This is a genomic window from Streptomyces seoulensis, assembly GCF_022846655.1.
Lineage (GTDB): Bacteria > Actinomycetota > Actinomycetes > Streptomycetales > Streptomycetaceae > Streptomyces.
This window is the reverse complement of record NZ_AP025667.1, coordinates 3,849,740-3,904,711: the sequence shown is the minus strand read 5'-3', so window position 1 is coordinate 3,904,711 and position 54,972 is coordinate 3,849,740. Positions and strand designations below refer to the sequence as shown.

The window sequence follows — 54,972 nt, the reverse complement described above, 5'->3', positions numbered from 1 at the left end:
TGGCGGGCGGCGGCGACCAGGCCGCCCGCACCACCGCCGGTCTCGCCGGGCCGCAGGCCCGCCAGGCCCTCAAGCCCTCCGCGTTCCGCCTCCAGCCCCTCATCGGCTACGGCCCCCCGCCCACCGCCCCCGGCAAGCTGAAGGTGCGTCACCAGCCCATCCTTCGGCTGGCCGGCAAGGGCAAGAACATGATGCTCACCTTCGACGACGGCCCTCACCCCGACTACACCCCGCACATCCTGGACACCCTCGCGAAGTACGACGTACGCGCGATGTTCTTCGTGTGCGGGGAGATGGCCGTCGACAACAAGGAACTCCTGGCCCGGATGGCCGAGGAGGGACATGTGGTCGGCAACCACACCTGGACGCATCCGCTGCTGACCGAGATGGCCCGCAAGGACATCCGCGACGAGATCGAGCGCACCAGCGACGTCATCGAGGACGCCTACGGTGACCGCCCGCAGTGGTTCCGCGCCCCCTACGGCGCCTGGAACCGGGCCACCTTCCAGCTCGGTGCCGCCATGGGCATGGAGCCGATGGCCTGGACCGTCGACACCACCGACTGGATGACCCCCGGCACCGGCACGGTCGTCAAGCGGGTGGAACACGGCGCCGCCCCCGGCGTCGTCATCCTCTCCCACGACGCCGGGGGCGACCGGACGCAGAGCGTCCGCGCGATCCGCGAGTACCTGCCCTATCTGCTCGACCAGGGCTACCACCTGACCGTCCCGCCCCGCCGCATGACCTGAGCCGGGCCGTCCGCCCCTGGTCGCGGCGGCTCAGGCCCCCGTGACCAGGCGGGCGAAGACGACCACGTTGCCGTCGTAGCCGTTCTGCTTGGAGAAACCGCCGCCGCAGGTGATCACCCGCAGCTCCGGCGTGCCCTTGGAGCCGTAGACACGGTCGCCGGGGAACTTGCTCTTCTCGAAGACCTCGACCCCGTACACCTCGAACACGGCCGTCCTGCCGTCCTGCCGCCCCACCTCGACCCGGTCGCCCTTCTTCAGCGCGCCGAGCCCGTAGAAGACGGCCGGGCCCCGGGTGTTGTCGACATGGCCGACGATCACGGAGGTGCCCTTCTCGCCGGGGGAGACCGCGCCCGTGAACCACCCCGCCAGGTTGGGGTCCTCCGGCGGCGGCGCGCCGACCCAGCCGCCGGCGTCGAGGCCCACCGGGGTGACCGGGGCGTCGACCTGGATCGCCGGGATACGCACCCGGTCCGCCGCCGAGAACGACAGCCCGGCCGGAGCCGCAGCCGCGACGGCGCTCGGCGAGGCCCGCACATCGGGGGCCGGGGCCGCGGCCGAGGCGGGCTGGGGCGGGCCCACGTCGAACTCGCCGGAGCCGTTCCGGATCAGCGCCACACCGGTCAGCAGCACGAGCGCCAGCACACCCCAGGGGGCGCGTCTCCTGCGCCGCTCCTCCCGTTCGCTCCACTCCGCCAGCTCGGACGCAGACATTCGCCATCCCCTCTCGACGTGACCGCTGCCACGTCCGTGGCGCATGGGAAAACGCTAAGTCCCGCGCCGGTGAAGGGCGACGGGGCGGCGTGCGAACGGGTGGCCGCCCGGCTTTCCGGTGCGCCATCCGAGTTGCAGAGCGGAGAGAATTTCTGACGGGCTGTGACCTGCGGCGATATCCGATTGTGTGGTTGTCGGGTGAGGGGTGTACTCACCAGGACGGACCATTCTCGACATGCGGGCGTGTTCCGGGCCCCTGAGGGTTCTGTCGGGAGGTGCTTTCTCGCCGATCGCCCGGGGACCGGCCCCGGCGTGCCTCTCGCGGAGGAACACATGCGTAACCAGCGTGCCTTGGCGGCCACGTGCGCCGCGATCGCCGTGCTCGGTATCGCCGCCCCCGTCGCCGTCGCGGACGGCATGGGCAACGGGAACGGCACCACCACCGTCACGGGCGTCAGCCCGAACACCGGTGTCTTCAACGGGAACGGCAATTTCAACAACAACTTCAACGGCAACGGGCACGGAAACGGCAACTTCAACGGCAACGGCAACGGCAACGGGAATTTCAACAACAACGGCAACTTCAACAACAACGGGAACTTGGGCAACGGCAACCGGGGCAACGACAACTTCGGGAACGGCAACTTCGGCAACGGGAACGGGAACGGCCGGGGGAACGAGAACTTCGGCAACGGGAACGGCAACGGGAACTTCAACAACAACGGCAACTTCGGGAACGGCAACGGCCAGGGCAACTTCGGCAACGGCCACGGGAACGGCAACGGCAACGGCAACGGTGGCCACGGAAACGACGGCAACCTCCGCAACATCGTCGTCACCCCCAGCGTGCTCCCCGCCGGCGGCCGGCTGACCATCACCGTCGAGGGATGCCGCGGCGGCACCGTCTCCTCGCGCGCCTTCCGCACCGCCCGGCTGAACTCGAACGGCAACGACAACTCCCGTGCCGTCGTCACCATCGACCGTGACGCCCGTCCCGGCCGCTACGACATCACCGTCGACTGCGGTGGCCGCTCCCTGACCCGCCCGAACGCCTTCACCGTGCTCGGCGGTGTCAACGGCGGCCTCGGCGGCAGCACCACCACCGGCGCCACCCGTGCCGACGTGGCCATCGGCGGCGGACTGGTCGCCTCGGCCGCGCTCGGCGGCGGCGCCTTCTGGCTGCGCCGCCGCCACGAGAAGCGCGCCTGAGCCCCGCCCCGCGTCCTCGCCGGCGCGGGACACGCTCGTACGGGCCCTCGTACCGCCCCTCGCCGGGCCGGGACGAGGGCCCGCGGTGTGCTCGTGGCTAGACGTGCGGGAAGAGGGTGAGGAACGGTTCGGCCGTCACCGCGATGCCCCGGCTGAAGGGGGCGTCGAAGTCCCAGATCAGGAACAGCATGAACGCGATGGTGGCCGAGAACAGCCCGGCCAGGACCAGTTCACGCGCGGTACGCCGGATCTGGAGCGCGAACACCATGCCCACGGTGATCACCGCGCCGCACAGCAGCCCCCACCACACCACGGACGGCATGGTCGCGCCGGTGGAGTCGGCGCGCGCGTTGCGCGCCTGGTCGGCCGCGGCCACCTGGTCCACCAGCGGCTGGTACGCCTGCGCCTCGAAGTCGCTGCGCGGCTGGTAGTCCGTCACGTCCTGGCGCACCCGGTCCAGCAGCCGGGCACCCTGAGCGGTGACCTCCCCCCGCTGTGTCATCGACTTCCACTCGGTGTCGACGACGTAGGACACGTACGCGTCGACGTCCGCGCGCACCCGGTCACGCACGTCCGCCGGATAGACGCTGACGCGCTCGGAGACCTCGTGCAGGGCCTGTGCCTCGGCCTGGACGGTGTCCCCGGCGGCGCTGCGCGCCTCCCAGACGCCCGCGATGGCCAGGCCCAGGACGATGGCGTACACCACCCCGATCCACATCGTCATGTACTCGATGACGTCCGGGGTCTCGCTGGGGTCCTCGTCCTCCGGGGCCCGCTTGTGCCGGACGAGGGTGATGATCACCACCACGGCACAGGCTCCCAGCATGGCCAGGACGAGAACGAGCCAATCCGACAACGGATACCTCCAGGGGTGGGTGCGGCCGCGTCACCGCGGGCGCAGCGCCGCGACGGCGACGATCGCGGGGATGGTGACGAGCAGGACGTAGCGGACCGGCGAGGTGTGGGAGGGAGCCGTGTGCCGGACGGGACGGGCGTGGTACGCCGGGTAGCTGACCGGGGTCACGGTGGGCCGGGGTGTGGGCTTCGGCGGGGGAGTCGGCTTCGGTACCGGCCGCGGGGGCGCGGGTTCGGGGGCCGGAGCGGGCGGTGGTGGCGGGGGTGGAGTCGGCTTCGGTGCCGGTGGGGGCGGCGTGGGCCGGACGGGCGGCTTCGGCTCGGGCGGCGGCGTCGGACGCGGCTGGGGCTTCGGCGGCGGAGGGGGCGGAGGAGCCGGGGTCGGCGTCGGGGTCGGTGTGGGTGTCGGGGTCGGCGGAGGCGGAGGTGGCGGAGTCGGAGTCGGAGTGGGCGTCGGAGTCGGCGGGCAGGGCGGTGGGGGCGGCGGCGGGCACGGATGGTGGCCTCCGGCCACCGCCACGGCCACGGTGCCGTCCGGGCCCGTGGAGGCGTAGGCGCAGGCGTCGGCCGACGCCGAGCCGACCGGGCAGCCGACCACGCTCCACACCACCACGAGCAGCGCCAACGCCCTGCCGGCGACCGCGCATCGGGTTGCTTGGGGACCTTGCACGAGCGAGATCATGAGGGCAGCGCGACGCCTCCGCGCCGAACAGGGCGCGGATTGGTCCGAAGGAGGGACAACACGGCCTTACCGGTTTGACGTGCCGAACGGCCCCGCCGCACCGATGGGTACGCACGTACGGACAGCCACCCCTCGCTCGCACCCCGTCGGGATCCCGCCGAAAGAATTTCCCCGCCCGTTGAACGCTCCGCCCCCCGCGCCCCGTACCCATGGCCGTGCGGCGACTCAGTGGACGCCGCAACAAACTGGCGAAAATGGGGAGTTGAGGATGAAGACCTCCTGGCGGACCGCCGCACTGGTGGCCACAGCCGCTTCGGTGCTGGCGCTGACGACGGCGTGCGGTCAGGACAACGTCACGCCCCCGGCGTCGGCGGCCCAGAACGTGGGAGCGTCGGCCAGCGCCGCGGGCATCGGCACCGGACTCGGCTCGGGCAACGGCTACGGGGCCGACGGCGCCCAGAGCAGTGCCTCCCCGACCCCCGCCGCCCCCGCGGGCAAGCTGACCGTGGCCACCAACCCCCAGTTGGGCAACGTGCTCACCGACGGGTCCGGCCTCACCCTGTACCGCTTCGACAAGGACACGGCCGAGCCGCCGAAGACCAACTGCGCGGGCGACTGCGCCACCACCTGGCCCCCGGTCCCGGCCGACGACGCCAACGCCGGCGCCGGCATCGACAAGGCCATGCTCGGCGAGGTCACCCGCCCCGACGGCACCAAGCAGCTCACCATCGGTGGCTGGCCCGCCTACCGCTACGCCAAGGACCTCAACTCCGGCGACGTCAACGGCCAGGGTGTGGGCGGCAAGTGGTTCGCGCTCGCCCCCAACGGCAAGAAGGCGTCGCTGACTTCGCTGCCCGGTCTCTCCGTCCGCAAGGACCCCAAGCTCGGTGACATCGTCGTCGACAAGAACGGCCGCACGGTCTACCGCTTCCTCAAGGACAAGGCGTGGCCCAAGTCCGTCTCCAACTGCGTCGGGGCCTGCCTGGAGAAGTGGCCCGCGGTCGCGCCGGTGAGCGCCGACGACACCCAGGGCGTGAAGAAGAAGGGCCTGATGCCCTTCACCCGTCCCGACGGTGTCAAGCAGATGTCGGTGAACTGCTGGCCGATCTACACCTTCTCCGGTGACAAGGCTCCCGGTGACACCAACGGCCAGGGCGTGGGCGGCACTTGGTACGCCGTCTCGCCGGAGGGCAAGCCGATCGGCGCGCCCGCCGAGTAGGGATCACCGCCGAAGCGAGGGCCCGTACCGTCCGTTCACGCGGAGGGGGCGGGCCCTGTCCCATGCGCGCGGGCGGTCACCCAGCGGGGTCGGACGGACACTTCCCGCAGGCGGTGACCGGGAACGGATGGTCAATTTCCGTTTCCGGTCGCCCGTTTGGCGGGCGATCAGTAGCCTCAGCTCGAACACCGGCTCGCCCGTCCCCGTCGCCTACGCCTGGAGTGATACATGGAGCGCCCCGCCTGGGCCCCCCGGAGCATCGACATCTCGGTGCCGAGCGTCTCGCGCATGTACGACTACTACCTGGGCGGTTCGCACAACTTCGAGGTCGACCGGGAAGCGGCCCGCAAGGCGATGGAGTTCCTCCCCGGCCTGCCGAGGATCATGCAGGCCAACCGGGCGTTCCTGCGCCGGGCCGTGCGCTTCGCCGCCGAGCAGGGCATCGACCAGTTCCTCGACATCGGCTCCGGCATCCCCACCTTCGGCAACGTCCACGAGATAGCCCAGGCCGCCCGGCCCGGCGCCCGCGTCGTCTACGTCGACCACGACCCCGTGGCCGTCGCGCACAGCCAGGCGGTGCTCGCGGGCAACGCGGACGCGGGCGTCGTCGCCGCCGATCTGCGCAAGCCGCAGGAGATCCTCACCAGCCCCGAGGCGGCCCGGCTGATCGACCTCGACCGGCCGGTGGCCCTGCTGCTCGTGGCCGTCCTGCACTTCCTGGAGGACGCCGACGACCCCCACCGCGCGGTGGCGGAGCTGCGGACCGCGCTCGCGCCGGGCAGCCTGCTGATCCTCACCCACGCCTCCTTCGAGGGCATCCCGCTGCCCGAGGAGCGCGCCGAGGGCGCGGTGGACGTGTACCGGGACATCCGCAACCCGCTGGTCATGCGCTCGCGCGAGGAGATCGCCCGCTTCTTCGACGGCTTCGAGCTGGTCGAACCCGGACTGGTCCATCCGCCGCAGTGGCGGCCGGAGGCGGCACCGGAGGACGAGGACGGCTTCGCGTTCTCCGGGTTCGCCGGCGTGGGACGTACGGCGTGAGCGCGGAGCCGGACGGTCCCGAGGGCAGAGTGCGGCGGCTGACGACGATATGGAGCCGGGCCGTCTACCCCGTCACCTCCACGTCGCTCACCCGCGCCGAGTTCGAGGAGCGGCTGCTCCCCCTCGCCCACCGTCTCAGCCGCGCCCTCAGGGCCCACAGCTTCGACGCCGGGGAGGCCAAGGCGGTCGGCGCCGCGCTGGTCGACGCGCACGGCACCGACCCCGAGGTGCTCGCCCGCACACTGGACTGCGTCGACGCCTATCTGGTCCTGTACTGCGGTGACGACAGCCCGCAGGACCAACTCCGCATGCGGTCCTCCCGGTTGCAGCACTCGATGGCCGCCGGATACGCCCAGGCGCTGCGCGAGCGCACCCTGGCCGAGCAGGAGGCCATCGCCCAGGCCGCGCTGCGTGCCCAGGGCGTGGTCGCGGAGGCCCTGCACGCCAGCGAGGCCCGCTTCCGGGCGGTGTTCGAGGGCGCGGCGATCGGCATCGGCATCGCCGACCTCGACGGCAACGTCCTCGAGGTCAACGGGGCCCTGCTGCGCATGTTCGGCGTCTCCGAGACCACCATGCGCGGCCGCCGGGTCCGGGACTGGACGCACCCCGAGGACGCGCCCCAGACCTGGCGGCTCTACGAGGAACTCGTACGCGGCGAACGCGATCACTATCACGTCGAGAAGGCGTTCAACCGCCCCGACGGCACCGCCCTGTGGACCAACCTCACGGTCTCCCTGCTCCGCGACGCCGACGGCACCCCGCAGTACCAGTTGGCCCTGATGGAGGACACCACCGAGCGCCGCCTGCTCCATCTCCGGCTGCGCTACGAGGCCACCCACGACGCCCTGACCGGACTGCCCAACCGCACCCTGTTCTTCGAGCGCCTGGAGAAGGCCCTCGCGGCGGGCAAGGGCCAGCGCTTCGGCCTGTGCTACCTCGACCTGGACGGCTTCAAGGCCATCAACGACAGCCTCGGCCACGCCGCGGGCGACCGGCTCCTGGTGGAGGTCGCCGACCGGCTGCAGTCCTGCACCACCGCGTCGGGCGAGATGGTGGCCCGCCTCGGCGGCGACGAGTTCGTGGCCCTCACCACCGGCCGCGACACCGAGCGCGGGGTGGAGGAACTGGCCGAACGCATCACGAACGCGCTGCTCACCCCGGTCGGCATCGACGGCCGCGACCTCCTGGTGCGCGGCAGCCTCGGCATCGTGGAGGGCCCGGCGGGGGAGCGTACGGCCGCGGAGGTGCTGCGCAGCGCCGACATCACGATGTACCGCGCCAAGTCGGCGGGCGGCAACCGGGCCGAGCTGGCCGACCCGGAGGCGGACGCCCGCGCCATCACCCGGCACGGTCTCACCACGGCCTTGCCCAGCGCGCTGGAGCGCGGCGAGTTCTTCATCGAGTACCAGCCGCTGGTCCACCTCGGCGACGGCACGGTGAGCGGCGCGGAGGCCCTGGTCCGCTGGCTGCACCCGCAGCACGGGGTGCTCGGCCCAGACCGCTTCATCCCGCTCGCCGAGCACACCGGGCTGATCGTCCCGCTGGGCCGGTGGGTGCTTGAGGAATCGATCCGGCAGGCCCGTGCCTGGCGGGAGAAGCAGGGCGACAAGGCGGGGGACCCGCTGCGGATCAACGTCAATCTCTCGCCGTGCCAGCTCACCCACCCCGGCCTGGTGCAGGACACCGTCGACATCCTGGAGCGCGCGGGGGTCGCCCCGGACGCGCTGTGCCTGGAGGTCACCGAGTCCGCGCTGATCGGCGCCGACGACGGCCTCCTCAAGCCTCTGCGGCGCCTCGCCGAGATGGGCGTCGACATAGCCCTGGACGACTTCGGCACCGGCTACTCCAACCTGGCCAACCTCCGCCGCCTCCCGGTCAGCGTCCTCAAGCTGGACCGCTCCTTCACCCAGGGCATGCAGCAGTTCCCGGCCGACCCGGTCGACCTCAAGATCGTGGAGGGCATCGTCTCCCTGGCCCACAGCCTGGACCTGGCGGTGACGGTGGAGGGCGTGGAGACGAGCGCCCAGGCGGAACAGCTCCGCCTCCTCGGCTGCGACACGGCCCAGGGCTGGTACTACGCGAGGCCGGGCCCCCCGGAGAACCTCCACACCCTGGCCTTGGCGGACGCGACGACGTAGGGAGAAGCCGGGGGTGCAGCCGCGAAGCAGGCTGCGCCCCGTCAGGGGCACGGGGAACTGCGCGCGACCAGCCACAACGCACCCGCACCCGCAAAACCACAGCACAAGGCGGACGAGCAGGCGCTACCGCTCCAACAGCATCCTCTGCAACTCCCGAGCCCCCCGAGGCGGAGCCACATCGCTCCGGTGGGCCAGGGCGATGGTCCGGGACAGGCCCGGCCGGGCCAGCGGGGTGACCCGGAGCCCCCGCCCAGCCCGGGTCGCCACCATCCGGGGCACGACAGCAACCCCGAGCCCAGCCCGCACGAACCCGAGAACCGCGTCCATCTCACCCCCCTCGACAGCGAACTCGGGCTCGAACCCAGCGGAGCGACATGCCGCGACTGTCAGCTCCCGCAGGTCGTAGCCGTACCGGAACATCACCAGGCGCTCGTTCTCGAGGTCGGCTATCTCCACGGCACGCCGCCCTCCGCCAGGGGCCGGCGCCTCCGGGGAGGACACCACGACCAGGTCCTCGTGCAGCAGCTCCACCGTGGTCAGCGCGGGCGCGGGGGCCGGCAGGGGCAGCACGATCAGGGCGAGGTCGAGCGCGCCCCGGCCCAGCTCGCGGACCAGATCACGCGAACCGCTCTCCTGGACCAGCAACTGGATGCCCGGATACCGGTCGTGGAAGGCCCGCAGCACGTCCGGCAGCAGCCCCGTGCAGAGGCTGGGCGTCGCACCGAGCCGCACCCGCCCGCGCCGGAGCTGCACCAGCTCCTGCACCTCCTGACGGGCGGTGTCCGCGTCCGCGAGGATGCGCCGGGCCAGCGGCAGCAGCGCCTCGCCCGCGTCGGTCAACGCGATGTTGCCCCGTGCCCGGACGAACAGATCCGCGCCCAGCTCCCGCTCGAGTGCCCGGATCTGCTGGGAGAGCGACGGCTGCGCGACATGCACCCGCTCGGCGGCGCGGGTGAAGTGCCGGGCCTCGGCCACGGCCACGAAGTACTGGAGCTGCTGGAACTGCACGCCTCCAGGATAGCGAGAGCCTATGGAAACCAGCCGAACCATGTCTTGGACCGATCGGCGGCACAGTCGTAGCGTCCTGTCCATGGCTCTGGCAACGCGGACGGACCGACGGCCGTCGATGGCGCGCTCGATCTGGGACAGCTCCGTCGGCAAGAAGACCGTGATGGCCGTCAGCGGCATCGTGATGCTGCTGTACCTGGTCGCGCACATGATCGGGAACCTGAAGATCTACTTCGGGGCCGGCGAGTTCAACAGCTACGCCCACTGGCTGCGCACGGTCGGCGAGCCGTTCATGCACTACGAGTGGACGCTCTGGCTGATCCGGGTCGTCCTGGTCGTCGCCGTGGTCGCCCACGCCACCGCCGCGTACCAGCTCAGCCGCCGCGACATCAAGGCCCGGCCCAGCAAGTACGTGCACAAGAAGGCGCGTACGAGCTACGCCACCCGGACCATGCGCTGGGGCGGGATCATCCTCGGCCTCTTCATCGTCTGGCACATCCTGGACCTGACCACCGGCACCGTGCACTCCGGCGGCTTCCAGGAGGGCCACCCCTACCAGAACGTGGTGGACACCTTCTCCACCTGGTACGGCAATGTCATCTACATCGTGGCGATGCTCGCCCTCGGCCTGCACATCCGGCACGGCTTCTGGAGCGCCGCCCAGACCCTCGGCGCCGGCAGCCGCGCCCGCGGCCGGGTGCTGAAGACCGCTGCCAACGTCCTCGCGCTGCTGCTCACGGCCGGTTTCATCGCCGTCCCCGTGGGCGTCATGACCGGAGTGGTGAGCTGACCATGACCTACACCGACTACGCGACCGGCGACCCGGTCGCCGACACCAAGGCCCCCTCCGGCCCGGTCCAGGAGCGCTGGGACACCCGGCGCTTCGAGGCCAGGCTGGTCAACCCGGCCAACCGGCGCAAGCACACCGTCATCGTCGTGGGCACCGGCCTCGCGGGCGGCTCGGCGGGCGCCACGCTCGCCGAACAGGGCTACCACGTCGTCCAGTTCTGCTACCAGGACTCCCCGCGCCGCGCCCACTCCATCGCGGCCCAGGGCGGCATCAACGCGGCGAAGAACTACCGCAACGACGGCGACTCGGTGCACCGGCTCTTCTACGACACCGTCAAGGGCGGCGACTTCCGCGCCCGCGAGTCCAACGTGCACCGGCTCGCACAGGTCTCGGTCGAGATCATCGACCAGTGCGTGGCCCAGGGCGTGCCCTTCGCCCGCGAGTACGGCGGGCTGCTCGACACCCGCTCCTTCGGCGGCGTCCAGGTCCAGCGCACCTTCTACGCCCGCGGCCAGACGGGCCAGCAACTGCTGCTCGGCGCCTACCAGGCGCTGTCCCGGCAGATCGCCGCCGGGAACGTGGAGATGCACCCGCGCACCGAGATGCTCGACCTGATCGTGGTCGACGGCCGGGCGCGCGGCATCGTCGCCCGCGACCTGATCACCGGGAAGATCGACACCTACTTCGCGGACGCCGTCGTCCTGGCGAGCGGCGGCTACGGCAACGTCTTCTACCTGTCGACCAACGCCATGAACTCCAACGCGACCGCGATCTGGCGGGCGCACCGGCGCGGCGCGCTGTTCGCCAACCCCTGCTTCACCCAGATCCACCCCACCTGCATCCCGCGCACCGGCGACCACCAGTCCAAGCTGACGCTGATGAGCGAGTCGCTGCGCAACGACGGCCGCATCTGGGTGCCCAGGGCGGAGGGCGACACCCGGCCGCCGAAGGAGATCCCCGAGGACGAGCGGGACTACTACCTGGAGCGGATCTACCCCTCCTTCGGCAACCTGGTCCCGCGCGACATCGCCTCCCGCGCCGCCAAGAACGTCTGCGACGAGGGGCGCGGTGTCGGACCCGGCGGCCAGGGGGTCTACCTGGACTTCGCCGACGCCATCGCCCGCATGGGCCGCAAGGCGGTCGAGGCGAAGTACGGCAACCTCTTCGACATGTACCAGCGGATCACCGACGAGGACCCGTACGAGGTCCCGATGCGGATCTACCCCGCCGTGCACTACACGATGGGCGGTCTCTGGGTCGACTACGACCTCCAGACCACCGTCCCCGGTCTCTTCGCCATCGGTGAGGCCAACTTCTCCGACCACGGCGCCAACCGGCTCGGCGCCTCCGCGCTGATGCAGGGCCTGGCCGACGGCTACTTCGTGCTGCCCGCCACCCTCAACGACTACCTGGCCCGCCACCCCCACCAGGAGCCGCTGACCGACGAACACCCCGAGGTCCAGGAGGTGCTGGCCGAGACCGAGGACCGCGTCAACCTCCTCCTCGCCGTCGACGGCGACCGCACCCCCGACTCCTTCCACCGTGAACTCGGCGAAGTGATGTGGGAGTTCTGCGGCATGGCCCGCAGCGAGGAGGGCCTGCGCAAGGCGCTCACCGAAATCCCCCGCATCCGCGAGGAGTTCTGGCGCCGCATCAAGGTGCCCGGCACCGGAGCCGAGTTCAACCAGTCGCTGGAGAAGGCGAATCGCATCGTCGACTACCTCGAACTGGCCGAGCTGATGTGCCTCGACGCCCTGCACCGCGCCGAGTCCTGCGGCGGTCACTTCCGCGAGGAGTCCCAGACCCCGGACGGCGAGGCGGCCCGCCGGGACGACGAGTTCTCCTACGCGGCCGCCTGGGAGTTCACCGCCACCGGCGAGGCCCCCGTCCTGCACAAGGAAGACCTGGTCTTCGAGTACGTCCATCCCACCCAGCGGAGCTACGCATGAGGCTCACCCTGCGCGTCTGGCGTCAGCGGAACGCCGACACCGACGGTGCCATGTCCACCTACGAGGTGGACGGCATCTCGCCCGACATGTCCTTCCTGGAGATGCTGGACGTGCTCAACGAACGGCTGATCCTCGAAGGTGAGGACCCGGTCGCCTTCGACCACGACTGCCGCGAGGGGATCTGCGGCGCGTGCAGCCTCGTCATCAACGGCGACGCCCACGGCCCCGAGCGCACCACCACCTGCCAGCTCCACATGCGGTCCTTCGCGGACGGCGACACCATCGACGTCGAGCCCTGGCGGGCCGCCGCCTTCCCGGTCGTCAAGGACCTGGTGGTGGACCGCTCCGCCTTCGACCGGATCATCCAGGCCGGCGGCTATGTCACCGCGCCCACGGGCGCCGCCCCGGAGGCCCACTCGACACCGGTGCCGAAGCCCGACGCCGACTTCGCCTTCGAGAACGCGGAGTGCATCGGCTGCGGTGCCTGTGTGGCCGCCTGTCCCAACGGCGCGGCGATGCTCTTCACCGCCGCCAAGGTCAGCCACCTCAACGTCCTCCCGCAGGGCGGACCCGAGCGGGAGACCCGCGTGCTGGACATGGTGGCCCAGATGGACGCGGAGGGCTTCGGCGGCTGCACCCTGGCCGGCGAATGCGCCACGGCCTGCCCCAAGGGCATCCCGCTCTTCTCCATCACCGGCATGAACAAGGAATGGCTGCGCGCCACCCGTAAGGCGGGCAAGCGGTAGCCGACAGCAGACGTTCGCCAAAGGGGGCGGACGGGCGGGGCCGGGAGTGGTGCTCATCCCCGGCCCCGTCTGCTGTACCCGCCCGACAGGCCCGCGCGTACACGCGCGGGCCTGTCGGATCATGGGAGTTCTGCGTGGGGTGACTCCGCGGGGTCAGGTGTGCGGCGGGTTGTCGCGGTGCTGCTGGGAGCCGAACTGGTCCCTCAGCTTGTCCTGTGCGGTGTCGACCTGGGACTGGTGCTTGTTGCCGGTCCGCTGGTCGAGGTAGTCGCCACCCCTGTCGACGCCCTTGTCGGCCATGTCTTCGTGGCCCTTGAGCATTCCCTTGATCTTGTCCATAAAGGACATGGCAGCCCTCCTCGTCGCTTGAGGCTTCCCTTCCCAGGGTCACCGGCCCGGCCCGGCTTCGCATCTTGAACGCCCGGCGCCCGTGCCGAGGGCCCTACAGTGGGCCTGTGGCACAGAGCAGCAAGCGCCCGGTGGCCGTCTTCGACCTCGACAACACCCTCGCGGGGACCGCGCACCGGCAGCATTTCCTGGAGAGCCGCCCGCGCGACTGGGACGGCTTCTTCGCCGCCGCGCCCTTCGACCCGCCGCTCACCGAGGGCGTGACGATGGCCCGTACCGCCGCTCGCACCTGTGACGTGGTGTACCTGACCGGACGGCCCGAGCGGTGCCGCCGGGACACCCTCGACTGGCTCGCCGCGCACCAACTGCCCGACGGCGAGCTGCACATGCGGCCCAATCACGACCGCAGGCCCGCCCGGACCACCAAGCTGGAGATCCTGCGCCGGCTCGCCGGCCGCCGCGAGGTGCTGGTCGTCGTGGACGACGACGAGCTGGTCTGCGACGCGGCCGAGCGGGCCGGGTTCGCCGTCGTGCGGGCCCGCTGGGCCGACCCCTCGGCAGCGCTGGAGGAGGCCCAGGAGCGGGACGGCCGGACCTGAGCCGGTCAGACGTCTTCCAGGCGGAAGCCCACCTTCAGGCACACCTGGTACTTCTCGATCCGCCCGTTCTCGATCTGCCCCCGGACCTGCGTGACCTCGAACCAGTCCAGATTGCGCAGGGTCTGGTCGGCACGGCCGATGGCGTTGCGGATGGCCTGGTCGACACCGTCGTTGGAGGTGCCGACGATCTCGCTGACCCGGTAGGTGTGGTTCGACATGGGCGGGTGCTCCTCTTCGCCGTACGGCAGGGTGGCGGCGCCCGGCTGTCCCGAAAGGGCCGGTTTGTCGCGCCGTAATCCACCGTGCCGCATCCCCGCCCGGCGCGCGAGACATCGCCCGCCGGGCGGGGACACGGCAACCCGGACCGCCGGTCCGCTCAGCGCGCCACGCTGAGCGAGAGCGCGAAGCGGTCCTCGGAGTCGGTCCACCAGTGGGTCAACTCCAGCCCCGCCTTGTCCAGTTCGGCGGCGACGCCCTCCCGGCGGAACTTCGCCGACACCTCGGTGCGCAGTTCCTCGCCGGCGGCGAAGTCCACGACCAGGCCCAGCGCGGGCACCTTCACCGTCTGCGCGGTGCGCGAGCGCAGCCGCATCTCGATCCACTCCCGCTCGGGGTCCCAGCGGGCCACATGGTCGAAGGCGTCCGGGTCGAAGTCGGCGCCCAGCTCGCGGTCGACCACGCTGAGCACGTTCTTGTTGAACGCGGCCGTCACCCCGGACGCGTCGTCGTACGCCCTGACCAGCACCGCCTCGTCCTTGACCAGGTCCGTGCCCAGCAGCAGCGCGTCGCCCGGCGCGAGCAGGGAGCGCACGGTGGCCAGGAAGCCGGACCGCTCGGCGGGCAGCAGGTTGCCGATCGTGCCGCCGAGGAAGGCGACCAGCCGGGGACCGGGCGTCTCCGGCAGCGTCATCGGCGCGGTGAAGTCGGCGATCAGCGCGTGCACCGTGAGCCCCGGCCGCTCCGCGGTGAGGGCCTGCCCGGCCTGCACCAGCGCGCTCTCGCTGACGTCGACGGGGATGTACGCCTCCAGCGAGTCATGCGCGTCGATCAGATGGCGGGTCTTGCGCGAGGAGCCCGATCCCAGCTCGATCAGGGTGCGGGCGCCGCCGGCGGCGGCGATCTCGCCGGAGCGGTTCTCAAGGATCTCCCGCTCGGCGCGGGTCGGGTAGTACTCCGGCAGCTCCGTGATCCGCTCGAACAGCTCGCTGCCGCGTGCGTCGTAGAACCACTTGGGCGGCAGGGTCTTGGGGTCGGCGCTCAGGCCGTCGAGGACGTCGGCGCGCAGCGCGGCGTCGGTGGCGTCCTCGGGGAGGGTGCGGGTGACGTGCAGGCTCACGTGCAGGGCTCCTTCGGTGGCACGGACACGAGGTCCTCGACGGGATCGAGCCGCACCTCGGCACGGCTCGCGGTGACCACGGTGCGGTCGGGGACCTCCCGCCACAGCGGTTCGTCGTCGTACGGCTCGGAGGCGACGATCACGGCGCGTCCCGGTTCCGCCCGGTACCAGAGGCTGTCGCCCCAGGCCGTCGCGGTGATGGTGGCGCCGTCGGTCAGCAGGAGATTGAGACGGGAGGCGGGGGCGGCCTCGGCCAGCAGGCGCACCGTCTCGGCGAGGGCCCGGCCGGGCGCCTCGCCCGACCGCAGCCGGTGCAGGACCAGGGCCCAGACGAATGCCGAGTCGGTGCGCGCCTGGAGCGACAGCACGTCGACCGGGGGCAGCAGGGAGACCAGCGGGGCGGCCGAGTCGGGCCAGCCGGCGACCGCCCCGTTGTGGCTGAACAGCCACCGCCCGGAGGCGAACGGAGCCGCCGCGGCTTCCGCGTCGGCACCCGTCAGGGTGGCGTCCCGCACGGCCGCCAGCACCGCGCCCGAGCGCACCACGCGGGCCAGGTCCAGCAGCGACTGGTCCGCCCAGATCGGCCCCGCGCGCCGGTAGCGGGCCGGCACCGGGTCGTCGCCCGCGTACCAGCCCACCCCGAAGCCGTCCGCGTTGACCGTCCCGTTCCGCTGCCGCCTCGGCGCCCAGGACTGCCGGTACAGGCTGTGCGGCGGGTCCAGCAGAAGGTGCTTGAGCGGCAGGCCGGGGCCCAGATAGGCCAGGTGGCGGCACATCAGGCGGACTCCGAGCGGGCGGTGCGGAACCCGGAGAAGATCTGCCGCCGGATCGGGTAGTCCCAGTTGCGGAACGTCCCCCGGCAGGCCACCGCGTCCACCGCGAACGAACCGCCGCGCAGCACCTTGTACTCCGGCCCGAAGAACACCTCCGAGTACTCCCGGTACGGGAAGGCGGCGAACCCCGGATACGGCGCGAGGTCGCTCGACGTCCACTCCCACACGTCCCCGATCAACTGCCGCACCCCGAGCGGCGATCCACCGGCCGGGTAGCTGCCGACAGGAGCGGGGGAGAGGTGCCGCTGGCCCAGGTTGGCGTGCTCCGGGCCCGGCTCGGCGTCGCCCCACGGATAGCGGGCGGAGCGGCCGGTGGCCGGATCGTACCGGGCCGCCTTCTCCCACTCAGCCTCGGTGGGCAGCCTGCGCCCGGCCCAGCGGGCGTAGGCGTCCGCCTCGTACCAGCACACGTGCAGCACCGGCTCCTCGGGCGGCACCGCCTCCGTGACACCGAAACGGCGCCGCAGCCACTGGTCCCCCTCCCGGTGCCAGTACAGCGGTGCCGTCAGGGAGTTGCGCCGTACATGCGCCCAGCCCTCCGGGGTCCACCAGCGCTCGGTGTCGTAGCCGCCGTCCGCGATGAACGCCTGGTAGGCCGCGTTCGACACCGGCACCGTGTCGATCCAGTACGGCGCCACCTCCCGTACGTGCGCCGGGCGTTCGTTGTCCAGTGCCCAGGGCTCGGTGGAGGTGCCCATGGTGAAGGGGCCGCCGGGGACCAGGACTTCGGCCGGACCCGTGTACGGGGGCGCCGGCCGGTGGTCGGGGGCGGTCAGCGCGGTCGGGCCCGTGCGGAGCTGATGGGTGATCAGCATCGTCTCGTCGTGCTGCTGTTCGTGCTGGGCGATCATCCCGAAGGCGAACCCGGCCTCGGTGAGCCGGGTGCCCTCGAAGTCCGCGCCCTCCAGCAGGTCCAGTGCCCGCCCGCGCACCTCGGCCGCGTATCTACGCGCCTCCTCGGGCGGCAGCAGCGGCAGCGAGGGGCGCTCGGAGCGCGGGTGCTCGAAGGCGTCGTACAGCCCGTCGATCTCGGGCCGCATCGGCTCCCGGCCGCCGACGTTCCGCAGCAGCCACAGCTCCTCCTGGTTGCCGATGTGCGCGAGGTCCCACACCAGGGGCGACATCAGCGGGGAGTGCTGTGCGGTGAGGTCCGGCTCCTCCACACAGCTTGTCAGCAGCGTGGTGCGGGCGCGGGCGGTGACCAGCGAGGCGAGCAGCCGCTCGCGCAGCGTCTCGGTGCCGGCCGCCGCCGTCCCGCTCTCCTGGGCGGTCATGTGCGGATGTCCTTCCTCGCGTGGGCGCGCGGGTCCGTGGCGCCGGCCAGCAGGTCGTCGGCCGGGCAGCGGCCCCGCAGGACGTAACGGTCCAGGTACCCCGCCACCGTGTCCGACACCTCGGGCGTGGCACCGAGCCGGGGCAGCGCCGCGAGTGCCGCCGTGAAGCAGGCGATGGCGGCCTCCCGCAGTCCCGGATCGGCGAGGCCGAGCCGGGCCGCGTCCGACCACAGCGGGTTGTGCGGGGCGGGCCGGTCCAGCGTGCGTTCCGTCAGCGGCTTCACCGCCCGGTGCGCGGCCTCGGCGGCCTCCGGGTCGTCGAAGAGGGCCGCCGTCACCGCGAGCGGCACGATCCACCCGTCGTCACCGGGCTGCGCGTCGATCATCCGCAGCTCCAGATGACCGCGCGGCCGGACCGGCGGGAACAGCGTGGTCAGGTGGTAGTCGAGATCCGCCCGGGTGGGCGGGCGCGGGGTCCGCGCGCGGGTCCACTCGCGGAAGGTCAGCGCCTCCGGCACGTCCCAGGGGCCCTCGTCGCGGCGGACGCACATCACGGGGGAGTCCAGCACGTGCCGGGCCCAGTCGGCCCGCGGTTCGCCGTCCGTCGGGGGAGCGCCGGCCCGGCCGGGACCGATCTCCATCCAGTGCAGTTGCCGGGTGGAGCGCCAGCCCGTGGGCCGCCGCCCGGTCAGCGGGGAGTTGGCGAACGCGGCCACCAGGACCGCGCCCAGTTGGTGCGCCAGCCACCAGCGCCGCTCGTACCCGAGCGGGCCCGGTTCCTCGTACCCGGCGTCCACGCAGACCTGCACCGACGCCGACGCGCACATCATGTGCCGGCCGGCCCGGCCGGTGCGGTCCAGGCACGCCTCCATGGCGTCGTAGCGGGGTTCGCGCAGGAAGCGGCGGGGCTCCTGCCAGGGATCGTGGCCCACTCCGACGAGGGCCAGGCCGTCCCCGGCGAGCACCTCACGGACGGCGGCCAGGTCGGCGGAGACGGAGGTGACGCACTCCGTCAGGGAGGCGGCCGGCAGGGAGCTGAGCTCCAGTTGGCCGCCGGGCTCGACGGTGACCGGCGAGTCCAGGGGGAGGGTGCGCACGGCCGCGTGGGCCGCTTCGAGCCGTTCGGGCGGTACGGGGAGCCACGGCCGTTCCGGGTCTCGGACCAGCCACTCCACCTCCACCCCGAGGGTGCGGGGAGGGCCGGTCTTGAAGCAGATGCCCCGGATCAGGGCGTCGACCTCGGCCTCGGTGACCGCGGCGCGGTGCCGGGTGCAGTCGTGCCTCGTACAGTGGTGCTCCGTACAGTCACCGCTCGTTGCGTCAGACATGTCGGGATTCTCCTGGGATTCCACCGTGCCGACGGAGCCCGGCCTCGGGTGCGCCGGGCGAAGACGCGTTCCACCCAAGACCCTCGCACCGCATCGCACAAGAGCGCCCAATGGGACGTCCGGGACCGTTCATCTGCGTCTCCTCGCGCGTTTCCTCCCGGACCGGGGTGACCGGTTCCGGGCGCCATCGCGGCACCCCACCAGCATTACCCCAGGTGCGCGTGCGGGCACGGCGGGGAGAGCGGCGGGCGGTGGGAGTCCGGGCAGATCAGAGGGGGCGGGGAGGGCTCGGGGCGGTCTCGGAGGCTCTGCTCCGACCGGGTGACCGAGGGGCGTGTCCCGGAGGTCGTGCGGAAGGCCCGCCCCGGCCGGGGCGGGCCTCCTGCGATCAGGTCCAGCCGTAGCGCTCGTAGAGCCGCTGCCGCACCAGGTTGAAGCGCATCCGGTCCAGCGCGCACGCCTCCCGGCGCATGCCGTCGTCGTGAAGCCGCAGCACGCGGTCCACGGACACCCAGGAGTCGCGGCCGGTGCGGTCCCAGGGGCCCTGGCCTATCGCCACCCACTCCCGGTCGCCGTCGTGCCGCTTGCTGGACAACTGGACGGCGAGGAAGGTTCCGGCCGCCTCCCTGGCGACGACCAGCACCGGGCGGTCCTTGCCCCGGCCGTCGTTCTCCTCGAACGGCACCCACGTCCAGACGATCTCGCCCGGATCGGGGTCGCCGTCGTGCTCGGGGGTGTACTCGGTACGCACCTGGCCGACCTGGCGCGGGTCGGCCTCGGTGGTGGCGTGGGGGCCGAAGCGGCCGGGGACGTTCTCTTCGCTGTACGTGCTCACGCCGTGCACCCTAATGGCGGCCAACGGGCTTTCGGACCTCGGGGTTTGATCGGTTCAGTCGGACAGCAGCCGCCTCAGCCAGCCCAGTTGTGCCGCACGGGCCGCCTTCGACAGGGCCGCCTGTGGAGCGAACGCGTCGAAGCCGTGGAACCCGCCCGGCCAGACGTGGAGTTCGGCCACCCCGCCGCACCGCCAGATCCTGGACGCGTACTCCACCACCTCGTCGCGGAAGGTCTCCGCCGAGCCGACGTCGAGAAAGGCCGGGGGCAGCCCGGACAGATCGGTCGCGCGTGCCGGGGCGGCGTACGGGGAGACGTCCGGGCCGCCCCGGCGCTCGCCCAGCAGCGCGTTCCAGCCGGTCTCGTTGGCGGTGCGGTCCCAGACGCCGATGCCCGCCATCTGGTGACTGGAAGGAGTGTCGTTGCGGTCGTCCAGCATCGGGTACATCAACAACTGGCCGATCACGGGCGGCCCTTGGCGGTCCCGCAGCATCAGGGCGAGCGCGGCGGCCAGACCGCCGCCCGCACTGGCGCCCGCGAGGACGATCCGCTCCGGGTCGCCGCCGAGCTCCTCGGCGTGTTCCGCCGTCCACAGCAGCCCGGCGTACACGTCCTCCGCCGGCGCCGGATGCGGGTGCTCGGGGGCGAGCCGGTACTTCACGGAGACGACCACCGCGCCACCGAGGTCCAGGGCGAGGGCGAGGGGCGTGTCCACGCCCGCGCGGTTGGTGCCGAGGATCATCCCGCCACCGTGCACGTAGTAGATCACCGGCAGCGCGGCACCGGGCGGGGCGGAGGCGGGGCGGCAGATGTACAGGGACACGTCCGGGGCATCCGGCGGGCCCGGCACCTCGCGGTCCTCGACCTCGAAGGCGCCGTCCATGGTGAGGTCCAGCGAGCCGAACACCTCCATCTCCGCGTCCCGCCGGGCCGCCTCGATCCCGTCCGGGGTCAGTCCCGGCTCCATCACGTCCTTGAGCGGTTCCAGAGCGGCGGCGAGTTCCGGGTCGAACGGAGGCGGGTCCATGGTCATGATCGTGCCCCTTCCCTCGCTCGCGGGCGATTCACTTCCCCGCGCCTCTCCCGGCGCCCTTCCAGCATCGGGGCGCGGGCGCCGGGGCGCAGGACTCCGGCGCGCTCCGGCGCTCCGCTTGACTTCGAGAGCACTCGAATTCGTAGCGTTCCGGGTATGAGCACTCCTGCACAGCACAAGATCGGTTCGGGTTTCGGCGCGGACAGCACCGCCGACGAGGTCCTCGCGGGCATCGACCTCACGGGCAGGCTGGCCGTCGTCACCGGGGGCTACTCGGGTCTCGGTCTGGAGACCACGCGTGCGCTGACCAAGGCCGGCGCCCATGTCGTCGTCCCGGCCCGGCGTCCCGACGCGGCCCGGGAGGCGCTGGCCGGGCTGGAGAACGTCGAGGTGGACGAGCTGGACCTCGGCGACCTGGACAGCGTGCGCGCCTTCGCCGAACGGTTCCTGGCGTCGGGCCGCACCATCGACTTCCTGATCGACAACGCCGGGATCATGGCCTGCCCGGAGACCCGCGTCGGACCCGGCTGGGAGACGCAGTTCGCCACCAACCACCTCGGCCACTTCGCCCTCGTCAACCGGCTCTGGCCGGCGCTCGCGGCAGGTGACGGCGCCCGTGTCGTCTCGGTGTCCTCGCGCGGCCACCACCTCTCGCCCATCCGCTGGGACGACGTCCAGTGGACCGAGGGCTACGACAAGTGGCAGGCGTACGGCCAGGCCAAGACGGCCAACGCCCTGTTCGCCCTCCACCTCGACGAGCTGGGCCGGGACGCCGGTGTCCGCGCCTTCTCGCTCCATCCCGGCGGCATCATGACCCCGCTCCAGCGCCACCTTCCCAAGGAGGAGATGGTCGAGCGCGGCTGGATCGACGAGCAGGGCAACCCGCTGAACCCCGCGGGCTTCAAGACCCCGGAGCAGGGCGCGGCCACCCAGGTCTGGGCCGCCACCTCGCCCCGGCTCGACGGCCTGGGCGGGCTGTACCTGGAGGACTGCGACGTGGCCGAGCCCGCGCCCGAGGACGGGTCCTGGGGCGGGGTCAAGGACTGGGCGACCGACCCCGAGCAGGCGGCCAGGCTGTGGGCGCTGTCGGCCGGCCTGACGGGCGTGGACGCGTTCGCGAAGTAGGTCCCGCCGCACGCGCAGGGGGCCGGAGTCCAGTGGACTCCGGCCCCCTGAAGGCGTGTCGCGGTCAGGCGGCGATGACGTCGCCGACGGTGCCGTGGAGGCGGGTGACGACCTCGGTGAGCTGCGCGGCGACCTCGGTGTCGTCCGCCGGGTGGGTCTCGGCGAAGCGGGTCACGGAGCCGGGGATGGAGAGCTTGATGTCCTCGATCACCTTGCCGCCGGCGATGCCCACGGCCTTGCGGGTGTCGTCCTGCGCCCACACGCCGCCGTACTGGCCGAACGCGGTGCCGATGACGGCGACCGGCTTGCCGCCGAAGGCGCCGGCGCCGTACGGGCGGGACAGCCAGTCGATGGCGTTCTTCAGCACGGCCGGCATCGTGCCGTTGTACTCGGGGGAGAAGACCAGGAAGGCGTCGGCGGCCTGGGCGGCGGCGCGCAGCTCGGCGGCGGCGGCCGGGACCTGGCCCTCGACGTCGATGTCCTCGTTGTAGAACGGAACGTCGGCCAGGCCCTCGTAGAGCACGACCTCGGCGCCCTCGGGGGCGAGCTTGGCGGCCGCCTCGGCGAGCTGGCGGTTGTGCGAACCGGCGCGGAGGCTGCCGACGAGCGCGAGGATGCGAACGGACATGGGGGTACTCCAAGGGGTGGTGAAACACGCTGGAAACGATCCGGACCGGGGTCCGTTTAATTTTCTACCACCTTAACCGGACCGGGGTCCAGTTTTGTTCCCCATGCTTTACGCTGTCTTCATGTCCAGCGCTCTGCCGCCCTGCCCGCAGCCTCAGGAGCCCCTCGACACGCCCCTGCTGCTGGAGGTCGGCACCGGCCCTGACGAGCCGTGCCTGCGCGCCGACGCCGCCCGCAACCGGGCCCGGCTGCTGGAGGCGGCCACCCGGCTGATCGCCGAGCACGGCGTGGCCGGGGTGACCATGGAGGCCGTCGCCACGGCGGCCAAGGTCGGCAAGGGCACCGTCTTCCGCCGCTTCGGCGACCGCACCGGACTGCTCACCGCCCTGCTGGACCACTCCTCCCGCAGTCTCCAGGCCGACTTCCTCGGCGGCCCGCCCCCGCTGGGCCCCGGCGCACCCCCGCTGGACCGCCTCCGCGCCTTCGGTACGGCCGTCCTGCACCGCTCCGCCGAGCAACTGGACCTGCAGATCGCCGCCCTCCCGGAGCCCACCCGCCGCTACGCCCACCCCTCGGTCCAGGCCCTGCGCACCCATCTCACGGTCCTGCTGCGCCAGTTGCTCCCGGAGGCCGACTGCGAGCTGTCGGCCCTGACCCTCCTGAACTACCTGGACCCCGCCCTGATCCACCACCTGCACCGCCAGTGCGGCATGCCGATGAGCCGCCTCGAAGCGGGCTGGCTGGACCTGGTGGACCGGATCACGGCTACCGGGCCCAGGGCTGATGCCCCGCGAACATCGCCGACAGCCGCTGCGGAGCGTCCGCCCGGAACAGCACCCCGCCCATGAGCGCCGAGTCCGTGGCCGACCGCCCGGCACGGGTGAACATCCGCTCCTCGTAGGCCGTGAGCGCCGCCTCGGTGTCGGCGGGGTGGGCGAGGAGGGCGAGGGCCAGTTCGGCGGCGTCGAACAGGGCCAGGTTGGCGCCCTCTCCGGCGAACGGTGACATCAGATGGGCCGCGTCGCCGAGCAGCGTGACGCCCGGTGTGCGGGGCCAGTGATGGCCGGCCGGGAGGGCGTGGATGCGGCGCGGCACCAGCGGGGCGTCCGCGTCCGCGACCAGGGCCCGCAGGTTCTCGTGCCAGCCGTCGAACTCCTTGAGCACCGCGTCCGCCGCCCCCTCGGCGTCGGTGAAGTCGATGCCGTCGAGCCAGTCCTCCGGGGCCTCCACAGCGGCGTACACGTGGAGGCTGCCGTCCGGCTCCCGGTGGGCGAGGAACCCGCGCCCGGCGCCGAGCGCGAACAGCATCCCGCCGCCGACCACCTCCGCGCTCACCGGATGCCGGGTGTCGGCCGCCGACAGGTCGGCCTCGACGAACGAGACCCCGGTGTAGGCGGGCACCGCGTCCGACACCAGCGGCCGCACCCGCGACCAGGCGCCGTCCGCGCCCACGAGCAGGTCCGTGGTGAAGGCGCCGCCGTCCGCGAGCGTCACCTCGTGCCGCCCACCGCCCAGCGCACGCGCCCCGGTCACCTTCGCGCCCCACCGGATCACGCCCTCGGGCAGCGACTCCAGCAGCAGCGCGCGCAGTTCGCCCCGGTCGATCTCGGGGCGGCCGCCCCTGCCGTCGTCCGCGTGCGACCAGTGCGCCTCCGCGTGCCGGTCGAGGACGCGGACGGCCTGGCCGCCCGCGTGGACCCGCGCGAGGAACGCCTCGTGCAGCCCGGCCGCGCGCAGGGCCTCCTGGCCGGTGTCGTCGTGGATGTCTAGCATCCCGCCCTGCGTGCGGGCCCGCGGCGAGGGGTCGAGGTCGAACACCGCCGCCTCGACGCCGTGCGCGTGCAGCACCCGCGCGAGCGTGAGCCCGCCGAGTCCGGCGCCGACGACGGCTATCCGGTGGTGCGGGAGCGGGGCTGAGGTGGTGCCGGTCATGGAAGCCTCCTGGGGGCTCAGTCGGGTACGGCGGTCCGCTCGATGCCGTTGATCAGGGTCTGGAAGGCCCACGAAAGCCGGTTCTCGGGCGTGCCCGAGAGCAGCACGTGGGCGCTGCCCGCGATGTGCGGGTGGGTCCGCCCGGGCACCTCGCGCAGGACGCCGACGAGGTTGCGCCAGTCGTCCGCCGGCTCCTCACCGGCGTGCTCGGCGGCGGTCGCGGTGGCGTGCTGGAGCAGCAGGTCGACGCCCCAGGCCGCGCGGTCGCGCGGCACCCCGCCCTCGGCGAGCAGGCCGAGCAGGGTCTCGATCAGGTTCAGGTAGTGCGGTCCGCTCGGCCGCGCGGTCAGCGCGGAGCGCGCCAGCTCGGGATGGGCCAGCAGCATCGCCGTACAGGACGTGAGCACCTGCTCCAGGCGCTGCCGCCAGGTCCCCTCGGAGGGGACGGGTGGGAGGCTGCCGAGCAGTTCGTCCAGGACGGCCGCGTGCAGTTCGTCGGTGTTGCGGACGTAGACGTAGAGCGAGGCGGGGCCGGTGTCGAGCTCCTGTGCCAGTCGCCGCATGGTGACCTTGCGCAGCCCCTCGGCGCGCATGATCGCCACCGCGGCGGCCACGATGCCCTCCCGGGTGAGGGCGGGCTTGGCGGGTCGCTCCCGACGGGAGCCGGGGGGTGGTGTCATGGCAGGACGGTAACGAACATGTTCGCTCCGAACAAGTTCGTGGCGAACATGTTCGTCGGACGGCGCAAACTCCAGGCCGCTTTCGTCCAGTCCTGTACGACCTCGCCCCGCCCGGACCGGCCCCCGCCGCCTCTGCCAAGATGCGCCCTGTCATGGTGCAGATACCGAACACGCCCACGAGCGCCGACGTGGCCCGCCTGGCCGGCGTCTCGCGCGCGACCGTGTCCTACGTCCTCAACGACACCGACGCCGTACGGATCAGCGAGCCCACGCGCCGTCGCGTCCACGCCGCCGCCCGTGAACTCGGGTACGTGCCGCACGCCGCCGCCCGCGCCCTGCGCGCCGGACACAGCCGTATGGTCCTGATGCCCGCCCCCACCGTCCCGGTGGGCCCCCTCCACAGCCGCTTCCTCGGTGAACTCCAGGCTGCTCTCGGACGGCTCGACTACACCGTCGTCCAGCACGGCGCCGTCGGCCAGAGCGACGAATCCGCCCGCGCCTGGGCCGAGTTACGCCCCGTCGCCGTGCTGGCCCCCGGCTCGGGACTCGGCCCGCACGGCGTCGCGGTGCTCAAGCGGGCCGGGGCCCGCGCCGTGGTGACCCTCGGCCCCGCGCGCGTCGAGGGCGCGCACGCCCTGCTGATGGACCACACCGTCGTCGGCCACCGCGCCGCCACCCACCTGCACGCCCGCGGCCGCCGCCGGATCGGCGTGATCCTGCCCGAGGAACCCGGCCTGGAGGTCTTCTCCCGCCCCCGCCTCGCGGGCGTCCGCCGCGCCCTCGCCGGCACCGACGCCACCGTGACCGCGCTGCCCCTCGCGTACACGGAACGGGCGGCCGGTGAACTGGCCGCCCGTTGGGCCGAGTCGAACCTCGACGCCGTGTTCGCCTACAACGACGAGTACGCGATGCTGCTGATGCGCGCCCTCCAGGACGCCGGGGTGCGCGTTCCGGAGGACGTGGCCCTGATCGGCGCCGACGACCTCATGCTCGGGCGGCTGTTGCGCCCCCGGCTCAGCACCGTCCGCATCGAACTGCCCTCCGGCCGCGACCTCGCCGGATTCGTCGACCACGCCGTACGCCGGCCAGGAGCCGAACCCGAGGTCCGTACCGTGCTGGACGCCACCGTCGTCCACCGGGCGTCGAGCTGACTCACTCGCCCGGCTGCTGCCCCTGACCCTCCTGGGCCGCGATGTCCTTGCGGACCTCGTCCATGTCCAGCTTCCGGGCCTGGTCGATGACGTCCGTCAGCGCGGGCTCGGGCAGCGCGCCCGGCTGGGCGAAGATCGCCACCTGGTCGCGGACGATCATCAGCGTCGGGATCGACTGGATGCCGAACGCCTGCGCCAGCTCCGGCTGGGCCTCGGTGTCGACCTTGGCGAACACCAGGTCCGGGTTGGCCTCGGCGGCCTTCTCGTACACCGGCGCGAACTGCTTGCACGGCCCGCACCAGTCCGCCCAGAAGTCGATGAGGACGAACTTGTTCTCCGCCACCGTCTGGTCGAAGTTCTCCTTGGTCAGCTCCACGGTGCTGGTCATGGTGTGGTCCCTCTTCCTGGTGTGGAGGTTGTGCCACCGGCGGAAACATGCCCGCCACGGTGCCTATTCCGGGCTGTCCCGCCCCGTCTTCCCTACTTCGGTCCTCTACAGCTTCCCCTCAAGGAAACCTTTCGGCATTCCCGCGCCCCACCCACGTGTGTGGCCCCCACGCCGCCCACCCACCACACTGGCCGCATGACGGAAACGGAAACCATCGCGTACGACGTCGTGGTGCTCGGGGCCGGGCCCGTGGGGGAGAACGCCGCCGACCGGACCCACGCGGCCGGGCTCAGCACGGCGATCGTGGAGAGCGAACTGGTGGGCGGTGAGTGCTCGTACTGGGCCTGCATGCCCAGCAAGGCGCTGCTCAGGCCGGTCATCGCCCAGGCCGACGCCCGCCGCCTGCCCGGTCTCGCCCCCGCGAACCAGGGCCCCCTCGACGCCGAGGCGGTGCTCGCCCGCCGGAACGACTTCGCCTCGCACTGGAAGGACGACGGCCAGGCCGCGTGGCTGGACGGTGCCGGGGTCGCCCTCTACCGGGGCCACGGCCGCCTCGCCGGACCCCGCACGGTCACGGTCACCGCCGAGGACGGCACGGTCACCACCCTCACCGCACGGCAGGCGGTCGTCGTCGCCACCGGCACCCGCGCCCAGCTCCCCGACCTGCCCGGACTCGACGAAGTACGGCCCTGGACCAGCCGGGAGGCGAATAGCGCGCAGGCGGTGCCCGACCGGCTGATCGTGGTCGGCGGCGGGGTCGTCGCCACCGAGATGGCCACCGCCTGGCAGGCGCTCGGCTCGCACGTGACCCTGCTGGTCCGGGGCAAGGGCCTGCTCAGCCGCATGGAACCGTTCGCCGGGGAACTGGTCGCCCGGTCGCTCACCGAGGCGGGCGTGGACGTGCGCACCGGCACTTCCGTCGAGTCCGTCGCCCGCGAGAACGGCACCGTTGTGGCCGTCACCGGCACCGGCGAGCGCATCGAGGCCGACGAGATCCTGTTCGCCACCGGCCGCGCCCCGCAGAGCGACGACATCGGCCTCGACACGGTCGGCCTCGAACCCGGCTCCTGGCTGGAAGTGGACGACACCCTCCAGGTCCCCGGCACCGACTGGCTGTACGCGGTCGGCGACGTCAACCACCGGGCGCTCCTCACCCACCAGGGCAAGTACCAGGCCCGGATCGCGGGCGCCGCCATCGCCGCCCGCGCCTCCGACACCCCGCTGGACGACGCCCCGTGGGGCGCCCACGCGGCCACCGCCGACCACTACGCCGTACCCCAGGTCGTCTTCACCGACCCCGAGGCCGCCGCCGTGGGGATGTCCCTCGCGGAGGCCGAGCAGGCCGGGCACCGGGTCCGCGCGGTCGACGTCGACTTCGGCTCGGTCGCGGGGGCGAGCCTGTACGGGGACGGCTACAAGGGGCGGGCCCGCATGGTCGTCGACCTGGACGAGGAGATCCTGCGCGGGGTCACCTTCGTCGGGCCGGGTGTGGGTGAGCTCGTCCACTCGGCGACCGTCGCCGTCGCCGGGCGGGTGCCCCTGGACCGGCTGTGGCACGTGGTGCCGCCGTTCCCGACGCTCAGCGAGGTGTGGCTGCGGCTGCTGGAGGCTTACCGGGACAACTGAGTCCCCTTCTGAGGGAGTTCGAAGCCCAGCGCCTCGGCCGCCGCCTCCGGTGACGGCTGTGCCCAGCGGGCCGCCACGGCCTCGTTGGTCGACAGCGAGCGGAGTTCGGCGCGGTCGAGGTACAGGGTGCCGTCCAGGTGGTCCGTCTCGTGCTGCACGATCCGGGCGGGCCACCCGGCGACCACCTCGTCCAGCTCCCGGCCCAGCTCGTCCTGACCGCGCAGCCGCACCCGCGCGTGCCGGGTCACCACGGCCTGCCAGCCGGGCACGCTCAGGCACCCCTCGAAGAAGGACGCGCCCTCGGTGCCCTCCGGCTCGTACGAGGGGTTGACCAGTACCCGGAACGGCAGCGGCACCCGGCCCCGGGCCACCGCGATCTCCTCCGGCACCGGAGCCGGGTCCTCGATCACGGCGATCCGCAGTCCCACCCCGACCTGCGGCGCGGCGAGGCCGACGCCGGGCGCCGCGTGCATGGTGTCGCGCAGCGCCTGCGTGAAGCGGGCGAACAGGTCGGGCCCGAGCTGGCCTTCGTAGGGCTCGGCCGGGTGGCGCAGTACCGGGTGCCCGGCCGCGACGATGGGCAACGGGCCGCCCGCGGCCAGGAGTTCGGCCACCCGCTCGGCCAGGGAAGCGTGATCGCTGACAGGTGTCATCGCGCCAGGATGACACGCCGGCCTGCGCGAACGAGGGGCGCGCCGCGCCAACGCCCGGTGCGAAACCGGCCGTTCACGCGACGCGCCCCGACGCGCTCACTCCTGCGGGAAGTCGCCCGCGAGGGCGGCGGCGATCCGCAGATGTGGTGCGGCCTCCTCGGTACGGGACTGGCGCTCCAGCGTGCGGCCCAGCATCAGCCGGGCGTAGTGCTCCACCGGGTCCCGCTCCACGATGATCCGCAGTTCGGCCTCCGCGCGGCCGAGCTGGGCGGAGTGGTAGTAGGCGCGGGCCAGCAGCAGCCGGGGCGCGGTCTGCTCCGGGACCTCCTCGACCAGCCCGGTGAGCACGCGCGCGGCGTTGGCGTACTCCTTGGCGTCGAAGAACATCCCCGCCCGCTCCCAGCGCTCGGCGGCGGTGCCGTGGTCGTAGTACTCGATGTCCACCTGAGACCTCCTTCGGTGGGTACAGCACCTCGGGGTTGTTGAATATTCCACCAAAGTTGGGGGTGTCGCGGGAGGCTCCCGCGGAGGCAAGATCGTCGGTGTCCCGCTTGTCCACCGGACCCGGAAGGAACGAACGAGATCATGCGCGTCATCGTGGCCCACGGCCCGCTGGAGGCGATCGGATGACCGGCGCCGAGGCACCCGTACTGGTGCACACCATCGGCCGGGCCGCCTACCTCACGCTCAACCGCCCCAAGGCACTCAACGCCCTGAACCACGCCATGGTCGGGCTCATCGGCGAAGCGCTCACCGAGTGGGAGCGGGATCCGACGGTGAGGACCGTGGTCGTCACGGGGGCGGGGGAGCGGGGGCTGTGCGCGGGTGGTGACATCCGTGCCGTCCACGACGACGCCCGCGACGGCGACGGCACCGCCTCGGCGGAGTTCTGGCGGGACGAGTACCTGCTCAACGCCCGGATCGCCCGCTATCCCAAGCCGTACGTCGCCGTGATGGACGGGATCGTCATGGGCGGCGGTGTCGGCATCTCCGCGCACGGAAGCGTCCGGATCGTCACCGAGCGGTCCCGGATCGCCATGCCCGAGACCGGCATCGGCTTCGTCCCGGACGTGGGCGGCACCTACCTCCTGTCACGGGCACCGGGCGAACTGGGCACCCACCTCGCGCTCACCGGCGCGCAGTTCGGCGCGGGGGACGCGCTGCTGTGCGGACTGGCCGACCACTACGTACCGTCCGCCGCGCTCCCGGACCTGGTGGCCGAACTCGCCGCACTCCCCGTGGAGGAAGCGCTCGCCCGCCATGGCCGTCCGGCCCCGGACGGCGGGCTGGCGGCCCAGCGGGAGTGGATCGACCCCTGCTACGCCGCCGACACGGTCGAGGAGATCATCGCCCGGCTGCGGGAGCACGGCTCGCCCGAGGCGAAGGCGGCCGCCGACACCCTGCTGACCAGGTCCCCCACCGCCCTGAAGATCACCCTGGCCTCCCTCCGGCGGGCCGGGCGGCTCGGCTCACTGGAGGCGGTCCTCGACCAGGAGTACCGGGTCTCCTGCGCGGCCCTGACCGCCCCCGACCTGGTCGAGGGCGTCCGGGCCCAGATCATCGACAAGGACCGCTCCCCGCGCTGGTCGCCCGCCACTCTGGCGGAGGTCTCCGACGTGGAGCGGTTCTTCGCTCCGCTGGGCGAGCGCGAGCTGGGACTGGGGGCCGTCCCTCACTCCGGGTGAGCCACCGCCTTCTTCTGGAGTTCCACCGCCGTCAGCAGGCCGAGGCTCCGCTCGGCCTTGCGCAGTGCCCTCAGGGCGGCCATCGAGGCGATGTCACCGGTGAAGCCGGTGTCGGCCAGCCGGGCCCGGACCCAGCGGGCGCACAGCTCGTCCTCGGACGCGGCGGCGGTGGACTCCACGAGCGCGACGGCCCGCTCCAGCCCCGGCCGCTCCTGTGCCGGCGCATCCGCCAACGCCCGTCGGACGGCCGCCAGAATCGCGTCCGAGTCCTTGAGCGGCAACACGAAGGCCCGGCCTCCGGTCAGTCCCGTGATCCCAGTCATGCGGTCGATCGTGCCGGGCATGTCGTGGCGCTGCCAAGGGACTTGAGGAGGACCTGAGGCTCGGGCCTGCCCGGCCTGCCGCCGGCGAGCCGGGCCGCCACGGAGCGGGCCGGGGCGCCGGTGGACGAGTGGCTTCCCGGCTCAGCTCGCGTGGACCGACTCCACCCGGAACAGCCGGGGCCGGACGGCGGTGGCGATGGTCGCCGCCTTGTCCATGTGCACCCTGGCCTCGGGGTCGGCCAGCATCGCGCGGTAGTGCTCCTCGGTCTCCCACTGGGCGTAGTTGATGACGCTCTCGCCGTCCAGGGAGGCGTGGAAGTTGGCGCTGATGAAGCCCGGCCGGTGCTTCATCGTCTCCTCCGTGGCGCGGGAGAGGAGGTCGATCAGCTCGACCTGGCGGTCCGGGGCGACGGTGAACACGTTGATGAGCGTGGCCACCGGGCGCGTGGTGTCGATGTGTGCGGTGAGGGTCATGCCGGAAGGCTCCCCGGTGCGGCACGCTCGGGTCGCCCACGCCGCACCGGATTCGCCCGTTCTCCGTACACTGCCCGCATGGCATGCCGCATCAGTGAGCTGGTCGTCGACGCCGCCGATCCCGAGCGGCTCGCCGCGTTCTGGAGCGACGTACTGGGTTACGTGGAACTCGGCCGCGAGGACGACGGCAGCATCGAGATCGGACCGCCCGGCGCCGGGTTCGGAGGTCCGCAGCCCACTCTCGTCCTCAGCCCCAGCACCGACCCCCGCCCCGGCAAGCTCCGGCTGCACATCGACGTCAACCCCACCGACCGCGACCAGGACGCCGAGCTGGAGCGGCTGCTCGCACTCGGCGCCCGTCCCGTCGACGTCGGCCAGACCGGCGCCGAGGACTGGCACGTCCTGGCCGACCCGGAGGGCAACGAGTTCTGCCTCCTGCGCAGGCGCCTGGATCCGGCATAGCCCCGGCCGCCCGGCCCCCGCTACCGTGGCCGGATGGACGCGGGGCTCGCGGGAGTGATCGGTGCTGCGGTGGGGGTGCTGGGCGGTGCGGGCACCGGACTGATCGCACTGCTCGGCCAGAACGGGCAGCAGCGGCGGCAGTGGTCGATCGACCGGGAGACGCGGCTGGAGCAGACCCGGCGCGAGGCGTACCTCGCCTGCATCGAGACGTCCAAGCACGTGACCGCCGACTGGTGGAAGTTGGTGAACTGCCTGCTTGCGGAGAGTAGTTCACCCGAACAGCGCGAGCAGTACGCGACCGAGGCGCAGCACGGCTGGGTCACCTTCACCAAGACCGCCGACGCGGTGAGCATGGCGGGACCCAACGAGATGGCCGAGGTGGTCCAGTCGCTCCGTGAGGCCATCTGGCGCATGGACCGCGCCGGGACCGCGTGGTACGAGTGCGTGCGCTCGGCGGGCCCGGCCGATCCGGTCGCCTGCGAAAGGGAGTTCAGGGCGGCCGAAGCCGCCAGGACCCGGCAGGGATTCCTCTTCCTGGCCGCCGCCCGCCGTGCCCTGATGACCGAGCACTGAGCGGGCGGCGGCTGCCCCGAAGAGGGCTACTGCCTCTGTTCCGCGGTGGTCTCGCTGAACTCCGGCTCCTGGGCGGAGCGTTCCTCGCGGGCCAGTCGGCTGGGCCACCACACCGCCGGGCCGATGTCGCGGACCAGGGCCGGGACCAGGAGGGAGCGGACGACGAGCGTGTCCACCAGGACGCCGAAGGCGACGATGAAGGCGATCTGGACGAGGAACGCCAGGGGGATCACGATCAGCGCGGCGAAGGTCGCCGCGAGGACGACGCCGGCCGAGGTGATGACGCCGCCCGTCGCGATCAGGCCGCGCAGGATGCCCTCCCGCGTGCCGTGGCGCACCGTCTCCTCGCGGACGCGGGACATCAGGAAGATGTTGTAGTCCACCCCGAGCGCGACCAGGAACACGAACCCGTACAGCGGTACCGACGCGTCCGTGCCGGAGAAGCCGAACCCGTGCCGGAAGACCAGGCCCGCGATGCCCAGCGTGGCCAGGTAGTTGAGCGCGACCGTCGCCACCAGCAGCACCGGCAGCAGCAGGCAGCGCAGCAGCGCGACGAGGATCACCAGGATGATCAGCAGGACCACCGGGACGATCAGGTTCCGGTCGTGCTCGGCGGTGCGCTGGGTGTCGTACTGCTGAGCGGTGTAGCCGCCCACCAGCGAGCCGGGATCGAGCGTGTGCAGCCGGTCGCGCAGCCGTTGCACGGTCTCCTTGGCCGCGTCGCTGTCGGGGGCGTCGGTCAGGGTGGCGTCGATCCGCACCCGGCCGTCCACCACTCGAGGCGCACCTCCGGGCTTGCCGGTCGCGCTCAGCGCCGCCGCCGAGGCGACGCCGGGCGTCTTCCCCGCGGCCGCGGTCACCTCGGCACGCCGGTCCGCGTCCGCGATGACGACCACGGGCTGCCCGGAGCCGCCGGGGAAGTGCTTCCCGAGCGTCTGCTGCGCGGAGACGGACGGGGCGTCGTTGACGAAGAGCTCGTCCAGCGGGACACCCTTGGACTTGAGCGCAGGGAAGAAGGCCGCCCCCACGACGAGCACGACACAGGTCGCCACCCACACCTTCCGGGGGCTGCCGTCGACCAGGTGCGCCACCCGGCGCCAGATGCCGTGGCCGCCCGTCGCCGCGTCGGCCGGGCGGGGCTTGGCCGGCCAGAACGCGGCGTGGCCCAGCAGGGCGAGCACCGCCGGCAGGAAGGTGAGCGTCGCCAGCACCGCGCACCCGATGCCGATCGCGCCCACCGGGCCCAGCGCGCGGTTGTTCGTCAGATCGCTGAGCAGCAGGGCGAGCAGGCCCAGCGCCACGGTGGCCGCGCTGGCGGTGATCGCGCCGAACGAACCGCGCAGCGCGCCCCAGGCGGCCTCCGCCCGCTGGGCACCGCGCGCCAGCTCCTCGCGGAACCGGGCCGTCAGCAGCAGGGCGTAGTCGGTGGCCGCGCCGATCACCAGGATCGACAGGATGCCCTGCACCTGCCCGTCCACCCGTACGACCCCGTGGTCGGCGAGGACGTAGACGATGGCGCAGGCGATGCCGAGCGCGAACACCGAGCTGAGGATGACGACGAACGGCAGCAGCACACTGCGGTACACCAGCAGCAGGATGACCAGCACCGCCGCCAGCGCCACGCCCAGCAGGATGCCGTCGATGCCGCCGAACGCGTCCGTCAGGTCGGCCTGTGTGGCGGCGGGCCCGGCGACCTGGGCGCGCGTGCCGTCGACGCCCGCCGCTTCCCGTTCGACCCGCTGCACCACCTCGGTGACGCGTTTGCCCAGCTCGGGGCTGAGCGGGACGACGCCCTCCAGCGCGGAGCCGTCCTTGGACGGGAGGGCGGGGGAGGGCCTGCCCACCACGCCCTCGGTGCCGGCGAGCGATGCCAGCGCCCGGGTGGCGGCCTCACGCTGGGCCGGGGTGATCCGGCCGCCGTCCTCGCCCGTCCAGACCACCACGGCCGGCAGGGTCTCCCGCCGGTCGAACGTCTTCTGCAGGGCGACGGCCTTCGTGGACTCCGCGCTGCGCGGCAGGAACGCGGTCTGGTCGTTGGTCGAGACCTCGCCGAGCTTGCCCGCGTAGGAGCCGAAGGCTCCGCCCAGGCCGAGCCAGACGAGTACGAGGACGAGGGGGACCAGCCAGCGGACCGGTCGGCGTACGGGATTCATTCGCTCCCCAGGAGGAGTGGGTGGATGCCGAGCAGGTATATCTCAATAACAAAGTATCTCAACGATCGAGAGACCTGGAGATCATATCCTTGACGGCATGCAGCCCGAACGTCCGGAGGAACGTCCTCCCAGTGACCTCCAGGGGTACGCCGTCCTCCTGCGGACCTTGAACAGCGAGATCAACCGCATCGCCCACGCGTTTGCCCAGGCGCACGGCCTTCACGCCACGGACGTCCACGCGCTCGCCGCGATCATGGACGCCACGGCCCTGGACGGTGAGCCCATGACCCCCTCCGGCCTGCGCGAACGCCTCAACCTCACCTCGGGCGCCGTCACGGCCTGCCTGGACCGTCTCGAGCGCGCCGGTCACATCAGCCGGGTCCGGGACAGCGCCGACCGCAGGGTGGTGCACCTGCACTACAACGCCGGGGCGCGCGCACTCGCCCGCCAGTACTTCAGCCCCCTCGCCCGCGGCACCGAGGCGGCCCGGCAGCGTTTCACCCCCGAACAGCTCGAGACCGTCGCCGAGTTCCTCCAGGTCCTCAACCGCGAACTCACCGCGGAACGCTGACCGCCCGGTCCACCTCGGGCGCGTCCCCCGAGGTGAAGTAGGGTGACCGCGCGGAAGGAGCGTGAGCGGTGCGCGAGCGGGTCACCATGGCGGACGTCGCCCGTGCGGCCGGAGTCTCCTCCGCCACGGTGTCCTACGTCCTGTCCGGCAAGCGCGCCGTCGCCCCCGAGACCCGTACGGCCGTCGAGGCGGCCATCGCCGAGCTGGGGTTCGTCGTCAACACGGCCGCCCGCAGCCTGCGCACGGGTCGTTCCAGCCTGGTCGCGCTGATCGTGCCGGACATCGCCAACCCGTTCTTCGCCCAGCTCGCGGCCACCCTCCAGGAGGAGCTGCGCGGACGCGGCCTCCATGTCGTCGTCTGTGACACCCGCGCGCGCCGCGAGGAGGAACGGGCCCTGCTCGCCGAGGCGGTGCAGCAGCGCTTCGCAGGGGTGGTCATCACCCCGTTCCGGCTGCTGCCGAAGGACCTCGGCGTGCTGACCGACGCGGGCATACCGGCCGTGGTCAGCGCGGACGTGCCGTTCGGCGCCGTCGACCAGGTGGCCCCCGACGCGCGGGCCGCGACCCGGCAGGCGCTGGAGCTGGTGACCGCCGCGCGCCGCCGCCGCATAGCGATGATCGCGGGCCCTCGGGACGCCACCGGCGGCGACCCCCGCCTGGAACTGCTCCGGGCCCTCGCCCGCCAGTACGGCACCGCCCTCCCGCGCGAACTCGTGGTGCGCGGCGAGCACACGCGCGAGGCCGGCGCCGAGGGCTTCGCCGAGCTGATGAACCGCCGCTACCGGCCCGACGCGGTGTTCTGCGCGAACGACGTGATCGCGGTCGGCGCCCTGGACAAGGCCCGTGAACTGGGCATCGACATCCCCGGCGAGGTCGCGCTCGTCGGCCACGACGACGCCGCCTTCGCCTCCCTGGTCCGGCCGCAGCTCACGACGGTCCGCTACCCCGCCGAGGAGGTCGGCCGGGCCGCCGCCCGCCTGCTCCGCGAGCGGCTGGACGGCCGCACCGCCCACCGCACGGTGCGGGTGAAGGCGGAGTTCGTCGCCCGCGCCTCTGTCTGAGTCACCGCGTCAGGAACCGCGTCGCCGGACGGTACGCGTAATCGATTCCGCCTGACGGCTGCATCTGCCCCCCTGCGTATGGAAGTTGCAGGTCAGCACGTAGATCGTAGGAAGATTCGGCGTTCACGAACCGGTCTCGATGTCGGTCAATTCCCGCAAGGCCGTTGACTTTTGTGGATTCCTGTTGTGAAGGTTGCGCCCACCACGTCCCCGGAGCGCGACCCTCGGCGCAAAAGGAGCACCCTCATGGCGATCCCCGTTCGCACGTCAACCGCAAGACGATGCCTGGCCGGTGCGGCGGTCCTGGCACTCACGGCGGTGGCCGGCTGTGGAGGCGGGGGCGGTGAGGACGACGGCGCGGCCGGCACCTCCTGCAAGCCCGCCTCCGGCAAGGTCACCCTCCAGTACTGGTCCTGGGTGCCCGGCATGGACCAGGCCGTACGCGTCTGGAACACCGAACACCCCGACGTACAGGTGAAGTTGCGCACCACCCCGGCCGGGAACGCGGGCACCTACCAGAACCTGTCCAACGCGCTGAAGGCGGGCAAGGCCCCCGACCTCGGGCAGATCGAGTACGACTCCCTGGCCAGCTTCCGGCTCAAGGGCGGCCTCAAGGACATCGAGTCCTGCCCCCAGGTCGCCCAGGCGCAGGACAAGTTCGTCGACTGGACCTGGTCCCAGGTCGACTTCGGTGCCGACGGCAAGGACGGCGTCTGGGCGATACCCCAGGACACCGGCCCGATGGCCCTGTACTACCGCAAGGACGTCTTCGACAAGCTCCACCTCGAGGCACCCACCACCTGGGCGGAGTACGAGGCCGACGCCCGCGTGCTCAAGAAGGCGGGCAAGTACATCACCCACTTCTCCCAGACCGACCCGAACTGGTTCACCGGCCTGCTGTGGCAGAACAAGGCCACCATGTTCGAGCGCAAGGGCGACGCCTGGAAGGTCACCGTCGACCGGCCCGAGAGCCGCCAAGTGGCCGACTACTGGCAGAAACTCATCGACGACAAGCTCGTCGCCACCGACCTCCAGGGCTTCTCGCCCGCGCTGTACAAGGCGTGGAACTCCGGCGAGGTGGTCACCTGGATCAGCGCCGCCTGGGGATACAGCACCATCCGCGACAACGCCGCGTCGACGGCTGGCAAGTGGGCGGTCGCCCCCATGCCGCAGTGGAAGGAGGGCGACCAGCGGGCCGGCAACTGGGGCGGCTCCACCACCGCAGTCCTCTCCGGCAGCGAACACCCGGCGGAGGCGGCCGAGTTCGCGCTCTGGCTGAACACCGACCCGAAGGCCATGGAGATCCTCAACCGGGCCGGCGGGCTCTACCCGGCGGCCAAGGCCGGACTGACCCTGCCCGCCCTGCGGAAGCCCGTCGGCTTTTACGGCGACCAGAAGATCTTCGACGTCTTCAAGCAGGCGTCCGGCAACGTGGACACCGACTTCACCTGGGGTCCCACGATGACCGACACCTACCGTTTCCTCAGCGACGGCACCTCGGACGTCACCGCGGGCAAGGGCACCCTCGGCGACGTGCTGAAGCGGACCGCGGCCGACAGCACCGACTCCCTGCGCAAGCAGTCCCTCGATGTCACGCGCTGACCGGCCGACGCGCCGGACCTTCGCCCCCTACGCGTTCCTCGCCCCCTTCTTCCTCCCCTTCGTCCTGTTCACGCTGCTGCCGGTCGGCTACGCCTTCTGGCAGAGCCTGCACAAGACCGCCCGCACCGGCGGCACCTTCGGCCGCACCCACTCGGTGTTCTCCGGGTTCGAGCAGTACGCCGACGTCGTACGCGAGCCGTTCTTCGCCGACAGCGTCCTGCGGGTCGGTCTCTTCGCCCTCGTGCAGATCCCGGTGATGCTGCTGTTCGCCCTGGTCCTCGCCCTCCTGCTGGACTCGGCCGTGGCTCGCCTGAAGCGCTTCTTCCGGCTGGTGTACTTCGTGCCGTACGGCATCCCGGGCGTCGTCGCCGCGCTGATGTGGGCCTCCCTGTACGACCCGAGGCTCTCGCCGATCACCGCCCTGCTGGAGTCGGCCGGCATCCGGGCCGACCTGCTCGGCCCCCACCTGGTGCTCTGGTCCATCGGCAACGTCGTCACCTGGACCTACACCGGCTACAACATGCTCATCCTGTACTCCGCGCTGCAGGCCCTCCCCGCCGACATCGAGGAGGCGGCCCGCGTCGACGGGGCGAGCGGCTGGACCACCGCACTGCGCATCAAGGTCCCGCTGATCCGCCCGGCGCTCGTCCTCACCGGGGTGTTCTCCATCATCGGCACCCTCCAGCTCTTCACCGAGCCACAGGTGTTCCGGTCCATCTCCACCAGCGTGACCAGCACCTACACCCCCAATCTCGCCGCCTACTCCCTCACCGCCGGGGACGACTACGGCGGGGCCGCCGCACTCTCCGTACTCCTCGCCACGGTCACGTTCGTGCTGTCCTTCGCGTTCCTCCGCCTCACCAACAGGAGGCAGGGATGAGCCTGCTCACCCGTACCGAAGGCGCCCACGCGACCCGCGGGGTCCGCACGGGCCGCGCGTCCACGGGCGCCGCCGTCGCCTTCATGACCCTGGCCGCCTGCTACATGCTGCTCCCGGTGTACTGGCTGCTGGTCTCCGCGACCAAGAGCCAGGGCGACCTGGTCGACACCCCCGGACTGCGGCCCGCCCACTGGCACTTCGGTGCCAACCTGGCCGCGCTCTTCCGGCAGCAGGACGGCGTCTTCGCGCGCTGGCTGCTCAACAGCCTTCTCTACGCCGGTGCGGGCGCCGCCGTCGCCACCGCGCTGGCGGCGGCCGCCGGGTACGCGCTGGCCAAGTACCGCTTCAGAGGACGGGAGTTGCTGTTCTCCGTGATCCTCGGCGGTGTCCTCGTACCCGCGACCGCCCTCGCGCTGCCGCTGTTCCTGATGTTCGCCGAGGTGGACGCCACCAACACGTTCTGGTCGGTGTTCCTGCCGAGCGTCGTCAGCCCCTTCGGCGTCTATCTGTCCCGTGTCTTCGCCGCCGCGTCCGTACCGGACGAGGTGATCGAGGCCGCCCGGATGGACGGCGCCGGGGAGCTGCGCATCTTCACCGGCATCGGGCTGCGCATGATGTCACCGGCGCTGGTGACCGTGTTCCTGTTCCAGTTCGTCGTCATCTGGAACAACTTCCTGCTGCCCCTGGTCATGCTCCAGGACGACGACCTCTATCCCGTCACCCTCGGCCTGTACACCTGGCAGACGCAGACCAGCCGCCTGCCCGTCCTGCAGACCCTCACCATCGTGGGAGCCCTGGTCTCCGTCGTGCCCATCGTGCTCACCTTCCTCCTCCTCCAGCGCTACTGGCGCGCCGGACTCTCCGCCGGGGCGGTGAAGTGATGGCCCACCCCCTCACCGCCCTCGGCCGGCGCCTGGGCGGCATCGCCTACGGCGGCGACTACAACCCCGAACAGTGGCCCCGCGAGGTGTGGCGCGAGGACGTCCGCCTCATGCGGGAAGCGGGCGTGAACCTCGTGACCGTGGGCGTCTTCTCCTGGTCCCGCATCGAGCCCCGCCCCGGCGCGTACGACTGGGAGCTGCTGGACGAGGTGCTCGACCTGCTGCACGCCCACGGCATCGCGGTGGACCTCGCCACCCCGACCGCGGCCCCGCCGCCCTGGTTCACCAGGCTGCACCCCGACGCGCTGCCCGTCACCGCCTCCGGCACCCGCCTCGCCCACGGCAGCAGGCAGGTCTTCTGCCCCAGCAGTCCCGCCTACGCCGAGGCCGCCGACGCCGTGGTCACGGCGCTGGCGACGCGCTACGCCGCGCATCCCGCCGTCGCCCTGTGGCACGTCCACAACGAGTGGGGCAACCACAACGCCCTCTGCTACTGCGACACCAGCGCGGCCGCCTTCCGTACCTGGCTCCAGGACCGCTACACCACCCTGGAGGCCCTCAACTCCGCCTGGGGCACCGACTTCTGGAGCCAGCGCTACGGCGACTGGGACGAGATCGACCCGCCCCGCGACACCACCGCCTTCCGCAATCCGGGCCAGGAACTCGACCACCGCCGCTTCTCCTCCGACGCCCTCCTCACCCGGCACCGCGCGGAGACGGCCCTGCTCAGGCGGCTCGCCCCCGGCATCCCCGTCACCACCAACCTCATGGGCACGCTGGAGAAGAAGGCCGACGGACACGCCTTCGCGCCCGAGTGCGACCTCGTCTCCGTCGACCACTACCTCACCGCGGCCGACCCCGAGGGCCACATCGACCTCGCGCTCAACGCCGACCTCGCCCGGGGCATGGCCGGGGGGAACCCCTGGCTGCTCATGGAGCACTCCACCTCCGCCGTCAACTGGCAGCCCGTCAACGTGGCCAAGCGGCCGGGCGAGATGCGCCGCAACAGCCTCACCCACCTGGCCAGGGGCGCCGACGGCATCATGTTCTTCCAGTGGCGGCAGTCCACGGCCGGCGCCGAGAAGTGGCACTCCGCGATGCTCCCGCACGGGGGCACCGACAGCCGGGTCTGGCGCGAGGTCCGCGCCCTCGGCGCCGAACTGGGCGCCCTCGCGGAGGTCACCGGCACCCGGGTCCACGGCGAGGTCGCGCTGCTCTTCGACTGGCCCAACTGGTGGGCCCTGGAACTCGAGGCCCGCCCCTCGGCCGAGCTGCGCTACCTGGACGTGGTCCGCGACTGGTACGCCGCCCTGTGGGCGCTCAACCTCACCTGCGACGTGGTCCCGCCCGGCGCCGACCTGACGTCCTACCGCGCCGTCGTCGCCCCGAACCTCTATCTCCTCTCCGACCAGGACGCCGCCGGCCTCGACGGCTACGTCCGCCAGGGCGGCCACCTGGCGGTCGGCTGCTTCAGCGGGGTCGTGGACCCCCAGGACCGGGTGCGACCCGGCGGCCATCCCGGCGCCCTGCGCGAGACGCTGGGGCTGCGCGTCGACGAGTACCTGCCGCTCAGGCCCGGTGAATCCGCCCGGCTCGACGACGGCACCCTCGCGCACGGCTGGACCGAGCGCGTCGAGCCGCGCGGCTGTTCCGCCGTACGGCGCTTCACGGACGGGCCGGGCGGCGGCCCGGCCGCCGGAGGCCCCGCCGTCACCCGCCACGAGCACGGCCGGGGCAGCGCCTGGTACGTCGCCACACGCCCCTCGGCACACACCCTGCGCGAGCTGATGCGGACCCTCGCCGACCTGGCGGGCGTCCGTCCCGTCGCCGCCGAGGGGATCGAGGCGGTGCGCCGCACCGGCCCGCGGGGCAGCTACCTCTTCCTGATCAACCACACCGCCGACGACGTGCCGGTCCCGGTGCGGGGCACGGGCCTGCTGGACGCCGAGGTCACCGACTCCGGCGTCCTGGTCCCGGCCGGGGGAGTGGCCGTCGTACGCGAACACCAGTGACGCCTTGCGAGGAGTGCCGCCCATGACGCAGCCCGTGGAGTACGACGAGTCCAGCGGCACCGTCGTGCTGCGCACCGAGGCCACGTGCTACGTCCTGCGGGCCGACCGCTCGCGGGGTGCCGTGCTCCACGTCCACTGGGGTGCGCACCTGCCACTCGAGGACGCGGTGGCGCTGCCCGTCGGGACCGGGCACGACAACAGCTTCGCCGGGCGCCTCGACGGGGTGGAGGAGTACCCCGTCGAGGGCGGCGCCCGGTTCGGGGTGCCCGCGCTGGAGGTCCGGTTCGCCGACGGGAGCAGTCCCGTCGAACCCGAGATCGTGAGCGTCCGGGTCGCCGGGCCGGGGCATGTGGTGGTCGCGCTGCGGGACCGGGTGCGGCCGCTGGCATGGGAGACGCACTACCGGGTGCCGCCCGGCGGCGACGTCGTCGAACGCTGGACGGAGTTCGAGCACACCGGCGACACCGGCCCGCTGCTTCTCCTGCGCCACGCCGCCGCTCACTGGCCGCTGCCCCGGCGGCAGAGCTGGCGGATGTCGGCCGTGCACGGCGGCTGGGCCGACGAGAACCGGCTCGCCCGTACCGGGGTGGCCGTGGGCGAGACCACGCTGACCAGCAGACGCGGCCACAGCAGCCATCAGGCGAACCCCTGGGTCGCGCTGGACACCGGTACGGCCGACGAGGAGCACGGCGAGGTCTGGGCCATCGTGCTGGCCGTCAGCGGCAGTTGGCGCCTCACCGTGCAGCGCACGGCGGCCGGAGAGGCGGGTGTCGTCGCGGGGGAGGGGCACGAGGGAGCCGAGGTCGCCCTGGCCCCCGGCCGGCGGCACGTCACACCGGCCAGCGTGGCGCTGCACACCACCGGTGGCTTCGGGGCCGTCAGCCGCGCCTTCCACACCTACATCCGCCGCCACGTCCTGCCGCACCCGGAGGAACTCCGGCCCGTCCTCTACAACTCGTGGGAGGCGACCGGGTTCGAGACCTCCGAGGAGGGCCAACTGCGGCTGGCCCGGAAGGCGGCCGGCCTCGGTGTGGAGTTGTTCGTCGTCGACGACGGCTGGTTCAGCACCCGCGACGGCGACCGCTCCGGCCTCGGTGACTGGACCCCGCACCCGGTGCGCTTCCCGCGCGGACTGCGCCCCCTGGCCGACGAGGTGCACCGGCTGGGCATGGCCTTCGGGCTCTGGGTGGAACCCGAGATGACCAACGCCGACAGCGACTTGTACCGCCGGCACCCCGAGTACGCGCTCCACCTGCCCGACCGCACCGCCACCGAACTGCGCCACCAGCTCGTGCTGGACTTCTCCCGCCGGGAGGTGACCGAGTGGGCGTACGACTGGCTGCACCGGCTCGTCGGCGAGAACACGGTGGACTTCCTCAAATGGGACTTCAACCGTTCCTTCACCGAAGCGGGTGTGCGGGGTGGAGGGCCCGACGCGCGGCGGGTCCACATCGAGCACGCGCGCGGGGTGCACCGGGTGCTCGACCGGCTGCGCGCCGCGTTCCCGCGGCTGCGGGTCGAGTCCTGCGCGGGCGGCGGCGGCCGGACCGACCTCGGCATGCTCGCCCGCACCGACCAGGTGTGGGCCTCCGACAACACCGACGCCGTGCAACGGCTGGCCATCCAGCACGGCTTCAGCCAGATCCACCCGGCCCGCGTCATGTCGGCCTGGGTCACCGACAGCCCCAATCCGCTGACCGGACGCACGGTGCCGCTGCGCTTCCGCTTCCACTCGGCCATGGCGGGCGTCCTGGGCATCGGCGGCGACCTGGACCGCTGGACACCGGCCGAACTCGCCGAGGCGGCCCGGCTGGTCGAGGTCTACAAGGACATCCGCCCGCTGGTGCAGCACGGACACCAGTACCGGCTGCTCGCGCCGGGCGACGGCGCCCTGACCGCCGTCCAGTACGTCGACCCCGGTGCCGACCGGACGGCTGTGCTGCTGTGGCGGCCCAGCGCCTCCTTCGGTCCGGCCCACCCTCCGCTCCGGCTGCGGGGCCTGGACCCCGGCGCCCGCTACCGCGACGAGGACACCGCTGCGGAATGGTCGGCGGCGACCCTCGCCGGTTTCGGCCTGAGCGTCCCCGGCCTGACCGTCCCCGGCCTGAGCGTCCCCGGCCTGCCGGACGGCGACTGCGCGAGCGCGCTGGTGCGCCTGCGCAGGGTGGCGTAGCCGGGGCCGGTCAGCGGGTGCCGTGCGGGCCCATCGGGTTCGGTGCGTGGGGGTTGGCGGTGGGCAGACCGGTCCCCGGGGGCATCACCCGCGCCAGGTCGCGGTGTATGCGGTCGGCTTCGCCCCGCACCTCGGCGGGGACGTCGCCGCGCTCGGCGACGAGGCGGCTGAAGATGGGGGTGTCGGTGAACATGACGGAGTCTGCTCTTTTCCAGTGGGTCGCCGGGTGGTGGGGGGCGCGACGGGACGGGTGAGGGTCACCTGCCGAGGCCGAGCCGTCAGCGGGCCGAAAGACGGCGGCGCCGAGGAACGCCCGGCCAGGAACGGGCACACGACACCTTAAAGGGCAGCACCGACAACACGCGTCCGGGGACCGGCCCAACCATGCAGCTTAGATGATCATGTATTCCGGATTCGAGGGTAGACGCGGCCGACGAGTCCGAAAGTCATCGAACACGGAGTTGCTGTGCCGACACCGCACCTTTCCCCACAGCCCGGCGCGTCCGGAGCCGTACAACTGGCCGCGTCCTGGCCGAACTGGATGGAGGAGCACACCGCGGCGCTCGTCGAGGTCCCGCTGCGCATCGCCCTCATCGTCGTCGTCCTGGGAGTGATCCGCTGGGTCGCCAAGCGGGCCATCACCCGCGTCGTCCAGCACATCCTGCAGCCCTCCGGCAACGAGGGCGAGCCCCGGCCGCGCCGCTCCGGACGCGGAGCCGCCGTCCTGCTGCGCGACCGCTCCCGCGCCTCCCAGCGCCGCGAACAGCGCGCCCGCACCATCGGATCGGTGCTCAGCAGCGGGGTCACGATCGTGCTGGCCCTGCTCGGTACGGCCATGATCCTCGACCAGGTCGGCATCGCGCTGGGCCCCCTGCTGGCCAGCGCCGGAGTGGTCGGCCTCGCCATCGGCTTCGGCGCGCAGAGCCTGGTCGCCGACTACCTCTCCGGCCTGCTCATCATGGTCGAGGACCAGTACGGCGTCGGTGACACCGTCGACCTCGGCGAGGCCGTGGGCGAGGTCGAGCACATCGGCCTGCGCCTGACCCACGTCCGCGACCTCAACGGCGGCCTGTGGCACATCCGCAACGGCGAGGTCCTCCGCGTCCGCAACGACAGCCAGGACTGGGCCCGTGCCGTCCTGGACGTCGCCGTCGCCTACGACGCCAACCTCGACACGGTCTACCAGGTGCTGGAGGACGCCGGCCGCGCCCTGCGCGAGAACCCGGCCTTCGCCGACGTACTGCTGGAGGACCCGAGCGTGTGGGGCGTGCAGTCGCTGGACGCGGACGGCGTCGTCGTCCGCCTCGCCGTGAAGACCGTTCCGCTCCAGCAGTGGTCCGTCACCCGTGAGCTGCGGCGCCGGGTCAAGGACGCGCTGGACGCCGCCGGTATCGACATCCCGTTCCCGCAGCGCACCATCTGGCTGCGCAACGAGGACCCGGCGACGGAGTTCGCCGCCCGCTGAACCTATCCCGCACGACGAGTGGGCCCGGCCTGTCGAGGCCGGGCCCACTCGTGTCGTCCGCCGTACATTCACCAGCGGTACCAGCGGCCTCGACGGCCGCCGCTGCCCGTCGGGCGCACGAAGAACCCGACCAGCCAGACCACCAGGACGATCACCGCTATCCACCACAGCGCCTTCAGGGCGAAGCCCGCGCCGAAGAGGATCAGAGCCAGAAGAAGAACCAGAAGCAAAGGAACCATTGTTATGACCTCCTGACCGCCGATTGCCCCTGACCAGCGAATACACGCACACAACTGCCAAGTTATCCGCACGACTTGAAGGGCATGAGAACGTGTTGCGACGCCGGTCCGCACCGGACGGGTACTCCGTCCGGTGCAGTGCGGACGCGGTGAGGGCTGACAAGGGCGGTGAAGAGGGATTCTCCGTGTGCGCGCGGGTAACCGCCCTGCATGAACATCGCTGCTGAATTCCTCGCCGCGTCCAGCAAGAGCGCGCTCTGGCTCCTCGTCGTGGGAGTGATCGTCGCCGTGATCCTGCTGGGCGGCTTCCTGCTGGGCAGTCGACGGGCGCGCACGCGCCGCCTCTCCACGCCGCCCCCCGGCGCCGAGGCCCGCCGCGGTCCCCAGGACCAGTCGGGCGTCGGCTGGCAGACCCCCGAGGACAACCCGGAGAACCACACCCACCACCGCCAGTGACCACTCCCGACGGCCTACCGCGCGTGCTGCCCCTCCAGCTCCCGCTTGAGGTTGCGCAGGGTCACGCGGATGTTGCGGGCCTGGAAGTCGGCGAAGGTGCTGCCCGAGGTGACGACGCGGTCGAAGACACCGGCCATGAAGTCGGGCCAGGTGCGGCGGTCGTCGGTCCAGGTCTCGGTGACGCGGGTGCCCTCGCCTTCCGGCTCGAAGCGGTACTCCCAGGTGGCGATCGGGCCGCGCAGGCGCGGGCTGCCGACGCCGATCGCGTGGACCCGGAAGGCGAAGTGACGGCCCGGTTCGGCGGCCGTGACCGTGCACCGCGTCACCCAGCGGAACCTTCCGCGCTTGTTCCGCCCGACGAAACTGGTGCCCACCCCGGCCGGGCCGTCCGCCGAGCCGGGCGTGGTGCCCAGGTTCTCCGGGCTCCAGCGGCCCATGTCGCCGGGGCGGCTCACCGCCTGATAGGCGGCGTCCGGCGAGACGTCGATGACGATGCTGTCGCTCACACTCAACACACGGGCCACTGCGCTGCCTCCTACCGCGAACATGAAGCTACTGTCGGGTAGGAATCATGGCACGGCGATCCCGGCCGGGTCAGTCCCCCAGTGCCGACAGGGCTGCCGCCACCTGGGCGCACACCTCCGGCGGGGTCGAGGCGTGCGGGGAGAACCTGAGGGAGTCGGGCCGCACCGTAGGGGTGACACCCTCGGCGTGCAGCGCCTTCGCCACGAGGGACGGATCGTGGTCCGGCATCGTGAAGGAGAGGATGCCCGCACGCCGCGCCGGGTCGGTGGGGGAGAGGACCCGGCCTCCGTACTTCCTGACCACCTCGGTGAGTTCGCCTACTCGCTCGGCGATCGCGGCCTCGATCGCGGCCACGGTGTGCCGCTCGACGAGGTCCAGCCCGGCCGCGAACGCGGCTGCCGTCACGGGGCTCAGGTTGGTGATCGACCACCGGCCCGCGTCGGGGGCGGGCGGGTGGTCCGCGCCGTCGAAGAGGCCGACCTCCTCCACGCCCGTCCAGCCGGTGAGGACCGGCTCCAGGGATTCCAGCGCGCGGTCGGACAGGGTGGCGAAGCCTGTGGCCCATCCCGCGCGCAGCCACTTCTGGCCGCCCGTCACGACCACGTCGGCCGCGTCCCAGGGCAGCTCGGCCACTCCGAACGCCTGGATGGCGTCCACGATCAGCAGCCGGTCCGGCCCGATCGCCTCGCGCAGTCCGGCCAGATCAGCCCGGAAGCCGGTGCGGAAGTCCACGGCGCTCACCGACAGGGCGACCACGTCCTCGGTCAGCGCGGCCCGCACCAGGTCCGGGGTCACCCCGCCGCCGGGCTCCGGGTCGAGCCAGCGGGGCGCGACCCGGCCGAGGTCCGCGGTGCGGCGCCACGGGTAGTGGTTGGCGGGAAAGTCGGAGCGGGGCACGAGGACCGCGCCCTCCCGGATGCCGAGCGCTGCGTGGAAGAGGCCGGTGGACGCGTTCGGCAGCAGCACGGTGTGCCGGGCGTCGGTGCCCGCGAGGCGGGCGGCCGTGTCCCGTGCGGTCACCTCGGCGCGCATCAGAGCGTCCACGGTGGTGTGGTCGGCGCGGGCCGACTCCGCGAGGGCGCGCGCGGTGGCGTCGACGGCGTCCCGCGACGGCGGGCCGAACCGCGCGAAGTCCAGATACCCGGCAGGAGTGTCGAAGTGAGCTGCGTACGAAGTGAGCACGGGTCTCATCCTCCCTGGTACGGGTCGGGCCGGGCATCCCCGCCACGGGAACGCCCGGCCCGACCCGCCGCTCAGTGCCCCGCCGAGTCCTCCGGGCGCGCCCGGCGCGGCAGGAGGAAGGCGAGCAGGAACGTCAGGACGAGCATCCCGTCCACGATCCACAGCACCGTCTTCATGACGGAACCGAAACCGCCCTTGAAGGCCGAAGTCGCGGTCGACCGGAGCGCGGCCGGTATCCGGGCGCCGTCCTGCGGCGAGGTGATGACCGACCGGGTGTCCTTCTCCAGCGTGGCGCAGGAGGCCGGGGTCGCGGCCGGGTCCTTGGCCACCGCGCGGTCGGAGGCGCAGGTCCGCAGATCGGCGACGATCCGGTCCTGAGCGGCCGGCGCGACATGCGCGGCCGACAACTGCCGCCGCAGACCGTCCGAATGCTGGTCGACCGCGGTGGCGATACCGCCGCCGAGCAGGCCGAAGAAGACGGTGCCCAGGATGGCCACGCCGAAGGCGCCGCCGAGCTGCTGGACCGCGGTCATGGTGCCGGACGCCGAGCCCGTCTCGTGCTGCTCGACACTGGCGAGCACGATGTCGAAGAAGGGCGCCATCAGCAGGCCCATGCCGATACCCGTGACCAGCAGTGACGGCAGGAGCTGCCAGGGGCCGACGCCGCTCCCGACCTGGTCCAGGGTCAGCCACACGGCGAACACGCCGACCGCCATGACCAGCGCGCCCCCCTGGAGCACGGTGCGGCCGAACCGGGTGACCGCCTGGGCGAGCCCGAAGCCGACGATCATGCCGCCGGACCAGGGCACCATCACCAGGCCCGCCTTCAGCGGCGAGTAGCCGAGGCCGATCTGGGTGTAGAGGTTGAAGACCAGCATGAAGCCCTGCATGGCCGAGAAGAAGACCAGCCCGAGGATCATGCCGCCGCTGAAGCCGCGCTTGCGGAAGAGGCTGATGACCACCAGCGGGTCCCGGCCCGCCTTGCTGCGGCGCGACTCGTACCAGCCGAAGACGGCGAAGACCACGACCGAGGCGGCCATCATCGCGAAGGTCCACACGGGCCAGTCGTACTCGCGGCCCTGGACCAGCGGGAAGATGAGGAGGAGCGCGGCCAGGGAGACCAGGAGCATGCCCGGGATGTCCAGGCGCGGCTTGCTCTCGGAGCGGCTCTTCGGCAGGTAGCGCACGGCGCCCATGAGGGCCGCGGCGCCCAGCGGCAGGTTGAGCAGGAAGATCATCCGCCAGCCGGTGCCGAAGTAGTCGGCGTCCACGAGCCAGCCCGCCAGGATCGGCCCGGAGACCGCCGACAGGCCCATGACCGGGCCGAACATCCCGAAGGCCTTCTGCGACTCCTTCGGCGGGAACATCTCCTTGATCATGCCGAGGCCCTGCGGCAGCATCACCGCGCCGAAGAGCCCCTGCACGACGCGGGCGCCGATCAGCATCTCGGGCGACACCGAGACCGCGCAGAGCAGCGAGCCCACGGTGAAGCCCGCCGCGCCCACCAGGAACATGTTGCGGCGCCCGTGTATGTCACCGAGGCGGCCGCCGGTGACGAGGCCGACGGCCATCGAGAGCGTGTACGCGGCGGCGAGCCACTGGAGGGTGGAGGCGCCGCCGCCGAGGTCGGCGCGCATGGAGGGGCCGGCGATGTTCGTGACGACGGCGTCCAGGAGGTCCATCACCTCGGCCGCGAGGATCACGAAGAGCGCAGCCCAGCGCCATCTGTACGGCGCTGGTGAGTCAGTGGGCGTCTCGGCGGACGCGACACCGGTGGTGGACATCGGTACTCCTCGCGGAAGGGGCCGCGGTCCCCGGTGATGAGCCGTGGGTGCGGTGGGATGGACGGATCGAACCGGAGAACACTGTTCACCGTAGCAGAACACTGCTCACCTGGAGAACGCTGTTCATTAAGATATAGCGCAAGTCCGATGCGAGGACAAGATATATCGCGTCCGACTGTGGACAAGTGCCGCTCACCAGCCGTGAACACTGTTCTCCGGCGCCCCTAGACTGTCCCCATGAGCGACGCGGCCGCCGGCAACCCCGCACCCCCTCCGCCGTCCCCCTGGGAGCGCGAGCGTCCCGTCCGCCCTCAGGCGGCCCCCCAGCGCACACCGCTGTCGCGCGAGCGGATCGTCGAGGCCGCCTTCGACGTCCTGGACCGCCAGGGGCTCGACGGGCTCTCGATGCGCCAGGTGGCGGCCGAACTGGGCGTCACGGTCTCCGCGCTCTACGCGCACGTCAGCTCCAAGGACGATCTGCTGGAGCTGATGTACACGCGTCTCTTCGACGACTTCCGGATGCCCGAGCCCGACCCCGAGCGGTGGCGCGAGCAGATTCGGGACTACGCGCGCGCCGGGCGCAAGCGCCTGCTCTCCCACCGGGACGTGGCCCGGATCTCCATGGCCCATGTCCCCTTCACGGCCGAACTGCTGCCGCACGTCGAGGGGTTGCTCGCCATATTCCGCACGGCCGGGCTGCCCGACCGGATCGCGGCGGAGGCCGGGGACCTCATCTCCACCTACATCGACGGCTTCGTGCTGGAGGAGGGCATGTGGCAGGACCGGGCGGCCGCCCGGCCGGACGGCGGTGACTCCTCACTGGCCCGCCCCGACTGGCGCGAGATGGCCGGGGAGATGCAGAACTACTTCGCGTCCCTGCCCGCCGCGGACTTCCCCCACCTGCGCGCCCTGGCCGACAAGATGGTGACGGACTCCGCGGACGAGAGGTTCGACATCGGTCTGGAGATCATCCTGCGGGGGCTGGCCAGTTACCTTCCGGACGCGGCCCCCACCACGATGCCTGATGCCTGATGCCTGATGCCTGATGCCTGATGCCTGATGCCTGATGCCTGATGCCTGATGCCTGATGCCTGACCGACGCCCGGCGCCCCCGACCGGGCGGCTGGGCAGCCGGACGCCTCACGGGCGCCCGGCGCTCCCGGCTCGCCGGCGGGACGCCGTCGTCAGTGTCCGCCCGCCGCCCGCGCTGCCGAGGTGTCACCGAAAGGCAGCGCGCCCCCGCTGAGGTGGGCCCTGATGCCGTCCCGCTCCACCGTGATGCGCTGGATGCGGATGTCGCCCGGCGTCTTCGGCAGTTGGAAGGACAGGTTCAGCCGGTCGGCGAGCTGCGGCTTCGTGACACCCCGGACCGCACCCAGCAGCTTGGGGTCGATGCCGAGCTTCGCGGGCAGATCGGGCTGCTCGGCGACCACGTCGAAGAGGTTGACCTTCATCAGCTTGCCGACGAACCCCGGCGAGCCGGTGAGCCGGGTCAGGGCCGCCTCGCTGCGCATGGCCTCGCGGATCTGCGCCCGGTCGATCCCGGCGCGCTCCGCGATCACCGGCACGGCCAGCATCGCCCGCACCTTGTCCCGCTCCGCCGCGACGGCGCGCGCCGCCTTCGGGGTGAGCTGGAGCCCCGCGTCGCGGCCGGGGCGGAAGACGGCCACGTCCCCGATGTCGAGTCGCATGCGGCTGATGTCGGTCGACACCCCGCGGTCACCGGACCGCCCGATGCGCGCCTCCGCGTGCAGCCCGAGGCGCTGTCCGGCGACCGGGACCTGCCCGTCGGCCTTGATCGCGCCGGGGCTCAGTCGACTGAACTCCACCTGCGAGGCGCCCAGTTCGCGGTCGAGGTCCTCGAAGGAGAGCAGCACGTCGCCGTCGAGGGAGTGGACGGTGCCGCCCTTGAGGTGGGAGGGGAGTTCGCCGTCGAGCCGTACGTCGTGCGCGGTGGCGTGGACCCGCGCCAGCGACACCCGGTCGGCGGCGAGGTCGGGCACCGTGACGTGCGCGGTGTCGATCCGCTTGTCCAGCACCTGGGTCAGGAACGGGAAACCGTCGATGTCCACCTGCGGCGCGGCCTCAAGGTGCAGCGACTTCTGCAACTGGTCCTCGGTCTTGCGCTCCGCGAACATCACCGCGAACCGGTCGCCCAGCACCAGGAAGGCCAGTGTGACGGCGACCGCGATGCCGGCCTTCACCAGGCGCCGCAGACTCTTGAACCTCCGCCCGCGCTTGCGGCCGCCCCTGCGGCGGCCGGAGGGCTGCGCTTCGTCATCCCCGTAGGGGTCGGCCCAGCCTCCTGACTGACCGTCAGGTGTGGCGTATTCCTGGTCGTTCGGTGAGCGGTCGGACGCTATGCGAGTGGAGGAGCGCATCACGCCACCCAAACACGTAACAGCAGGTCGGACGCAAGTTCAGCCTCTTCGGCGCGACGGTTCTCACACCCCGGTGACGGGGACACGCGGCGCGGGTGAAGAAGCGTGGTCGATCATGTGATGGCCGCGTGCGTGGCGTCGGTACCGGCGATCAGTGCCTCGACGCGGGCCCTGATCTCGTCGCGGACCAGGCGCACCGCCTCCTTCGGCCCGGCTCGCGGACACTCGGCCCGGTCCCCACCCTCATCGCACTGGTGTGCGTATCCCCGGGTGCGGTGCCGCAGGTGGGTTCACCGCTCCCGCAGGCCGAAATCGGGAGATTTCATGCCGTTCGCAGGGCACGGAGCCGGTGATTGGGGGGACCATGGAGGGAAGCAGCGTTCCCTCTGGCTGCGAAGGAGGTCACCATGGCAGCCGAACGCCCCTTCGAGCCGCCGATCGGACCGGTCCTATCGGTCTCGGCCGCCGATGTCCGGTTGCCCGAGTTGATCCTGGCCGGGGACATCAACGCCGAGGCCCTGCGTGAGCTCGAGGAAGTGCTCGGGGCCCCGCCCCTGCACACGGCCACCGCGTGGACGGTGGACATGAGCCAGGTCACCCGGATCGACCTCGCCTGCGCCTACGCCCTCCTGCGGGGCGCCACCCTGCGGCCGGAGCCCGCCGAGCTCACCATCCGGGGTCCCAAGCGCGCCGTCCAGCGCACTCTGCGTAACGCCGGGCTCGACGTGGTCGCCGTCATCGAGGAGTGACGGTGGCCGTCGGACGGTGTCCGCCCGTCGCGGCGCGCATCGAGGACTCGATCCGGTAGTACCCCCAGAGCGGCCCGCCGCCGAGAAGGCGGCGGGCCGCTCTGTGCTGTCCGGCGCGCCCGCCGGCAGGCTCCCCGCATCTCTCGCCCCGCCCTGATCCGGGCCGTCCGCCCTCGTCAACTGCCCCGTGCCGGTAGCACCGTCGTTCGATTCGAGCGCTCACGCATATGTGCGAGACCCACGGGCAACCGAAGCGGAAGGCGTAGAGGACAGGTGAAGGACCTTCTCTGAGAACCCCGTTGAGAGGAGGGGATCGTGGACAGAACCGACAGCGATAACGCCAAGGGCGGTCAGGGTCCGGAAGAGCGAATGGACCTGCCGACCGTGATGCGGCAGGCGAGCGCACAGCTCTCCGGACTGCTCCAGCGTGAAGTGGGCGCGGTATCCGCCGTCAAGGCCATCGAGAACGGCTGGGCGGCGGACGTGGAAGTGGTGGAAGTCGAAAAGGTGCCGGACACCATGAGCGTCATGGCTTCCTATCGCGTCGAACTCGACCAGCAGGGCCGGATCATGGCCTATGAGCGCGTACGCCGTTACGCCCGGGGCCAGATAGACCGCCGCTGAATCAGGCGGTGCCGCAAAGGAATTCACGGCACCGGAACGGATCGACGGAAAGAAGTCAGCATGTCACTCGTACAGCAGAGCAGCACCCAGTCCGGCGGCGGAAGCGGCGGCGGGGGAAATCTCTACGACGTCCTCGAACTCATCCTGGACCGCGGTCTCGTCATCGACGCGTTCGTCCGCGTCTCCCTCGTGGGCATCGAGATACTCAAGATCGACGTCCGGGTGGTCGTCGCCAGCGTGGACACCTACCTGCGCTTCGCCGAGGCGTGCAACCGCCTCGACCTGGAGTCGGGCCGCAAGGCGCCGAGCCAGCTCACCGACCTCGTGGGCGACATGACCGAGAGCGGGGCGAAGGGGAAGTCGAAAGGAGCGCTGACGGGAGCGGTCGAGGCGTTCACCGAGTCGCTCGGGAGCAAGCACGACGACTCCGAGGAGGAGCCGCAGCCCCGTAAGCGCGCGCCGCGCAAGTCCACGTCCAGCCGCCAGTCCAGCCAGAACCGCGGAGAGTGACACGTGCCCACCTACGTCTACGGCATCACCGGAGCCGACCATCCGCTGCGCCTCGAGGAAGTCTTCGGCGTCGGCGAGTCCCCGGCGCCGCTGCGCACCGTCCGGACCGACACGCTCACGGCCGTCGTCAGCGACGCGCCCGACGGCCTGCGGGCCAAGCGCCGCGATGTGCAGGCCCACCAGCGGGTGCTGGAGGTCCTGATGGGCGGCGGCGCGACCCTCCCCATGCGCTTCGGTCTGCTCGCCCCGGACGACGAGCAGGTCGCGAGCGCGCTGGACGCCGAGGGCGACCGCTACCGCGCCCGTCTCGACGAGCTGGACGGCCACGTCGAGTACCACCTGAAGGCCGCCCGCGACGAGGACGACCTGCTGCGTGAGATCGTGACCCACTCCGACCAGGTCCGCGAGCTGCGGGAACGTACGCGGGACCAGTCCGGCGCGCACGACGAGCGTGTCGCGCTCGGCGAGCTGATCTCCCACGAGGTGTCCGCCCGCAGCAGCGCGGAGGCCGACGAGGTCGCCCAGCGCCTCGCGGCCGCGGCGACCCGCCTCTCGCCGGGCGAACCCAGCTCGACGCACTTCCTCAACGTGTCCTTCCTCGTCCCCGAGGACGGGGTGGAGACCTTCGTGCAGGCCGTGGAGCGCGAGTCCGACCAGCGGGGGGACGCGTACACCTTCACCCTCACCGGGCCGCTGCCGCCCTACAGCTTCGTCTGAGCGGACCGCCCGGCCGACGACGGAAGGGAGCACCGGAATGGGACTCATCACCGGCATCGTGACCTTTCCCCTCGCACCCGTGCGCGGCAGCCTCTGGGTCATCGACCAGGTGCTCACCGCCGCGGAGGAGGAGTACTACGACCCCGAGCCCGTCCGGCGCGAACTGGCCGAACTCGAAAGGGCGTTGACGAGCGGCGCGATCTCCGACGAGGAGTACGACCGCCGCGAGGACGAACTGCTCGACCGGCTGGACGAGATCGACGCCCACCGGCGAGGGAACGGAGGGGGTTCCTGACCAGACGGAGCGATCCACTACCCGCAGAGACTGAGGTGCTCACCGAATGACGAAGAACGTCAAGATAGCCGCCGCCCTGGTAGGCGGATACGTGCTGGGGCGGACCAAGAAGGCCAAGATGGCCATCGGGCTCGGCATGTTCCTGGCCGGCAAGAAGCTCGACCTCGACCCGAGGCGGATCGGGACCCTGCTCGCCGAGTCGCCCGCCCTCGCCGGTCTCAACGCCCAGGTCCGCAAGGAGCTGGTGGAGACCACGAAGGCCGCGGCCACGGAGGCGCTGACCAAGCGCGCCACCGGCCTCGCCGACTCGCTCACCGACTCCCTGGCCCAG

General features: G+C 72.1%; 59 protein-coding genes (2 of these 59 only partly in view). 32 read left to right on the top strand and 27 right to left on the bottom strand.

Annotated features, from left to right (window positions below; translation table 11 throughout):
* Positions 1-749, top strand: the 3' portion of a protein-coding gene (locus HEK131_RS17965; RefSeq protein ID WP_244336134.1) for a polysaccharide deacetylase family protein. It extends 88 nt beyond the left edge of the window; only the last 749 of its 837 coding nucleotides appear in the window; its start codon lies off the left edge, out of view; it ends in the stop codon at positions 747-749.
* Between the two features lie 30 nt (positions 750-779).
* On the opposite strand, the gene HEK131_RS17960 is transcribed toward HEK131_RS17965, so the two are convergent.
* On the bottom strand, positions 780-1,460 hold the full coding sequence (locus HEK131_RS17960) for a class F sortase (protein ID WP_244336133.1): 681 nt from the start codon (positions 1,458-1,460) through the stop codon (positions 780-782).
* A gap of 333 nt (positions 1,461-1,793) precedes the next feature.
* Here HEK131_RS17960 and HEK131_RS17955 point away from each other — a divergent pair, with 333 nt between their 5' ends.
* A complete protein-coding gene (locus HEK131_RS17955; protein WP_244336132.1) occupies positions 1,794-2,669 on the top strand; it encodes a hypothetical protein in 876 nt (291 codons plus the stop codon).
* 97 nt (positions 2,670-2,766) lie between these two features.
* Here HEK131_RS17955 and HEK131_RS17950 read toward each other — a convergent pair whose 3' ends face one another.
* On the bottom strand, positions 2,767-3,525 hold the full coding sequence (locus tag HEK131_RS17950) for a DUF4239 domain-containing protein (RefSeq protein ID WP_217464504.1): 759 nt from the start codon (positions 3,523-3,525) through the stop codon (positions 2,767-2,769).
* A gap of 30 nt (positions 3,526-3,555) precedes the next feature.
* Complete coding sequence (locus HEK131_RS17945; protein WP_217464503.1) at positions 3,556-3,693, bottom strand: hypothetical protein; 138 nt, start codon at positions 3,691-3,693, stop codon at positions 3,556-3,558.
* Between the two features lie 781 nt (positions 3,694-4,474).
* Here HEK131_RS17945 and HEK131_RS17940 point away from each other — a divergent pair.
* From HEK131_RS17940 to HEK131_RS17930, 3 genes are all read left to right on the top strand, one after another.
* Positions 4,475-5,425 (top strand): SCO0930 family lipoprotein, encoded by a 951-nt coding sequence (locus HEK131_RS17940; RefSeq protein ID WP_217462132.1) that lies wholly within the window; start codon positions 4,475-4,477, stop codon positions 5,423-5,425.
* Positions 5,426-5,653: 228 nt separating this feature from the next.
* The gene (locus HEK131_RS17935; protein ID WP_244336131.1) at positions 5,654-6,466 is read left to right on the top strand and encodes an SAM-dependent methyltransferase; all 813 of its coding nucleotides are present in this window, start codon (positions 5,654-5,656) and stop codon (positions 6,464-6,466) included.
* Positions 6,463-8,604: a putative bifunctional diguanylate cyclase/phosphodiesterase gene (locus HEK131_RS17930; RefSeq protein WP_244336130.1), complete on the top strand. Its 2,142-nt coding sequence runs from the start codon at positions 6,463-6,465 to the stop codon at positions 8,602-8,604. The genes HEK131_RS17935 and HEK131_RS17930 overlap by 4 nt, the downstream gene beginning before the upstream one ends.
* 123 nt (positions 8,605-8,727) lie before the next feature.
* Here the strand turns inward: HEK131_RS17930 and HEK131_RS17925 are convergent, their stop codons facing one another.
* The gene (locus tag HEK131_RS17925; protein WP_217462129.1) at positions 8,728-9,612 is read right to left on the bottom strand and encodes a LysR family transcriptional regulator; all 885 of its coding nucleotides are present in this window, start codon (positions 9,610-9,612) and stop codon (positions 8,728-8,730) included.
* A gap of 118 nt (positions 9,613-9,730) precedes the next feature.
* On the opposite strand from HEK131_RS17925, the gene HEK131_RS17920 reads away from it, so the two are divergent.
* From HEK131_RS17920 to HEK131_RS17910, 3 genes are read left to right on the top strand one after another with little or no spacing between them, the layout of a single operon-like run.
* Positions 9,731-10,402, top strand: coding sequence for a succinate dehydrogenase (locus HEK131_RS17920; protein ID WP_244452056.1), 672 nt, complete (start codon positions 9,731-9,733; stop codon positions 10,400-10,402).
* 2 nt (positions 10,403-10,404) lie between these two features.
* Entirely contained in the window at positions 10,405-12,351 is a 1,947-nt protein-coding gene (locus tag HEK131_RS17915; RefSeq protein ID WP_244336129.1) for a fumarate reductase/succinate dehydrogenase flavoprotein subunit, read from the top strand.
* Positions 12,348-13,097, top strand: a complete 750-nt coding sequence (locus tag HEK131_RS17910; RefSeq protein WP_217462127.1) for a succinate dehydrogenase/fumarate reductase iron-sulfur subunit — start codon at positions 12,348-12,350, stop codon at positions 13,095-13,097. Before HEK131_RS17915 ends, HEK131_RS17910 begins: the two co-directional genes overlap by 4 nt.
* A 153-nt stretch (positions 13,098-13,250) precedes the next feature.
* Here HEK131_RS17910 and HEK131_RS17905 read toward each other — a convergent pair whose 3' ends face one another.
* The gene (locus tag HEK131_RS17905; protein ID WP_161147559.1) at positions 13,251-13,445 is read right to left on the bottom strand and encodes an antitoxin; all 195 of its coding nucleotides are present in this window, start codon (positions 13,443-13,445) and stop codon (positions 13,251-13,253) included.
* 107 nt (positions 13,446-13,552) lie between these two features.
* Here HEK131_RS17905 and HEK131_RS17900 point away from each other — a divergent pair, with 107 nt between their 5' ends.
* Entirely contained in the window at positions 13,553-14,044 is a 492-nt protein-coding gene (locus HEK131_RS17900; protein ID WP_244336128.1) for an LNS2 domain-containing protein, read from the top strand.
* A gap of 5 nt (positions 14,045-14,049) precedes the next feature.
* On the opposite strand, the gene HEK131_RS17895 is transcribed toward HEK131_RS17900, so the two are convergent.
* The 7 genes from HEK131_RS17895 to HEK131_RS17865 all read right to left on the bottom strand — a co-directional run bounded on the left by HEK131_RS17895 (position 14,050) and on the right by HEK131_RS17865 (position 20,682).
* The gene (locus tag HEK131_RS17895) at positions 14,050-14,262 is read right to left on the bottom strand and encodes a dodecin (protein WP_030817079.1); all 213 of its coding nucleotides are present in this window, start codon (positions 14,260-14,262) and stop codon (positions 14,050-14,052) included.
* A 158-nt stretch (positions 14,263-14,420) separates the two neighbouring features.
* Positions 14,421-15,380, bottom strand: a complete 960-nt coding sequence (gene egtD, locus HEK131_RS17890) for an L-histidine N(alpha)-methyltransferase (protein ID WP_244336127.1) — start codon at positions 15,378-15,380, stop codon at positions 14,421-14,423.
* Complete coding sequence (egtC, locus tag HEK131_RS17885) at positions 15,377-16,156, bottom strand: ergothioneine biosynthesis protein EgtC (RefSeq protein WP_244336126.1); 780 nt, start codon at positions 16,154-16,156, stop codon at positions 15,377-15,379. The genes egtD and egtC overlap by 4 nt, the downstream gene beginning before the upstream one ends.
* Positions 16,156-17,487 carry an ergothioneine biosynthesis protein EgtB gene (gene egtB / locus HEK131_RS17880; RefSeq protein WP_244336125.1) on the bottom strand — a complete coding sequence of 444 codons (1,332 nt, stop codon included), beginning with the start codon at positions 17,485-17,487 and terminating at the stop codon, positions 16,156-16,158. The genes egtC and egtB overlap by 1 nt, the downstream gene beginning before the upstream one ends.
* Positions 17,484-18,815: an ergothioneine biosynthesis glutamate--cysteine ligase EgtA gene (gene egtA / locus HEK131_RS17875; protein WP_244336124.1), complete on the bottom strand. Its 1,332-nt coding sequence runs from the start codon at positions 18,813-18,815 to the stop codon at positions 17,484-17,486. Before egtA ends, egtB begins: the two co-directional genes overlap by 4 nt.
* A 388-nt stretch (positions 18,816-19,203) precedes the next feature.
* Positions 19,204-19,650: a type II toxin-antitoxin system PemK/MazF family toxin gene (locus tag HEK131_RS17870; RefSeq protein WP_161147566.1), complete on the bottom strand. Its 447-nt coding sequence runs from the start codon at positions 19,648-19,650 to the stop codon at positions 19,204-19,206.
* Between the two features lie 54 nt (positions 19,651-19,704).
* Positions 19,705-20,682 carry an alpha/beta hydrolase gene (locus HEK131_RS17865; RefSeq protein ID WP_244336123.1) on the bottom strand — a complete coding sequence of 326 codons (978 nt, stop codon included), beginning with the start codon at positions 20,680-20,682 and terminating at the stop codon, positions 19,705-19,707.
* A 156-nt stretch (positions 20,683-20,838) separates the two neighbouring features.
* Here HEK131_RS17865 and HEK131_RS17860 point away from each other — a divergent pair, with 156 nt between their 5' ends.
* On the top strand, positions 20,839-21,807 hold the full coding sequence (locus HEK131_RS17860) for an SDR family NAD(P)-dependent oxidoreductase (RefSeq protein ID WP_217462119.1): 969 nt from the start codon (positions 20,839-20,841) through the stop codon (positions 21,805-21,807).
* Between the two features lie 64 nt (positions 21,808-21,871).
* Here the strand turns inward: HEK131_RS17860 and HEK131_RS17855 are convergent, their stop codons facing one another.
* A complete protein-coding gene (locus HEK131_RS17855) occupies positions 21,872-22,435 on the bottom strand; it encodes an NAD(P)H-dependent oxidoreductase (RefSeq protein ID WP_217462118.1) in 564 nt (187 codons plus the stop codon).
* A gap of 103 nt (positions 22,436-22,538) precedes the next feature.
* Between HEK131_RS17855 and HEK131_RS17850 the strand changes: the two genes are divergently transcribed.
* Positions 22,539-23,282 (top strand): TetR/AcrR family transcriptional regulator, encoded by a 744-nt coding sequence (locus HEK131_RS17850; RefSeq protein WP_244336122.1) that lies wholly within the window; start codon positions 22,539-22,541, stop codon positions 23,280-23,282.
* Here the strand turns inward: HEK131_RS17850 and HEK131_RS17845 are convergent.
* Together HEK131_RS17845 and HEK131_RS17840 are read right to left on the bottom strand one after the other, a co-directional pair.
* Complete coding sequence (locus HEK131_RS17845; protein WP_244336121.1) at positions 23,200-24,366, bottom strand: FAD-dependent oxidoreductase; 1,167 nt, start codon at positions 24,364-24,366, stop codon at positions 23,200-23,202. The two genes, HEK131_RS17850 and HEK131_RS17845, sit on opposite strands and share 83 nt — an antisense overlap.
* 17 nt (positions 24,367-24,383) lie before the next feature.
* Positions 24,384-25,046 (bottom strand): TetR/AcrR family transcriptional regulator, encoded by a 663-nt coding sequence (locus HEK131_RS17840; protein WP_244336120.1) that lies wholly within the window; start codon positions 25,044-25,046, stop codon positions 24,384-24,386.
* Between the two features lie 152 nt (positions 25,047-25,198).
* Between HEK131_RS17840 and HEK131_RS17835 the strand changes: the two genes are divergently transcribed.
* Complete coding sequence (locus HEK131_RS17835; RefSeq protein WP_244336119.1) at positions 25,199-26,197, top strand: LacI family DNA-binding transcriptional regulator; 999 nt, start codon at positions 25,199-25,201, stop codon at positions 26,195-26,197.
* 1 nt (position 26,198) lies between these two features.
* On the opposite strand, the gene trxA is transcribed toward HEK131_RS17835, so the two are convergent.
* Positions 26,199-26,585, bottom strand: a complete 387-nt coding sequence (gene trxA / locus HEK131_RS17830) for a thioredoxin (RefSeq protein ID WP_244336118.1) — start codon at positions 26,583-26,585, stop codon at positions 26,199-26,201.
* A gap of 195 nt (positions 26,586-26,780) precedes the next feature.
* Here trxA and HEK131_RS17825 point away from each other — a divergent pair, with 195 nt between their 5' ends.
* Positions 26,781-28,211, top strand: coding sequence for a dihydrolipoyl dehydrogenase family protein (locus tag HEK131_RS17825; protein WP_244336117.1), 1,431 nt, complete (start codon positions 26,781-26,783; stop codon positions 28,209-28,211).
* On the opposite strand, the gene HEK131_RS17820 is transcribed toward HEK131_RS17825, so the two are convergent.
* Together HEK131_RS17820 and HEK131_RS17815 are read right to left on the bottom strand one after the other, a co-directional pair.
* Positions 28,196-28,864: a peptide deformylase gene (locus tag HEK131_RS17820; RefSeq protein WP_217462111.1), complete on the bottom strand. Its 669-nt coding sequence runs from the start codon at positions 28,862-28,864 to the stop codon at positions 28,196-28,198. The genes HEK131_RS17825 and HEK131_RS17820 overlap by 16 nt on opposite strands.
* A gap of 96 nt (positions 28,865-28,960) precedes the next feature.
* The gene (locus tag HEK131_RS17815) at positions 28,961-29,308 is read right to left on the bottom strand and encodes a tetratricopeptide repeat protein (protein ID WP_217462110.1); all 348 of its coding nucleotides are present in this window, start codon (positions 29,306-29,308) and stop codon (positions 28,961-28,963) included.
* A 182-nt stretch (positions 29,309-29,490) separates the two neighbouring features.
* Here HEK131_RS17815 and HEK131_RS17810 point away from each other — a divergent pair, with 182 nt between their 5' ends.
* Positions 29,491-30,549, top strand: coding sequence for an enoyl-CoA hydratase/isomerase family protein (locus HEK131_RS17810; RefSeq protein ID WP_244336116.1), 1,059 nt, complete (start codon positions 29,491-29,493; stop codon positions 30,547-30,549).
* Here HEK131_RS17810 and HEK131_RS17805 read toward each other — a convergent pair.
* A complete protein-coding gene (locus HEK131_RS17805; protein WP_244336114.1) occupies positions 30,537-30,872 on the bottom strand; it encodes a hypothetical protein in 336 nt (111 codons plus the stop codon). The two genes, HEK131_RS17810 and HEK131_RS17805, sit on opposite strands and share 13 nt — an antisense overlap.
* A gap of 141 nt (positions 30,873-31,013) precedes the next feature.
* Positions 31,014-31,346, bottom strand: a complete 333-nt coding sequence (locus tag HEK131_RS17800; protein WP_217462107.1) for an antibiotic biosynthesis monooxygenase family protein — start codon at positions 31,344-31,346, stop codon at positions 31,014-31,016.
* A gap of 78 nt (positions 31,347-31,424) precedes the next feature.
* Here HEK131_RS17800 and HEK131_RS17795 point away from each other — a divergent pair, with 78 nt between their 5' ends.
* Positions 31,425-31,808, top strand: a complete 384-nt coding sequence (locus HEK131_RS17795) for a VOC family protein (RefSeq protein ID WP_244336112.1) — start codon at positions 31,425-31,427, stop codon at positions 31,806-31,808.
* A 33-nt stretch (positions 31,809-31,841) separates the two neighbouring features.
* Entirely contained in the window at positions 31,842-32,381 is a 540-nt protein-coding gene (locus HEK131_RS17790; protein WP_244336110.1) for a hypothetical protein, read from the top strand.
* 26 nt (positions 32,382-32,407) lie between these two features.
* Here HEK131_RS17790 and HEK131_RS17785 read toward each other — a convergent pair whose 3' ends face one another.
* Complete coding sequence (locus tag HEK131_RS17785; RefSeq protein ID WP_244336108.1) at positions 32,408-34,534, bottom strand: MMPL family transporter; 2,127 nt, start codon at positions 34,532-34,534, stop codon at positions 32,408-32,410.
* A gap of 97 nt (positions 34,535-34,631) precedes the next feature.
* Here HEK131_RS17785 and HEK131_RS17780 point away from each other — a divergent pair, with 97 nt between their 5' ends.
* The 7 genes from HEK131_RS17780 to HEK131_RS17750 all read left to right on the top strand — a co-directional run bounded on the left by HEK131_RS17780 (position 34,632) and on the right by HEK131_RS17750 (position 43,714).
* The gene (locus HEK131_RS17780; RefSeq protein ID WP_161148646.1) at positions 34,632-35,105 is read left to right on the top strand and encodes a MarR family winged helix-turn-helix transcriptional regulator; all 474 of its coding nucleotides are present in this window, start codon (positions 34,632-34,634) and stop codon (positions 35,103-35,105) included.
* 68 nt (positions 35,106-35,173) lie between these two features.
* On the top strand, positions 35,174-36,166 hold the full coding sequence (locus HEK131_RS17775; protein WP_244336104.1) for a LacI family DNA-binding transcriptional regulator: 993 nt from the start codon (positions 35,174-35,176) through the stop codon (positions 36,164-36,166).
* A 318-nt stretch (positions 36,167-36,484) separates the two neighbouring features.
* Positions 36,485-37,768, top strand: coding sequence for an ABC transporter substrate-binding protein (locus HEK131_RS17770; RefSeq protein WP_244336102.1), 1,284 nt, complete (start codon positions 36,485-36,487; stop codon positions 37,766-37,768).
* Positions 37,755-38,648, top strand: coding sequence for a carbohydrate ABC transporter permease (locus HEK131_RS17765; protein ID WP_244336098.1), 894 nt, complete (start codon positions 37,755-37,757; stop codon positions 38,646-38,648). The genes HEK131_RS17770 and HEK131_RS17765 overlap by 14 nt, the downstream gene beginning before the upstream one ends.
* Entirely contained in the window at positions 38,645-39,529 is an 885-nt protein-coding gene (locus HEK131_RS17760) for a carbohydrate ABC transporter permease (RefSeq protein WP_244336096.1), read from the top strand. The genes HEK131_RS17765 and HEK131_RS17760 overlap by 4 nt, the downstream gene beginning before the upstream one ends.
* The gene (locus HEK131_RS17755) at positions 39,529-41,541 is read left to right on the top strand and encodes a beta-galactosidase (protein WP_244336094.1); all 2,013 of its coding nucleotides are present in this window, start codon (positions 39,529-39,531) and stop codon (positions 41,539-41,541) included. The genes HEK131_RS17760 and HEK131_RS17755 overlap by 1 nt, the downstream gene beginning before the upstream one ends.
* Before the next feature lie 22 nt (positions 41,542-41,563).
* The gene (locus tag HEK131_RS17750) at positions 41,564-43,714 is read left to right on the top strand and encodes an alpha-galactosidase (protein ID WP_244336092.1); all 2,151 of its coding nucleotides are present in this window, start codon (positions 41,564-41,566) and stop codon (positions 43,712-43,714) included.
* A gap of 10 nt (positions 43,715-43,724) precedes the next feature.
* Here HEK131_RS17750 and HEK131_RS17745 read toward each other — a convergent pair whose 3' ends face one another.
* The gene (locus HEK131_RS17745) at positions 43,725-43,907 is read right to left on the bottom strand and encodes a hypothetical protein (protein WP_244336090.1); all 183 of its coding nucleotides are present in this window, start codon (positions 43,905-43,907) and stop codon (positions 43,725-43,727) included.
* 273 nt (positions 43,908-44,180) lie between these two features.
* On the opposite strand from HEK131_RS17745, the gene HEK131_RS17740 reads away from it, so the two are divergent.
* Positions 44,181-45,179 (top strand): mechanosensitive ion channel family protein, encoded by a 999-nt coding sequence (locus HEK131_RS17740; protein WP_244336088.1) that lies wholly within the window; start codon positions 44,181-44,183, stop codon positions 45,177-45,179.
* A 68-nt stretch (positions 45,180-45,247) separates the two neighbouring features.
* Here HEK131_RS17740 and HEK131_RS17735 read toward each other — a convergent pair whose 3' ends face one another.
* Positions 45,248-45,418, bottom strand: coding sequence for a hydrophobic protein (locus tag HEK131_RS17735; protein WP_244336086.1), 171 nt, complete (start codon positions 45,416-45,418; stop codon positions 45,248-45,250).
* Positions 45,419-45,628: 210 nt separating this feature from the next.
* Here HEK131_RS17735 and HEK131_RS17730 point away from each other — a divergent pair, with 210 nt between their 5' ends.
* Positions 45,629-45,874, top strand: a complete 246-nt coding sequence (locus tag HEK131_RS17730) for a DUF6479 family protein (protein ID WP_244336084.1) — start codon at positions 45,629-45,631, stop codon at positions 45,872-45,874.
* A gap of 14 nt (positions 45,875-45,888) precedes the next feature.
* On the opposite strand, the gene HEK131_RS17725 is transcribed toward HEK131_RS17730, so the two are convergent.
* The 3 genes from HEK131_RS17725 to HEK131_RS17715 form a co-directional block, all read right to left on the bottom strand.
* Complete coding sequence (locus HEK131_RS17725; RefSeq protein ID WP_244336082.1) at positions 45,889-46,398, bottom strand: SRPBCC family protein; 510 nt, start codon at positions 46,396-46,398, stop codon at positions 45,889-45,891.
* Between the two features lie 70 nt (positions 46,399-46,468).
* On the bottom strand, positions 46,469-47,581 hold the full coding sequence (locus HEK131_RS17720) for an aminotransferase class V-fold PLP-dependent enzyme (protein WP_432215649.1): 1,113 nt from the start codon (positions 47,579-47,581) through the stop codon (positions 46,469-46,471).
* Between the two features lie 71 nt (positions 47,582-47,652).
* The gene (locus HEK131_RS17715; RefSeq protein WP_244336079.1) at positions 47,653-49,365 is read right to left on the bottom strand and encodes an MFS transporter; all 1,713 of its coding nucleotides are present in this window, start codon (positions 49,363-49,365) and stop codon (positions 47,653-47,655) included.
* 237 nt (positions 49,366-49,602) lie between these two features.
* On the opposite strand from HEK131_RS17715, the gene HEK131_RS17710 reads away from it, so the two are divergent.
* Positions 49,603-50,397, top strand: a complete 795-nt coding sequence (locus tag HEK131_RS17710) for a TetR/AcrR family transcriptional regulator (protein WP_244336077.1) — start codon at positions 49,603-49,605, stop codon at positions 50,395-50,397.
* A gap of 152 nt (positions 50,398-50,549) precedes the next feature.
* Here the strand turns inward: HEK131_RS17710 and HEK131_RS17705 are convergent, their stop codons facing one another.
* Positions 50,550-51,746 (bottom strand): LmeA family phospholipid-binding protein, encoded by a 1,197-nt coding sequence (locus HEK131_RS17705; RefSeq protein ID WP_244336075.1) that lies wholly within the window; start codon positions 51,744-51,746, stop codon positions 50,550-50,552.
* A 407-nt stretch (positions 51,747-52,153) separates the two neighbouring features.
* Between HEK131_RS17705 and HEK131_RS17700 the strand changes: the two genes are divergently transcribed.
* The 6 genes from HEK131_RS17700 to HEK131_RS17675 form a co-directional block, all read left to right on the top strand.
* Complete coding sequence (locus tag HEK131_RS17700) at positions 52,154-52,495, top strand: STAS domain-containing protein (protein ID WP_217462093.1); 342 nt, start codon at positions 52,154-52,156, stop codon at positions 52,493-52,495.
* Between the two features lie 315 nt (positions 52,496-52,810).
* Entirely contained in the window at positions 52,811-53,119 is a 309-nt protein-coding gene (locus tag HEK131_RS17695) for a gas vesicle protein (protein ID WP_279614257.1), read from the top strand.
* Positions 53,120-53,179: 60 nt separating this feature from the next.
* Complete coding sequence (locus tag HEK131_RS17690; protein ID WP_217462092.1) at positions 53,180-53,629, top strand: gas vesicle structural protein GvpA; 450 nt, start codon at positions 53,180-53,182, stop codon at positions 53,627-53,629.
* A 3-nt stretch (positions 53,630-53,632) separates the two neighbouring features.
* Positions 53,633-54,346 carry a GvpL/GvpF family gas vesicle protein gene (locus tag HEK131_RS17685; protein WP_244336074.1) on the top strand — a complete coding sequence of 238 codons (714 nt, stop codon included), beginning with the start codon at positions 53,633-53,635 and terminating at the stop codon, positions 54,344-54,346.
* Between the two features lie 37 nt (positions 54,347-54,383).
* A complete protein-coding gene (locus HEK131_RS17680; RefSeq protein WP_161147093.1) occupies positions 54,384-54,641 on the top strand; it encodes a gas vesicle protein GvpG in 258 nt (85 codons plus the stop codon).
* Positions 54,642-54,687: 46 nt separating this feature from the next.
* A protein-coding gene (locus tag HEK131_RS17675) for a hypothetical protein (RefSeq protein ID WP_244336072.1) crosses the window boundary here: on the top strand, positions 54,688-54,972 show its 5' portion. 252 nt of this gene lie beyond the right edge of the window; the window shows 285 of its 537 coding nt (coding positions 1-285); it begins with the start codon at positions 54,688-54,690; the stop codon falls past the right edge of the window.

Coding starts and splice junctions, on each gene's coding strand:
- HEK131_RS17800 (WP_217462107.1), bottom strand. CDS start 31,346: ATGACCCTCACCGCACACATCGACACCACGCGCCCGGTGGCCACGCTC.
- HEK131_RS17750 (WP_244336092.1), top strand. CDS start 41,564: ATGACGCAGCCCGTGGAGTACGACGAGTCCAGCGGCACCGTCGTGCTG.
- trxA (WP_244336118.1), bottom strand. CDS start 26,585: ATGACCAGCACCGTGGAGCTGACCAAGGAGAACTTCGACCAGACGGTG.
- HEK131_RS17735 (WP_244336086.1), bottom strand. CDS start 45,418: ATGGTTCCTTTGCTTCTGGTTCTTCTTCTGGCTCTGATCCTCTTCGGC.
- HEK131_RS17940 (WP_217462132.1), top strand. CDS start 4,475: ATGAAGACCTCCTGGCGGACCGCCGCACTGGTGGCCACAGCCGCTTCG.
- HEK131_RS17785 (WP_244336108.1), bottom strand. CDS start 34,534: ATGAATCCCGTACGCCGACCGGTCCGCTGGCTGGTCCCCCTCGTCCTC.
- HEK131_RS17955 (WP_244336132.1), top strand. CDS start 1,794: ATGCGTAACCAGCGTGCCTTGGCGGCCACGTGCGCCGCGATCGCCGTG.
- HEK131_RS17765 (WP_244336098.1), top strand. CDS start 37,755: ATGTCACGCGCTGACCGGCCGACGCGCCGGACCTTCGCCCCCTACGCG.
- HEK131_RS17905 (WP_161147559.1), bottom strand. CDS start 13,445: ATGTCCTTTATGGACAAGATCAAGGGAATGCTCAAGGGCCACGAAGAC.
- HEK131_RS17835 (WP_244336119.1), top strand. CDS start 25,199: ATGGTGCAGATACCGAACACGCCCACGAGCGCCGACGTGGCCCGCCTG.
- HEK131_RS17910 (WP_217462127.1), top strand. CDS start 12,348: ATGAGGCTCACCCTGCGCGTCTGGCGTCAGCGGAACGCCGACACCGAC.
- HEK131_RS17820 (WP_217462111.1), bottom strand. CDS start 28,864: ATGACACCTGTCAGCGATCACGCTTCCCTGGCCGAGCGGGTGGCCGAA.
- HEK131_RS17860 (WP_217462119.1), top strand. CDS start 20,839: ATGAGCACTCCTGCACAGCACAAGATCGGTTCGGGTTTCGGCGCGGAC.
- egtC (WP_244336126.1), bottom strand. CDS start 16,156: ATGTGCCGCCACCTGGCCTATCTGGGCCCCGGCCTGCCGCTCAAGCAC.
- HEK131_RS17920 (WP_244452056.1), top strand. CDS start 9,731: ATGGCGCGCTCGATCTGGGACAGCTCCGTCGGCAAGAAGACCGTGATG.
- HEK131_RS17710 (WP_244336077.1), top strand. CDS start 49,603: ATGAGCGACGCGGCCGCCGGCAACCCCGCACCCCCTCCGCCGTCCCCC.
- HEK131_RS17850 (WP_244336122.1), top strand. CDS start 22,539: ATGCTTTACGCTGTCTTCATGTCCAGCGCTCTGCCGCCCTGCCCGCAG.
- HEK131_RS17845 (WP_244336121.1), bottom strand. CDS start 24,366: ATGACCGGCACCACCTCAGCCCCGCTCCCGCACCACCGGATAGCCGTC.
- HEK131_RS17755 (WP_244336094.1), top strand. CDS start 39,529: ATGGCCCACCCCCTCACCGCCCTCGGCCGGCGCCTGGGCGGCATCGCC.
- HEK131_RS17810 (WP_244336116.1), top strand. CDS start 29,491: ATGACCGGCGCCGAGGCACCCGTACTGGTGCACACCATCGGCCGGGCC.
- HEK131_RS17855 (WP_217462118.1), bottom strand. CDS start 22,435: ATGTCCGTTCGCATCCTCGCGCTCGTCGGCAGCCTCCGCGCCGGTTCG.
- egtA (WP_244336124.1), bottom strand. CDS start 18,815: ATGTCTGACGCAACGAGCGGTGACTGTACGGAGCACCACTGTACGAGG.
- HEK131_RS17960 (WP_244336133.1), bottom strand. CDS start 1,460: ATGTCTGCGTCCGAGCTGGCGGAGTGGAGCGAACGGGAGGAGCGGCGC.
- HEK131_RS17935 (WP_244336131.1), top strand. CDS start 5,654: ATGGAGCGCCCCGCCTGGGCCCCCCGGAGCATCGACATCTCGGTGCCG.
- HEK131_RS17780 (WP_161148646.1), top strand. CDS start 34,632: ATGCAGCCCGAACGTCCGGAGGAACGTCCTCCCAGTGACCTCCAGGGG.
- HEK131_RS17715 (WP_244336079.1), bottom strand. CDS start 49,365: ATGTCCACCACCGGTGTCGCGTCCGCCGAGACGCCCACTGACTCACCA.
- HEK131_RS17760 (WP_244336096.1), top strand. CDS start 38,645: ATGAGCCTGCTCACCCGTACCGAAGGCGCCCACGCGACCCGCGGGGTC.
- HEK131_RS17865 (WP_244336123.1), bottom strand. CDS start 20,682: ATGACCATGGACCCGCCTCCGTTCGACCCGGAACTCGCCGCCGCTCTG.
- HEK131_RS17895 (WP_030817079.1), bottom strand. CDS start 14,262: ATGTCGAACCACACCTACCGGGTCAGCGAGATCGTCGGCACCTCCAAC.
- HEK131_RS17730 (WP_244336084.1), top strand. CDS start 45,629: ATGAACATCGCTGCTGAATTCCTCGCCGCGTCCAGCAAGAGCGCGCTC.
- HEK131_RS17825 (WP_244336117.1), top strand. CDS start 26,781: ATGACGGAAACGGAAACCATCGCGTACGACGTCGTGGTGCTCGGGGCC.
- HEK131_RS17795 (WP_244336112.1), top strand. CDS start 31,425: ATGGCATGCCGCATCAGTGAGCTGGTCGTCGACGCCGCCGATCCCGAG.
- HEK131_RS17805 (WP_244336114.1), bottom strand. CDS start 30,872: ATGACTGGGATCACGGGACTGACCGGAGGCCGGGCCTTCGTGTTGCCG.
- HEK131_RS17705 (WP_244336075.1), bottom strand. CDS start 51,746: ATGCGCTCCTCCACTCGCATAGCGTCCGACCGCTCACCGAACGACCAG.
- HEK131_RS17700 (WP_217462093.1), top strand. CDS start 52,154: ATGGCAGCCGAACGCCCCTTCGAGCCGCCGATCGGACCGGTCCTATCG.
- HEK131_RS17915 (WP_244336129.1), top strand. CDS start 10,405: ATGACCTACACCGACTACGCGACCGGCGACCCGGTCGCCGACACCAAG.
- HEK131_RS17690 (WP_217462092.1), top strand. CDS start 53,180: ATGTCACTCGTACAGCAGAGCAGCACCCAGTCCGGCGGCGGAAGCGGC.
- HEK131_RS17745 (WP_244336090.1), bottom strand. CDS start 43,907: ATGTTCACCGACACCCCCATCTTCAGCCGCCTCGTCGCCGAGCGCGGC.
- egtB (WP_244336125.1), bottom strand. CDS start 17,487: ATGACCGCCCAGGAGAGCGGGACGGCGGCGGCCGGCACCGAGACGCTG.
- HEK131_RS17790 (WP_244336110.1), top strand. CDS start 31,842: ATGGACGCGGGGCTCGCGGGAGTGATCGGTGCTGCGGTGGGGGTGCTG.
- HEK131_RS17680 (WP_161147093.1), top strand. CDS start 54,384: ATGGGACTCATCACCGGCATCGTGACCTTTCCCCTCGCACCCGTGCGC.
- HEK131_RS17840 (WP_244336120.1), bottom strand. CDS start 25,046: ATGACACCACCCCCCGGCTCCCGTCGGGAGCGACCCGCCAAGCCCGCC.